Annotated in this window: 46 protein-coding genes, 3 tRNA genes, 1 other RNA gene and 1 riboswitch (2 of these 51 cut by a window edge); of the genes, 41 read left to right on the top strand and 9 right to left on the bottom strand. The window is 65.1% G+C overall.

Features of this window, described 5'->3' with window-relative positions:
• Positions 1–757, bottom strand: partial view of a polyamine export protein PaeA gene (paeA, locus tag DNJ95_RS08455; RefSeq protein WP_131184277.1) — the 5' portion only. 545 nt of this gene lie to the left of the window's left edge; 757 of the gene's 1302 nt are visible here — the first part of the coding sequence; its start codon is at positions 755–757; the stop codon falls past the left edge of the window.
• 149 nt (positions 758–906) lie between these two features.
• Positions 907–1614 carry an SIMPL domain-containing protein gene (locus DNJ95_RS08450; protein WP_131184276.1) on the bottom strand — a complete coding sequence of 236 codons (708 nt, stop codon included), beginning with the start codon at positions 1612–1614 and terminating at the stop codon, positions 907–909.
• Positions 1615–1919: 305 nt separating this feature from the next.
• Between DNJ95_RS08450 and DNJ95_RS08445 the strand changes: the two genes are divergently transcribed.
• Both DNJ95_RS08445 and DNJ95_RS08440 read left to right on the top strand, forming a co-directional pair.
• Positions 1920–3176 carry an ATP-binding protein gene (locus DNJ95_RS08445; RefSeq protein ID WP_131184275.1) on the top strand — a complete coding sequence of 419 codons (1257 nt, stop codon included), beginning with the start codon at positions 1920–1922 and terminating at the stop codon, positions 3174–3176.
• Between the two features lie 25 nt (positions 3177–3201).
• A complete protein-coding gene (locus DNJ95_RS08440) occupies positions 3202–3762 on the top strand; it encodes a response regulator transcription factor (RefSeq protein ID WP_131184274.1) in 561 nt (186 codons plus the stop codon).
• Between the two features lie 96 nt (positions 3763–3858).
• Here DNJ95_RS08440 and DNJ95_RS08435 read toward each other — a convergent pair whose 3' ends face one another.
• The gene (locus DNJ95_RS08435; protein WP_131184273.1) at positions 3859–4686 is read right to left on the bottom strand and encodes a metallophosphoesterase family protein; all 828 of its coding nucleotides are present in this window, start codon (positions 4684–4686) and stop codon (positions 3859–3861) included.
• Positions 4687–4930: 244 nt separating this feature from the next.
• A riboswitch (cobalamin riboswitch) is annotated at positions 4931–5140 on the top strand.
• Between the two features lie 102 nt (positions 5141–5242).
• Between DNJ95_RS08435 and btuB the strand changes: the two genes are divergently transcribed.
• From btuB to DNJ95_RS08380, 11 genes are all read left to right on the top strand, one after another.
• The gene (gene btuB / locus DNJ95_RS08430; RefSeq protein ID WP_131184272.1) at positions 5243–7117 is read left to right on the top strand and encodes a TonB-dependent vitamin B12 receptor; all 1875 of its coding nucleotides are present in this window, start codon (positions 5243–5245) and stop codon (positions 7115–7117) included.
• Between the two features lie 117 nt (positions 7118–7234).
• On the top strand, positions 7235–7825 hold the full coding sequence (locus DNJ95_RS08425) for a hypothetical protein (protein ID WP_131184271.1): 591 nt from the start codon (positions 7235–7237) through the stop codon (positions 7823–7825).
• Between the two features lie 8 nt (positions 7826–7833).
• Positions 7834–9129: a cobyrinic acid a,c-diamide synthase CobB gene (locus DNJ95_RS08420; protein WP_131184287.1), complete on the top strand. Its 1296-nt coding sequence runs from the start codon at positions 7834–7836 to the stop codon at positions 9127–9129.
• A gap of 11 nt (positions 9130–9140) precedes the next feature.
• Positions 9141–9800 carry a 5,6-dimethylbenzimidazole synthase gene (bluB, locus tag DNJ95_RS08415; protein ID WP_131184286.1) on the top strand — a complete coding sequence of 220 codons (660 nt, stop codon included), beginning with the start codon at positions 9141–9143 and terminating at the stop codon, positions 9798–9800.
• Complete coding sequence (gene cbiB / locus DNJ95_RS08410) at positions 9797–10705, top strand: adenosylcobinamide-phosphate synthase CbiB (RefSeq protein ID WP_131184270.1); 909 nt, start codon at positions 9797–9799, stop codon at positions 10703–10705. The genes bluB and cbiB overlap by 4 nt, the downstream gene beginning before the upstream one ends.
• Complete coding sequence (cobD, locus tag DNJ95_RS08405) at positions 10698–11687, top strand: threonine-phosphate decarboxylase CobD (protein ID WP_131184269.1); 990 nt, start codon at positions 10698–10700, stop codon at positions 11685–11687. Before cbiB ends, cobD begins: the two co-directional genes overlap by 8 nt.
• Positions 11684–13141, top strand: a complete 1458-nt coding sequence (locus DNJ95_RS08400) for a cobyric acid synthase (protein ID WP_131184268.1) — start codon at positions 11684–11686, stop codon at positions 13139–13141. The genes cobD and DNJ95_RS08400 overlap by 4 nt, the downstream gene beginning before the upstream one ends.
• On the top strand, positions 13138–13659 hold the full coding sequence (gene cobU / locus DNJ95_RS08395) for a bifunctional adenosylcobinamide kinase/adenosylcobinamide-phosphate guanylyltransferase (protein WP_131184267.1): 522 nt from the start codon (positions 13138–13140) through the stop codon (positions 13657–13659). Before DNJ95_RS08400 ends, cobU begins: the two co-directional genes overlap by 4 nt.
• On the top strand, positions 13656–14699 hold the full coding sequence (cobT, locus tag DNJ95_RS08390) for a nicotinate-nucleotide--dimethylbenzimidazole phosphoribosyltransferase (RefSeq protein ID WP_131184266.1): 1044 nt from the start codon (positions 13656–13658) through the stop codon (positions 14697–14699). The genes cobU and cobT overlap by 4 nt, the downstream gene beginning before the upstream one ends.
• The gene (locus DNJ95_RS08385) at positions 14696–15289 is read left to right on the top strand and encodes a histidine phosphatase family protein (protein WP_131184265.1); all 594 of its coding nucleotides are present in this window, start codon (positions 14696–14698) and stop codon (positions 15287–15289) included. Before cobT ends, DNJ95_RS08385 begins: the two co-directional genes overlap by 4 nt.
• Entirely contained in the window at positions 15274–15996 is a 723-nt protein-coding gene (locus tag DNJ95_RS08380; protein ID WP_131184264.1) for an adenosylcobinamide-GDP ribazoletransferase, read from the top strand. The genes DNJ95_RS08385 and DNJ95_RS08380 overlap by 16 nt, the downstream gene beginning before the upstream one ends.
• A 576-nt stretch (positions 15997–16572) precedes the next feature.
• On the opposite strand, the gene DNJ95_RS08375 is transcribed toward DNJ95_RS08380, so the two are convergent.
• From DNJ95_RS08375 to DNJ95_RS08365, 3 genes are all read right to left on the bottom strand, one after another.
• Complete coding sequence (locus tag DNJ95_RS08375; RefSeq protein ID WP_131184263.1) at positions 16573–18024, bottom strand: DNA recombination protein RmuC; 1452 nt, start codon at positions 18022–18024, stop codon at positions 16573–16575.
• A 360-nt stretch (positions 18025–18384) separates the two neighbouring features.
• Positions 18385–19641 (bottom strand): MgtC/SapB family protein, encoded by a 1257-nt coding sequence (locus tag DNJ95_RS08370; protein WP_131184262.1) that lies wholly within the window; start codon positions 19639–19641, stop codon positions 18385–18387.
• A gap of 64 nt (positions 19642–19705) precedes the next feature.
• Positions 19706–23173 carry a hybrid sensor histidine kinase/response regulator gene (locus tag DNJ95_RS08365; RefSeq protein ID WP_131184261.1) on the bottom strand — a complete coding sequence of 1156 codons (3468 nt, stop codon included), beginning with the start codon at positions 23171–23173 and terminating at the stop codon, positions 19706–19708.
• 397 nt (positions 23174–23570) lie between these two features.
• Between DNJ95_RS08365 and DNJ95_RS08360 the strand changes: the two genes are divergently transcribed.
• From DNJ95_RS08360 to mgtE, 28 genes are all read left to right on the top strand, one after another.
• Complete coding sequence (locus DNJ95_RS08360) at positions 23571–24137, top strand: GNAT family N-acetyltransferase (protein ID WP_131184260.1); 567 nt, start codon at positions 23571–23573, stop codon at positions 24135–24137.
• Positions 24138–25031: 894 nt separating this feature from the next.
• Entirely contained in the window at positions 25032–25769 is a 738-nt protein-coding gene (locus DNJ95_RS08355) for a hypothetical protein (protein ID WP_131184259.1), read from the top strand.
• Positions 25770–26097: 328 nt separating this feature from the next.
• Positions 26098–26456: RNase P RNA component class A (rnpB, locus tag DNJ95_RS08350), an RNA gene on the top strand.
• Positions 26457–26741: 285 nt separating this feature from the next.
• Positions 26742–27197 carry a division/cell wall cluster transcriptional repressor MraZ gene (mraZ, locus tag DNJ95_RS08345; RefSeq protein WP_131184258.1) on the top strand — a complete coding sequence of 152 codons (456 nt, stop codon included), beginning with the start codon at positions 26742–26744 and terminating at the stop codon, positions 27195–27197.
• A complete protein-coding gene (gene rsmH / locus DNJ95_RS08340) occupies positions 27194–28141 on the top strand; it encodes a 16S rRNA (cytosine(1402)-N(4))-methyltransferase RsmH (protein ID WP_131184257.1) in 948 nt (315 codons plus the stop codon). Before mraZ ends, rsmH begins: the two co-directional genes overlap by 4 nt.
• Positions 28138–28428 (top strand): cell division protein FtsL, encoded by a 291-nt coding sequence (gene ftsL, locus DNJ95_RS08335; RefSeq protein ID WP_131184256.1) that lies wholly within the window; start codon positions 28138–28140, stop codon positions 28426–28428. The genes rsmH and ftsL overlap by 4 nt, the downstream gene beginning before the upstream one ends.
• Positions 28425–30143, top strand: coding sequence for a peptidoglycan D,D-transpeptidase FtsI family protein (locus DNJ95_RS08330; protein WP_131184255.1), 1719 nt, complete (start codon positions 28425–28427; stop codon positions 30141–30143). Before ftsL ends, DNJ95_RS08330 begins: the two co-directional genes overlap by 4 nt.
• Complete coding sequence (locus DNJ95_RS08325; RefSeq protein WP_131184254.1) at positions 30143–31618, top strand: UDP-N-acetylmuramoyl-L-alanyl-D-glutamate--2,6-diaminopimelate ligase; 1476 nt, start codon at positions 30143–30145, stop codon at positions 31616–31618. The genes DNJ95_RS08330 and DNJ95_RS08325 overlap by 1 nt, the downstream gene beginning before the upstream one ends.
• The gene (locus DNJ95_RS08320; protein WP_131184253.1) at positions 31611–32987 is read left to right on the top strand and encodes a UDP-N-acetylmuramoyl-tripeptide--D-alanyl-D-alanine ligase; all 1377 of its coding nucleotides are present in this window, start codon (positions 31611–31613) and stop codon (positions 32985–32987) included. The genes DNJ95_RS08325 and DNJ95_RS08320 overlap by 8 nt, the downstream gene beginning before the upstream one ends.
• The gene (mraY, locus tag DNJ95_RS08315; RefSeq protein ID WP_131184252.1) at positions 32987–34069 is read left to right on the top strand and encodes a phospho-N-acetylmuramoyl-pentapeptide-transferase; all 1083 of its coding nucleotides are present in this window, start codon (positions 32987–32989) and stop codon (positions 34067–34069) included. The genes DNJ95_RS08320 and mraY overlap by 1 nt, the downstream gene beginning before the upstream one ends.
• A 6-nt stretch (positions 34070–34075) precedes the next feature.
• Positions 34076–35419, top strand: a complete 1344-nt coding sequence (murD, locus tag DNJ95_RS08310) for a UDP-N-acetylmuramoyl-L-alanine--D-glutamate ligase (RefSeq protein WP_131184251.1) — start codon at positions 34076–34078, stop codon at positions 35417–35419.
• A complete protein-coding gene (gene ftsW, locus DNJ95_RS08305; protein WP_181953382.1) occupies positions 35416–36654 on the top strand; it encodes a putative lipid II flippase FtsW in 1239 nt (412 codons plus the stop codon). The genes murD and ftsW overlap by 4 nt, the downstream gene beginning before the upstream one ends.
• On the top strand, positions 36644–37714 hold the full coding sequence (gene murG / locus DNJ95_RS08300) for an undecaprenyldiphospho-muramoylpentapeptide beta-N-acetylglucosaminyltransferase (RefSeq protein ID WP_131184249.1): 1071 nt from the start codon (positions 36644–36646) through the stop codon (positions 37712–37714). The genes ftsW and murG overlap by 11 nt, the downstream gene beginning before the upstream one ends.
• Positions 37707–39149, top strand: a complete 1443-nt coding sequence (murC, locus tag DNJ95_RS08295) for a UDP-N-acetylmuramate--L-alanine ligase (protein ID WP_131184248.1) — start codon at positions 37707–37709, stop codon at positions 39147–39149. The genes murG and murC overlap by 8 nt, the downstream gene beginning before the upstream one ends.
• Positions 39146–40090 (top strand): D-alanine--D-alanine ligase, encoded by a 945-nt coding sequence (locus DNJ95_RS08290; protein ID WP_131184247.1) that lies wholly within the window; start codon positions 39146–39148, stop codon positions 40088–40090. Before murC ends, DNJ95_RS08290 begins: the two co-directional genes overlap by 4 nt.
• Before the next feature lie 4 nt (positions 40091–40094).
• Entirely contained in the window at positions 40095–40967 is an 873-nt protein-coding gene (locus tag DNJ95_RS08285) for a cell division protein FtsQ/DivIB (protein WP_131184285.1), read from the top strand.
• Between the two features lie 13 nt (positions 40968–40980).
• Entirely contained in the window at positions 40981–42225 is a 1245-nt protein-coding gene (ftsA, locus tag DNJ95_RS08280; protein ID WP_131184246.1) for a cell division protein FtsA, read from the top strand.
• 53 nt (positions 42226–42278) lie between these two features.
• Positions 42279–43463, top strand: a complete 1185-nt coding sequence (gene ftsZ, locus DNJ95_RS08275) for a cell division protein FtsZ (RefSeq protein WP_131184245.1) — start codon at positions 42279–42281, stop codon at positions 43461–43463.
• Between the two features lie 109 nt (positions 43464–43572).
• Positions 43573–44484, top strand: a complete 912-nt coding sequence (lpxC, locus tag DNJ95_RS08270) for a UDP-3-O-acyl-N-acetylglucosamine deacetylase (RefSeq protein ID WP_131184244.1) — start codon at positions 43573–43575, stop codon at positions 44482–44484.
• Between the two features lie 839 nt (positions 44485–45323).
• The gene (locus DNJ95_RS08265) at positions 45324–45773 is read left to right on the top strand and encodes a YcgN family cysteine cluster protein (RefSeq protein ID WP_131184243.1); all 450 of its coding nucleotides are present in this window, start codon (positions 45324–45326) and stop codon (positions 45771–45773) included.
• A 40-nt stretch (positions 45774–45813) separates the two neighbouring features.
• Complete coding sequence (locus tag DNJ95_RS08260) at positions 45814–47040, top strand: hypothetical protein (RefSeq protein ID WP_131184242.1); 1227 nt, start codon at positions 45814–45816, stop codon at positions 47038–47040.
• A 143-nt stretch (positions 47041–47183) separates the two neighbouring features.
• Positions 47184–49808, top strand: a complete 2625-nt coding sequence (gene alaS / locus DNJ95_RS08255; RefSeq protein ID WP_131184241.1) for an alanine--tRNA ligase — start codon at positions 47184–47186, stop codon at positions 49806–49808.
• A 95-nt stretch (positions 49809–49903) separates the two neighbouring features.
• Complete coding sequence (locus DNJ95_RS08250; protein ID WP_131184240.1) at positions 49904–51139, top strand: aspartate kinase; 1236 nt, start codon at positions 49904–49906, stop codon at positions 51137–51139.
• Positions 51140–51314: 175 nt separating this feature from the next.
• A complete protein-coding gene (gene csrA / locus DNJ95_RS08245; RefSeq protein WP_069899380.1) occupies positions 51315–51500 on the top strand; it encodes a carbon storage regulator CsrA in 186 nt (61 codons plus the stop codon).
• Positions 51501–51562: 62 nt separating this feature from the next.
• Positions 51563–51653: transfer RNA gene (locus DNJ95_RS08240), tRNA-Ser, on the top strand.
• A 106-nt stretch (positions 51654–51759) separates the two neighbouring features.
• Positions 51760–51836, top strand: a tRNA-Arg gene (locus DNJ95_RS08235).
• Between the two features lie 71 nt (positions 51837–51907).
• Positions 51908–51984, top strand: a tRNA-Arg gene (locus DNJ95_RS08230).
• 789 nt (positions 51985–52773) lie between these two features.
• Positions 52774–54216, top strand: coding sequence for a magnesium transporter (gene mgtE / locus DNJ95_RS08225; RefSeq protein ID WP_131184239.1), 1443 nt, complete (start codon positions 52774–52776; stop codon positions 54214–54216).
• A 208-nt stretch (positions 54217–54424) separates the two neighbouring features.
• Here mgtE and DNJ95_RS08220 read toward each other — a convergent pair whose 3' ends face one another.
• From DNJ95_RS08220 to DNJ95_RS08210, 3 genes are all read right to left on the bottom strand, one after another.
• On the bottom strand, positions 54425–55015 hold the full coding sequence (locus DNJ95_RS08220; protein WP_131184238.1) for a biliverdin-producing heme oxygenase: 591 nt from the start codon (positions 55013–55015) through the stop codon (positions 54425–54427).
• A gap of 173 nt (positions 55016–55188) precedes the next feature.
• Entirely contained in the window at positions 55189–57336 is a 2148-nt protein-coding gene (locus tag DNJ95_RS08215) for an HlyD family efflux transporter periplasmic adaptor subunit (protein WP_131184237.1), read from the bottom strand.
• 92 nt (positions 57337–57428) lie between these two features.
• Positions 57429–57671: the 3' portion of an efflux RND transporter periplasmic adaptor subunit gene (locus DNJ95_RS08210; RefSeq protein WP_207388739.1), read on the bottom strand. 1134 nt of this gene lie beyond the right edge of the window; 243 of the gene's 1377 nt are visible here — the last part of the coding sequence; its start codon lies beyond the right edge, outside the window; the stop codon is at positions 57429–57431.

Below are 57671 nucleotides of genomic sequence, written 5' to 3'. Positions count from 1 at the left end.
CGTCACAGACCGGGTAGAACGAATAGGGATCGTCGGCGATCCTGGTGCGAACCAGTGCCTCGATGTCATCGCGCAGGAAGTAGGCGATGGCGTCGCGCTGGGTCATGGCGCTGGGCAGGGTGCGGGTGTCCAGCTCGAAGATATTCTCGATCACCTGCTGCTCGCTGGCGGCCAGGGAGCCAGACTGGGCGCCGGCCTGGGCCATGGCCAGGATATCGTCCGGGGTGATGCTGTCGTCGCGCTTCTGTGGCAGGCCGGACAGGCGGATCAGCCCGTTGGCCAGCCAGGCGTAGACCAGTACCAGGGGCTTGAGCAGGCGGCTGAGCATCAGCATCGGGCGTATGACACGCACGGCCAGTCGCTCGGGGGCGGCCATGCCGATCTGCTTGGGCACCAGGTCGGTGATGACGATGAAGATCGAGGTGGTGAGCACGAACGAGACGATGAAGCCCAGGGTGGCTGCCGGGGCCGGCTCCAGCAGGTATTCGAGCCAGGCGCTGAAGATCGGGCTGAAAAAGCCTTCGCCGACGATACCGCCGAGGATGGCCAGGGCGTTCACGCCGATCTGCACCACGGTGAAATAGTGGCCCGGTTGTTCCTGGACCTGTATGACCTGGATGGCCCGAGGGTCGCCTTCGTCGGCCATCTGGCGCAATCTCAGGCGGCGAGAGGCGGCCAGGGTGATTTCGGCGACGGAGAAGAACGCGCTGACGAGGATCAGCAGGGCAAGCAGGGAAATACTCTGGGCGACACTCATGATGGACTTGCGTTGTGGATAAGCCCCGGAGGGTAGCATGAACATGTTACAGCGGGCGCAGCCGGAAGCTGGAAGCTCGATTCCCGCAGGGCGCACCCTGAAGCGGCTTCAAGCTTCAAGCTTCAGGTTCGTGGCTTGGCACTACCCATTCAATGCAGCAGCACCTCGATCACGCCATCGGCGCTGAGGGATATCTGGCGGGTGCCGGCTTCCACTTCCGGTATGGGTGCCGCATCCATCGAGGCCTTCATGGCCGAGGCGCGCATCACCGGTGTGTAGTAGCCACCGCCATTGCTGTTGAGGTTCAGGTTGACCAGCTTGTAATCCTTGCCGCCCAGCGACTGGGTGACGATCTGGGCGCGGGCCTTGAAGGCCGCCACGGCGTCCTTGTAGAGCGCGTCTTCGTTCTGCCGGCGCAGATTGTCGGAGACGCTGAACTGCATGCCGCCCAGTTTCAGGGTCTGCGTCAGCTCGCCGGTCAGCCTGGACAGTGCGGCGAAGTCGCTGCTTTCCAGTTGCAGTTCGGCGCGTTCGCGCCAGCCGGTGATTTTCTGGCCGTTTTCCTCGTAGACCGGATAGCTGCTGCGATTGCCGGTCTTGACCGTGATGGCCTTGTCCTGGCGTGCGCGCTCGAGGGCCTTGTTCAGTGCCTCGGTAGTCTCGGCTGCCAGCCTGGCCGGGTCCTTGTGCTGGGCTTCGCTGTAGAGGGTGACATGCATGCGGTCCTGGGCGACTTCGCTGCTCACTTCCGCCCGTAGCGAAACCAGGTTGTAGCGGGGGGCATCGGCGAAGGCGCAACTGCTGCCCAGGATGGCGGCCAGCAACAGCAGGGGAGTCGGGCGGTATCTGAAAGACATGGGGAAAATTCCTTGCAGGAAGCGGAAAGGGTACCTGGGTTGCCAATCGGGTGCATCGTTTCAGCCCGGGGCTACAGGGTGGTCGCGCTATGCCGTTATTCACCGGCAAGGTGCTTCGATAAAAGCGCTGGAGGTTGGAAAGCTGGACGAAAAACACCGGTTGCCACGCTCCTTCGTCCAGCTTCGAGCGCTGTTTTCGGCTGTTTGCCGCGCATAGCGCAATCGTCCTGCCAGGATTATGCGGCGTGTTGACGCATGAGCCGGGCGATGCGCTTGGTTATACTCGCGCCATCGTTGGAGTCTTCATGCACGCATCCGTTCATTCGTTCTCTGCCAGTCGCCAGAACCTGCGGCTGCTGACCCTGATCCGCTGCCTGGTCCTGGCGGCCCAGGCCGGTGCCGTGGGGCTGGCCTATGTGACCGAACTGCTGACCCTGCCCTGGCTGGCGCTGGGCATCACGCTGTCGGTTTCCGCGCTGTTGTGTCTGGGCACGGCCATACGTCTCTACGGCCCCTGGCCGGTGACCGATCTCGAGTACGCGGCGCACCTCGCCTGCGACCTGCTGATACACAGCGCGCTGCTCTATTACTCGGGCGGCTCGACCAACCCGTTCGTCTCCTACTACCTGGTACCGCTGACCATCGCCGCGGCAACCCTGCCCTGGCTCTATTCCATCGTCCTCTCCGGGCTGGCGCTGCTGGGCTATACGCTGATGCTGGTGTGGTACGACCCGGTCAACGTGCCGCCGCTGGATCGTTCCACGCTGCTGGTCTACGGCATGTGGCTGAGCTTTGCCCTGGCGGCGGCGTTGATCACCTTCTTCGTGACGCGCATGGCCGAGGAACTGCGCCGCCAGGAGCAACTGCAGTCGCAGCGGCGCGAGGAAAGCCTGCGCGACCAGCAACTGCTGGCCGTGGCTACCCAGGCCGCCGGCGCGGCCCATGAGCTGGGTACGCCGCTGGCGACCATGAGTGTCTTGCTCAAGGAACTGCGACAGGAGTACAAGGACCCGGGGTTGCAGGAGGACCTGGGGTTGCTGCAATCCCAGGTGCAACTGTGCAAGGACAGCCTGCAGCAACTGGTGCGTGCCGCCGAGGCGGATCGCCGCCAGGCCATTCAGGAGCAGACGGCACGCGAGTGGGTCGAGACCGTGTTGCAACGCTGGCACCTGATGCGGCCCGAAGCCACCTACCGCTTTCAGTGCGTGGGGGTCGGCAGCCCGCCGCATCTGATGCCGCCCGCGGATCTCAGCCAGTCATTGCTCAACCTGCTGAACAATGCGACCGATGCCTGCCCGGACGACCTGGAGATTCGCCTGGACTGGAACGAACAGTGGCTCAAGCTGAGTATCCGCGATCATGGCGCGGGTGTGCCGCTGGCGATTGCCGAGCAGATCGGCCGGCCCTTCATCACCACCAAGGGTGGCAGGGGCTTCGGCCTCGGGCTTTTTCTCAGCCAGGCCAGCGTGACACGTGCTGGCGGTACGGTGAAACTCTACAATCACGAAGATGGCGGTACTCTGACCGAGTTGCGCCTGCCTCACGGCTCGGTTCGAGTCTGATCGCGAACACTGCGAGGAATGAAGCATGACCGACGAATTGCAGCATGATGGTGAAGAACAGCCACACCTGCTGTTGGTGGATGACGACCCGACCTTCACCCGTGTGATGGCGCGTGCGATGACCCGGCGCGGCCTGCAGGTGAGCATTGCCGGCTCCGCCGACGAAGGGTTGGCGCTGGCGACCCAGAACCTGCCGGATTACGCGGTGCTCGACCTGAAGATGGAAGGGGACTCCGGGCTGGTGCTGTTGCCCAAGCTGCTGGCGCTGGACCCGGAGATGAAGGTGCTGATCCTCACCGGTTATTCGAGCATCGCCACGGCGGTGGAGGCGATCAAGCGCGGCGCCTGCAATTACCTGTGCAAGCCGGCGGATGCCGACGATGTGCTGGCGGCACTGCTGTCCAAGCATGCCGACCTGGATACGCTGGTGCCGGAGAACCCGATGTCGGTGGACCGCCTGCAGTGGGAGCATATCCAGCGCGTGCTGAGCGAACATGACGGCAATATCTCGGCCACCGCCCGTGCCCTGGGCATGCACCGCCGTACCCTGCAGCGCAAATTGCAGAAGCGGCCGGTCAGGCGTTAGTAAAAAAGCGGCTGGAAGCCATACGCTGGAAGCGTGGTCGCGGCAGGGGCGGGGGTCGCTCGTCGGTGCGCACGGCGTGCTACGACGGCTTACAGCTTACAGCATCTGGCCGCTTCCACCATCCCAGTCCAGCTCGAAATGCGAGCCGGGCGCGAAGTGGCCGTCCAGCAGGTCCCAGCGTTCGACGGTGACGTGCTTGTCGGCGCCATCATGCAGGCGCAGGCGGTTGAAGGAGTTCGGCGAGGTGCCGCGCACCCGCGAGGAAAAGGTCGTGCCGGCCTGGACCATCCAGACTTCGCGGGCAAGGTGGGCGTATTGCCCGGAAAGCGGCAGCACATGGGGCAGGTGCACGTGCCCGCCCATGACCAGGTCCAGCCCTTCGGCGGCCCAACATTCCAGGGCGGCCTGGGCGCCGTGCTGGCGATTGCGCACATCGCTCGGGACCATGGCGCCGAACGGCTGGTGCGCGACCACGATACTCAGCTTGCCGGGATCGCTGCCACGCAGCAGGCGGGCCACCCGTTCGACCTGGCCAGGCGTCACCAGGCCGTTCTTGTGGCGACGCGGCGCCGTGGTGTTCAGGCCGATCACCAGCAGGCGCTCGTTTTCGAAGACCGGTTCCAGGTCATCGCCGAAATGCCGGCGGTAGTTGCGGTAGGGAGCCAGGAAGCGCAGCGGCAGGTTATACAGTGGAATGTCATGGTTGCCGGGAATCACCAGGGTATTGCCGATGCCCCTGTCCCGCAGTCGCTGCATGAAGGCCGCCGCCGCGGCGAACTGGCCGTTGCGCGCGCGCTGGGTGATATCGCCGGAGAAAACCAGCAGGTCGGCGCCGTATTCGTCGACATGATCCTCCAGAGCCTGCACCACCAGGGCCTGTTCCGTGCCGAAGTGGGTGTCGGATATCTGCAGGATACTGGTCATGGGTCTTTTGGCCTCTCATGTCGTTCAAGTGCGGCATTATTCCACAAGCCCGGGGCGATCGCGCTATGCCGTTATCCACCGGCAAGGCGCTCCGATAGAAGTGCTGGAGGCTGGAAAGCTGGACGCAACACACCGGTTGCCACGCGCTTTCGTCCAGCCTCGAGCCTTCCAGCGCTGTTTCGGCTGCTTGCCGTGCATAGCGCGAACGCCCTGGCTGCCTTGCGCAGCCCCTGCCCTTGGTCTACCCTCCCGGCCAGCCTCAGGTGCCCAGGCCACGTGCCACATGGGTGAAACAGGGAAGCCGGTCCGATTCCGGCGCTGCCCCCGCAACGGTAGGCGAGTCGAGAAACCCCTTTCGTAGTCACTGTGCCTGTTCATGCATGGGAAGGCTGGGTTTCGGGAGCCGCAGGCTCCACTCGCGAGCCCGGAGACCGGCCTGGCGCATCCATGACGGCGCGGTGGGCGCCAGTTGGGGTGCGTCCGCTCACTCCGCAATGTCCTCCGCACGTTCTTGTTGGCCCTGGGCCGTGCGGGCGGGCACGGCGGAGTTCAAACGATGAATCGATCATTTACCCGGTCGGCGGCTTGCCTGCTGCTGGGCGTTTCCTGCATGGCTTCCCTGGCGCAGGCAGAGTCATTGCTGCTCGATGAGCAGTTGGTGACGGCCACGCGCACCCTACAGTCGCCGGCCAATACCTCGGCCTCCAGCAGCGTGGTGACGCGCGAGGATATCGAGCGCAGCCAGGCGGCCAGCGTGCTGGAGGCCCTGCGCGGGCTGGCCGGTGTCGCGATCACCAGCAATGGTGGCCGTGGCAAGTCTTCCACCGTGCAGTTGCGCGGCACCAACGACAAGCATCTGCTGGTGCTGGTCGACGGTATCAAGGTCGGTTCGGCGACCAGTGGCAGCGCGGCGCTGCACAGTATTCCCGTCGAGCAGATCGAGCGTATCGAAGTGGTGCGCGGGCCGCGCTCGAGCCTCTACGGCTCCGAGGCGGTCGGCGGGGTGATCCAGGTATTCACGCGCAAAGGTTCTGCGGATGGGCTCAAGCCCTATTTCTCCGTCGGGGCTGGCAGCCGTTCTTCCTATGGCGCCACGGCGGGTGTCGCGGGAGGCGACGGTGCCGCCTGGTACAGCCTGGGGGTGGCCAGTGAGTCCACCGATGGCATCAACGCGCGCGCCTACCGTTCCAGCGCTCCCCGGGCCTATGAGCCGGATGCCGATGGGTATCGGGAACTGTCGGCCTCGCTGCGTGGCGGCTATCGTTTCGATAATGGGCTGGAACTGGACGCCAACTGGCTGCAGAGCAAGGGGCACAGCGATATCGACTCGCGCGGCAGCAGCGGCGCCAGCGGTCGCGATGCCTACAGCGACAGCCGTTTGCAGGTGCTGGGCGGGCGGGCGCGTTTCTCGCCGCTGGAGCCCTGGCAGGTGTCGCTGCAGGTCGGCCATAGCGAGGATCGCTCGGATCAGTTCCAGGATGGCGCTTTCTACTCGCGCTTCGATACGGCCCGCGATACGTTCTCCTGGCAGAACGACTTGCGCCTGGACGAGTCGCAGTTGCTGACGCTGGGCTTCGACTACCAGCGTGACCGCATCGATACCAGCAATGACTACCTGAAGGACTCGCGGCATAACCGCGGCGCTTTCGTGCAATACCTGGCCAGCTTCGGCCGGCATGGGCTGGAAGCCGCCCTGCGCCGCGACAAGGACCAGTTCTTCGGCTCCCACGATACCGGTAGCCTCGGTTGGAGCTACGCACTGAACGATGAGCTGACGCTCACGGCTGCCTATGGCACCGCGTTCCGCGCGCCGACCTTCAACGACCTCTATTACCCGGCCAGTGCCTCGACCGCCGGCAATCCCCATGTGCGGCCGGAGGAGTCGGAAAGCTTCGAGGTCGGGCTCAAGGGCAGCCAGCAGTGGGGGGAGTGGAGCCTGAATGCCTTCGAAACCCGTATCGACGACCTGATCGTCTGGAGCGGCAGCAGCCCGATGCGCCCGGACAACGTCGATGTGGCGAGGATTCGTGGGCTGGAAAGCGTACTGCGCACCGATTTCGCGGGCTGGGATATCGTCTCGGCGCTGACCTTCCTCGATCCCCAGGACCGCAGCAAGGAGAACCATGGCCACCTGCTGCAACGGCGGGCCAAGCGGGCTTTCAACCTGGATGTGGATCGCCGCTTCGGCCCGCTGGGGCTGGGTGCTACGCTGTATGCCAGCAGCCAGCGTTTCGACAGTGCCAGCAACACCGACGCATCGCGTATGCCGGGTTATGCGCTGGTCGACCTGCGCGGTGAATACCGCTTCGATCGTGCCTGGCGTTTGCAGGTAAAACTGAGCAACCTGTTCGACCGCGACTATGAAACCGCACAGACCTACGAGCAGCCTGGCCGGGCGGTGTATTTCACCCTTCGTTACCAGGTGCTCTGATAAAGCCGGCACGGCAGTGGCGAGCATGACAGCGTCGGCAGCCGGTATCATTACCCGGCTGCGACTTATGAATATTCCGGGCCGCTTTCTGCAGGTGGCACACTGAGGGGGCATCCCATGCATCATCTTTCCGCTCGTTCGCAGGTATTGATCGGCCTCGGCCTGGCCGTGCTGATGGCGATGACGCGAGGGCAGCATTTCGCCAGCGTGGATAACCTGCCCAGCGCGTCCTGGGCGGTTTTCTTCCTGGCCGGGGTGTACCTGCGCCCGCGCTGGGCATTCGCGCTGTTCTTCGCCGAGGCGACCCTGCTCGATTTCGGCTCGCTGGCCAGCGGCACCATCAGTGACTGGTGCCTGTCGCCGGTCTACTGGATGCTGCTGCTCGCCTATGGCTGCCTGTGGTTCGCCGGGCGCGCGTTCGCCACCCATGTGCAGCCATCCTGGCGCAGCCCGGCGCTACTGGCCCTGTCGCTGGCGGGTACGCTGGTGGTGGCGGCGCTCGTCGCGCACCTGATTTCCAGTGGCGGTTTCTACTTCTTTTCCGGTCGTTATGCCGAGCCGAGCCTGGCCGGCTTCATCGAGCGCATGGGCATCTACTACCCGCGCTATCTATCCAACCTGGCCCTGTATGTGACGCTGGTCGCGATCATTCACATCGGTATGGCCGCCTTCGTGCGTATGCAGCAGCGTGCCACGACGCTGTCGTGACGGTGCGCATGGCCGGGAACGCCGCCTGTCCGGCGCTGTTGATCGCCGCGCCCGCTTCCGGGCAGGGCAAGACCACCGTGACCGCCGCGCTGGCGCGCGCCTACCGTGGGCGCGGGTTGCGGGTACGGGTGTTCAAGTGTGGCCCGGACTTTCTCGACCCGACGATCCTGGCACGCGCCAGCGGCCAGCCGGTGTACCAGCTCGACCTGTGGATGATCGGCGAGGACGGCTGCCGGCGGTTGCTCTGGCAGGCCGCGCAGCAGGCGGACCTGATCCTGGTGGAAGGGGTCATGGGGCTGTTCGATGGCCAGCCTTCGGCGGCCGACCTGGCAAGCTGTTTCGGGATTCCCGTGATGGCCGTGATTGACGCTTCGGGCATGGCGCAGACCTTCGCCGCCCTGGCCCATGGGCTGGTGACCTTCCGGCCCGGCCTGCCGTTCGCCGGGGTGCTGGCCAACCGGGTGGGCAGTGCCGGGCACGCACGGATACTGCGCGACAGCCTGCCCGTGGGCATGCACTGGTACGGTGCCTTGCCACGGGATAACGCTATCGAGTTGCCATCCCGGCACCTGGGGCTGTTGCAGGCCGCTGAGCTGGACGACCTGGATGCGCGCCTCGATCATGCCGCCAGCGCGCTGAGCGAAAGCGCCGAGCTGCCCCTGCCGCTGGCCGTGGATTTCGTCCGTAGCGATCCGCCCGGCAGCGGCCAGCCGCTGGCCGGCGTGCGGATCGGCGTGGCCCGCGACCTGTGCTTCGCCTTTATCTACCAGGCCAACCTCGATCTGTTGCGGGCCCGGGGCGCCGAGCTGGTGTTCTTCTCGCCGCTGGCCGACGAGTGCCTGCCGGCCATCGACAGCCTGTACCTGCCGGGCGGCTACCCGGAGCTGTCGCTGCGACGGTTGCATGGGAACCAGGGCATGGCCGAGGCGATCCGCGCGCACCACCGGGCCGGCAAACCCATACTGGCCGAATGTGGCGGCATGCTCTATCTGCTCGACAGTTTACTCGACCTGGCCGGCGAGCGCCGCTCGTTGCTCGGCCTGCTGCCGGGCGAGGCACGCATGCAAAAGCGCCTGGCGGCCCTGGCCCTGCAGGAAGTGGAACTGCCCGAAGGGCGCTTGCGCGGGCACAGTTTCCATCATTCGACCCTGGATAGCCCGCTGCTGCCGCTGGCCCTGGGCGAGTGTCCGAACGGGCGGGGTACCCGCGAGGCGGTCTATCGCCTCGGGCGCCTGACGGCCTCCTATATTCATTTCTACCTGCCGTCCAATCCGGCGGTCGCCGTGGAGTTGTTGCGACCATGAGTCCTGTACCGATGAACCGGGCCGCATTCCCCGAAGAGCAACGTGCCGGTGTCTACCGTGCCATCGCCGAGCGGCGCGACATGCGCCATTTCGCCGGCGGCGAGATCGCCCCAGAGTTGCTGGTGCGGCTGCTGGAGGCGGCGCACCAGGCACCGAGCGTCGGGCTGATGCAGCCCTGGCGCTTTATCCGTATCCGCCGCACGGAACTGCGCACGGCCATCCATGGCTTGGTCGAGCAGGAGCGGCGGGCGACCGCCGAGGCGCTGGGCGAGCGTTCCGACGAATTCATGCGGCTGAAGGTGGAGGGCATCCGCGACTGTGCCGAGTTGCTGGTGGCCTGCCTGATGGATGGCCGCGAAGCCCATGTGTTCGGCCGCCGGACCTTGCCGGAGATGGACCTGGCCTCGCTTTCCTGTGCGATCCAGAACCTCTGGCTGGCGGCGCGCGCGGAGGGGCTGGGCATGGGCTGGGTGTCGCTGTTCGAGCCGCAGGCGCTGGCCGAACTGCTGCGGGTGCCGGCGGGCGCCAAGCCGGTGGCGATCATCTGCCTGGGGCCGGTGCAGGCCTTCTACCCGGCGCCGATGCTGGCGCTGGAGGGCTGGCGCCAGCCACGGCCGTTGGCGGAACTGCTGTTCGAGGATGCCTGGGGCTCGCCGGAGGGCGAAGGATGAGCCTGGCGCTGACCTGCATGGCCGGGGTGGCGCTGGATATCGCACTGGGCGAGCCACGGCGTGTTCATCCGTTGGTACTGTTCGGGCGTTGGGCCGAGCGCCTGGAGGCTCATTTCAACGTGGCCGGGCGCGGCTGGCGCAGCCATGGCGTCACGGCCTGGTGCCTGGCGGTGCTGCCATTCACGCTGCTGGCCTGGGCGCTGGCCAGCCTGCCGGGTATCGGCTGGCTGGTCGAGGTGCTGGCGCTGTACCTGGCCCTGGGCCTGCGCAGCCTGAGCGAGCACCTGCTGCCGGTGATCGGCGCCTTGCGCCGGGGCGACCTGGAGCAGGCGCGCCGGTGCGTCGGGCGGGTGGTCAGCCGCGATACCGGTGAGCTGGACGAGCAGGGTGTGGCCCGTGCCGCCGCGGAAACGGTGCTGGAGAACGGCAGCGATGCGATCTTCGCCGCGCTGTTCTGGTTCGCCGTGGCCGGCGCCCCCGGTGTCGTGCTCTATCGCCTGAGCAATACCCTGGATGCCATGTGGGGCTATCGCAACGAGCGCTTCCAGCGTTTCGGCTGGGCGGCGGCGCGTATCGACGACCTGCTCAACTACCTGCCGGCGCGGCTGGTCGCCCTGAGCTATGCGCTGCTCGGCAATACCCGCCTGGCCCTGCGTTGCTGGCGGCGGCAGGCGCCGCAATGGGACAGCCCGAATGCCGGGCCGGTGATGGCCAGTGGCGCTGGCGCGCTGTCGATATCCCTCGGCGGTTTGGCGATTTACCACGGCCAGGAGCATGTGCGACCGCTGTTGGGCGAGGGGCCGGCGCCGCGGGCGCGGGACATCGAACGGGCGCTGGACCTGGTCTGGGCGACACTGGGGCTGTGGTTGCTGATTCTGTCGCTGGGAGGCTGGCTGCATGCTTGAACATGGAGGACGGCTGCGCGCGGCGGCGCAGCGTCATGCTATCGCGCTGGAAGACTGGCTCGACCTGTCGACGGGGATCGCACCCCGGCACCTGCCGTTGCCGGCACTGCCCGATGATGCCTGGAGCCGCCTGCCCGAGCCGGACGACCAACTGGAAGCGCTGGCCTGCCGTTACTACGGCGCCGAGGCGGTGCTGCCGGTGGCGGGGTCGCAGATGGCGATCCAGGCCCTGCCGCGGTTGCGCCGCGATGCCCGGGTCGGCGTGTTGTCGCCCTGCTATGCCGAGCATGCCGAGGCCTGGCGCCGCGAAGGGCACCGGGTGCTGGAGATCAGCGAGGGCAGCGTACACCGCGCCCTGGACGGGCTGGATGTGCTGGTGGTGGTCAACCCCAACAACCCCACGGGCAGGCGCCTGCCGGTCGAGCAATTGCTGGACCTGCATGCGCGCCTGGCCGAGCGCGGCGGCTGGCTGGTGATCGACGAGGCATTCATGGATTGCACACCGGAACACAGCCTGGCGGCCCATAGCCAGCGGCCGGGGCTGATCGTGTTGCGCTCGTTCGGCAAGTTCTTCGGCATGGCCGGTGCGCGCCTGGGCTTCGTGCTGGCCAATGTGCGCCTGCTGGCGGTACTCGGCGAATTGTTGGGGCCCTGGACGATCGGCGGGCCGACCCGCTGGCTGGCTTGCTCGATGCTGGCGGACCAGGCTGGGCAATCGCGACAGCGCGAATCCCTGGCGCAGGATGGGGAACGCCTGGCCCGGCTGCTGGAGCGGTACGGGTTACGCCCCGCCGGTGGCTGCGGGCTATTCCAGTGGGTGGTGACCGAAGACCCCGAGGGCATATACCAACACCTGGCACAGCGAGCTATCCTGGTGCGGCTGTTCAGCCACACCTCCAGCCTGCGCTTCGGCCTGCCGGCGGATGAAAATGGCTGGCAGCGGCTGGAGAAGGCGCTGGCCGAGCGGGTGCGTGCGGCATGAGCACCCTGATGGTGCAGGGCACCACTTCCGATGCCGGTAAAAGTACGCTGGTCACCGCCCTGTGCCGCTGGCTGCGCCGCCAGGGCGTCACGGTGGCGCCGTTCAAGCCGCAGAACATGGCGCTCAACAGCGCGGTGACGGTCGACGGCGGCGAGATCGGCCGGGCCCAGGCGGTACAGGCCCAGGCCTGCGGCCTGCCGGCGCATACCGATATGAACCCGGTGCTGCTCAAGCCCAACAGCGATACCGGCGCCCAGGTGATCATCCACGGTCGCGCCATCGGCAATATGAACGCCAGCCGCTACCATGACTACAAGCCGCAGGCGCGCCAGGCGGTCCTGGCTTCGCACCAGCGCCTGGCCGGCGCCTGCCAGGTGGTGATGGTGGAGGGGGCCGGCTCGCCGGCGGAAATCAACCTGCGCGCCAACGACATCGCCAACATGGGTTTCGCCGAGGCAGTGGACTGCCCGGTGATCCTGATCGCCGATATCGACCGGGGCGGGGTGTTCGCCCATCTGGTCGGCACCCTGGAATTGCTGTCGCCGAGCGAGCGGACGCGGGTGCGGGGGTTCGTCATCAACCGTTTCCGTGGCGACCTGGCACTGCTGCAACCGGGGCTGGACTGGCTCGAGCAGCGCACCGGCAAGCCGGTGCTGGGGGTGCTGCCCTACCTGCAGGATTTCCACCTGGAGGCGGAAGACGCCATCGACCGGCGCCAGGCGGCGAAGACTGGCGAGCGCCTGCGGGTGGTGGTGCCGGTGCTGCCGCGGATCAGCAATCACACCGACCTCGACCCGTTGCGCCTGCACCCGCAGGTCGAACTGAGTTTCGTCGGCGCCGGCGAGGCGATCCCGCCGGCGGAACTGATCGTCCTGCCCGGCTCCAAGAGCGTGCGCGCCGACCTCGACTGGCTGCGCCAGCAGGGCTGGGAACCGGCGATCCTCCGCCATCTGCGCTACGGCGGGCGGCTGCTGGGCATCTGCGGCGGCCTGCAGATGCTCGGCGAGCGTCTCGACGACCCGCATGGGCTGGAAGGGCCGGCCGGGGCGAGCCCGGGCCTGGGGTTGCTGGAGTTTTCTACCCGGCTGGCGGCGCAAAAACAACTGCGCAACGTACGTGGGCGCCTATGCCTGGAGGATGCCATCGTCAGCGGCTATGAAATCCATGCCGGCGTCAGCGCAGGGCCGGCCCTGGCGCGTATGGCGGTATGCCTGGACGATGGCCGTGGCGATGGCGCCATCAGCGCCGACGGGCAGATCCTCGGCACTTACCTGCATGGCCTGTTCGAGCAACCCGGGGCGTGCGCGGCGCTGCTGCGCTGGGCCGGGCTGGCACAGGTACGGGAAGTGGATTATCACGCCCTGCGCGAACGCGATATCGAGCGCCTGGCCGACCAGGTCGAACAGCACCTGGACACGGCCCGGCTCCGTCAACTCTGTGGATTGTCGTCATGATCGAACTGATTCTCGGCGGTGCCCGTTCCGGCAAGAGCCGGCTGGCCGAGCGCCTGGCCGGCGAGAGCGGCCTGGAGGTGCTTTATGTCGCCACCAGCCAGGCGCTGGATGGCGAGATGGATGCGCGCATCGCCCATCACCGGGCGCGACGCCCGGCGCACTGGGGGCTGGTCGAGGAGCCCGTGCGGCTGGCGCAGGTGCTGGCCAGCGAAGCCGCCGAAGGGCGCTGCCTGCTGGTCGATTGCCTGACCCTGTGGCTGACCAACCTGTTGCTGCTGGATGATCCTCGGCGCCTGGAGCAGGAGCGCGAAGCACTGTTGCAGGCGCTGGCGTCGGCGCCCGGGCGTATCCTGCTGGTCAGCAACGAAACCGGCATGGGCGTGGTGCCGCTGGGCGAACTGACCCGCCGTTACGTGGACGAGGCCGGCTGGCTGCACCAGGCGCTGGCCGAACGCGCGCAGCGGGTGGTGCTGACGGTCGCCGGCCTGCCGCTGGTACTCAAGGGGGATGCGTTATGAATGACTGGTGGAGCCTTGACTGCCGGGCGCTGGATGAGACGGCGCGGCAGCAGGCGCTGGCACGCCAGCGGCAACTGACCAAGCCCTATGGCGCGCTGGGGCGGCTGGAGACGCTGGCGGTCGAACTGGCGGCCATGCAGGGCCGGGAAAAGCCCCGGTTGGAGCGGCTGGCCATCAGCGTGTTCGCCGGCGACCATGGCGTGGTCGCGGAAGGCGTGTCGGCCTACCCGCAATCGGTGACCGGCGAGATGCTGCGCAATTTCGTCCGTGGTGGCGCCGCGCTCAGTGTGCTGGCGCGGCATCTCGATGCGCCGCTGGAAGTGATCGACCTGGGGACCGTGCAGCCGCTGCGACTGGATGGCGTACGCCATCTGCGCCTGGGACCGGGTACCGCGAATATGGCGCAGACGGCGGCGATGACGATCGAGCAGTGCGATGCGGCGCTGGCGGCTGGCCGCGACTCGCTGCGGCGCGCCGCCGAGGGTGGCGCGCAGCTCTTTATCGGCGCGGAGATGGGCATCGGCAACACCACGGTGGCCTCGGCCCTGGCCTGTGCCTTGCTCGGTGCCACGCCGGCGGCGCTGGTCGGCCCGGGCACCGGGCTGGACGACCAGGGCGTACGGCACAAGCGCCGGGTCATCGAACGCGCGCTGGCGCTGCATGAGGCCTCCGCGCCACTGGATATCCTGCGCAAGCTGGGCGGCTTCGAGGTGGCGGCGCTGTGTGGCGCCTACCTGGCCTGCGCCCAGGCCGGTATCCCGACGCTGGTGGACGGTTTCATTTGCACAGCGGCGGCGCTGTGCGCCACGCGGTTGAATCCGGGCTGCCGCGACTGGCTGCTGTTCGCCCATCGTTCCGCCGAACCTGGGCATGCCGCGCTATTGCAGGCGCTGGCCGCCGAGCCGCTGCTCGACCTTGGCCTGCGCCTGGGCGAGGGCAGTGGCGCGGCGCTGGCGGTGCCGCTGCTGCGCCAGGCCTGCGCGCTGCACGGGGAAATGGCCACCTTCGCCGAAGCGGCGGTATCGGACCGCCCGGCATGAAGCTGCGCCTCGACCTGTTGCGCCATGGCGAGACGCTGCAGGGCGGCGGTTTTCGTGGCCGTATCGACGACGCCCTGAGCGAAGCCGGCTGGGCGCAATTGCACGAAGCGGTGGCGATGGGGTCTGGCTGGCAGCGGATCATCAGTTCGCCACTGCGCCGTTGTGCCGACTTCGCCATACATCTGGCCAATGAGCGCGGCCTGCCGCTGGAGTTGGCGGACGACCTGCGCGAACTGGATTTCGGCGAGTGGGAAGGGCGCACCGCCGCCGAACTGATGGACGGCCAGAGCGAGGCGCTGGGGCGCTTCTGGGACGACCCCTATGCCTTCACCCCGCCGGGCGGCGAGCCGCTGGCGGTATTCCAGGCGCGGGTGCTCGATGGCGTCCGGGCGCTGGTACGGCGGCATGCCGGGCAGCGGCTGTTGCTGGTCACCCATGGCGGTGTGATGCGCCTGTTGCTGGCGCAGGCGCGCGGGTTGCCACGGCAGCGGCTGTTGCAGGTGGAAGTCGGGCATGCCGGGCTGTTCGGCCTGGAGGTCGGGTTGCGCGATGGGGAACTGTTGCTGGAGGAACGATGCAGCCGCTGCTGATCGCCTTGCAGTTTCTCACCAGCCTGCCGGTGCGCCTGCCCGGCCTGCCCGAGCCCGGGCAGATGGGGCGTTCGCTGCTGTATTTTCCGTTGGTGGGGGCGCTGCTGGGGGCGCTGCTGTGGCTGGCCAGCCTGGCGTTGGCGGGGGCGCCGCTGCTGTTGCAGGCCGGCTTGCTGCTGGCGTTGTGGATCGGTCTGAGCGGTTTCCTGCACCTGGACGGCCTGGCCGATAGCGCCGATGCCTGGCTGGGCGGCTTCGGCGAACGTGAGCGCACCCTGGAGATCATGAAGGACCCGCGTAGCGGGCCGGTCGCCATTGTGGTGCTGGTGCTGGTATTGCTGCTCAAGTTCGCCGCGCTCGCCGCTCTGCTGGAGCAGGGCGTGGGTTTGGCGCTGATACTGGTGCCGGTACTGGGGCGCAGCAGCCTGCTGGCGCTGTTCCTGAGCACGCCCTATGTGCGCCGGGGCGGTCTGGGCGAGGCGATGGCCGAACACCTGCCGCGTCGTGCCGCCTGCGCGGTACTGGCGTTGGTGGCGCTGGCGGCGTTGCTGGCCGGCTTCTGGTTGGCGCTGCTGGCGGCGCTGCTGGCCTTCATTGTCTTGCGCCGGCAGTTGCTGCGGCGGCTGGGAGGCACCACGGGGGATACCGCTGGTGCGCTGCTGGAGTTGCTTGAAGTGCTGGTGTTGGTGGTCCTGGTGATTCAGTGATTTTTCAGTCGCGAGCGCGAAGGGCCAGCGACTGGATTGGCAATGGTGTGTCTGGCCATAGCGCCGTAGAGCGTGACCTCGGACTCAGCGTTCCTGTGCGAATGCCAGGTGGCGGTACTGGGCACGCGTGAATACCTCCCTGTAGCTCTTCGCCGCCATCCCTGGCGGCGAAGGCCCCGCCCCGCCACCTGGCATGCGCACAGCCACTCTCGGCGGTGCCTGTGGGAAAGAGCTGGCCCAGGGAATGATTCAGGCACCGCGCCGACAGCTCTTTCCATCGTCGCCTGGGTATTTACCGCGAGCCCGGCCGCACTGCAGTTTTTCAACAGCCGGCCAGCGCCTGTCGCACCCTGTTCGCTACGCGACAGCACTGCGGCGAAGACGCGCAGGAGGCTGGCACCTGGTGTCACGACAGGCATCAACATGTCGGCATGTGCTCAGCTCTCTGTGGGAAGGGTGCGCCGTGCGCACCTGGGATAGCGGTGCCGAGCACTCAGGTGCGCGCGGCGCACCCTGCACAAGGCTGCCGTCCGCGACATTTGATCGTTGACGCGACACGAGTGGGGGCTACCATCGCTATTGCTCGCCACGCTCCAGCCAGTCCGTCGGCAGGCGTTTACTGGCGCGAGCGCCCAGATGGCGCAACTGCTCGGCGCGCGTCACCAGGTTGCCACGGCCATCGGCGAGCTTGCTGCGCGCGGCCTGGTAGGCCTTGTCCAACTGCTGCAGGCGGCTACCCACTTCATCCAGGTCCTGTACGAAGGCACTGAATTTGTCGTACAGCGCCCCGGCCTTTTCGGCGATTTCGCGGGCATTCTGGTTCTGCCGCTCCTGGCGCCAGAGGTTCTCGATGACCCGCAGCGTCGCCAGCAACGTGGTCGGGCTGACGATCAGGATATTGCCGTCATAGGCTTCCTGCACCAGTGTCGGCTCGGCCTGCAGGGCCGTGGCAAAGGCCGACTCCACCGGCACGAACAACAACACGAAATCCAGGCTGCGCAAGCCTTCGAGCTGCTGGTAATCCTTGAACGACAGCCCCTTGAGGTGATTGCGCAGCGACAGTACATGCTGCTTCAGCGCCATTGTCCGCGCCGCATCGTCATCGGCCTGGATAAAGGTCTGGTAGGCATTCAGGCTGACCTTGGCATCCACCACCACCTGCCGCTCGCCAGGCAGGCTGATCAGCACATCCGGCTGGAAGCGCTCGCCGGACGGGCTGCGGAAGCTGGCCTGGGTCTGGTATTCGCGGCCCTTCACCAACCCGGCCTGCTCCAGTACCCGCTCCAGCACCAGCTCGCCCCAGTTACCCTGGGTCTTCTGCCCCTTCAGGGCACGGGTCAGGTTGGTCGCCTCGTCCCCCAGGCGCTGGTTGAGCTGCTGCAGGCGCTGGATTTCGCCAGCCAGGGAAAAACGTTCGCGAGCCTCGCTCTGGTAACTCTCTTCCACGCGCTTCTCGAAGGACTGGATACGCTCCTTCAAAGGCTCCAGCAGTTGCCCGAGCCGTTCACTGCTGCTATCCGCGAAACGCTGCTCGCGCTCATCGAAAATGCGCCCGGCCAGCTCCGCGAACTGCGCCCGCAACTCATCACGCGCATTCTGCAGATCGTCCAAACGCTGCTGGTGGGAAGCTCTCTGCTCACGCAATTCGCTGCCCTGGGCGGCGAACTGCGCGCTCAGCGTACGCAGCTCTTCCCGCAAGGCATCCCGCTCGCCCAGCAGGTCGCCCAGGGTTTCGCGCTGCTCCCGCGCCTGCTCCTGCAACCAGCCGTTCTCCCGTCGCAGAGCCAGGAGTTCGGCCTGCTGCGCGGACCTCACCTCGTTGCAATCGGCCAGGGCCAGCCGGCAGCCGTCCAGTTCCTGGCGTAAGCCCTGCTGTGCCAGCAGCGCCTGCTCCAATCGCTCCTGCGCCAGAGCCAGGTCGCCGCGATACGCCTGCAGGCGTCGTTGCGTGAATAGAAGCGCGCCGGCCAGCGACAGGACAAGACCAACCAGCGACCAGACGAGCATGGGTTCGGAAAAAACGGGCATGGACGACTCCGGAGGAACTGCCCGGCAGTATAGCGATTAGCGCCGGGTGAAAACGGGCAGGCCAGCGATGTGGCAGGGCGATCATCGCGCTATGTCGTTATTCACCGGCAAGGTGCTTCGATAAAAGCGCTGGAGGCTGGAAAGCTGGACGAAAAACACTGGTTGCCACGCTCTTTCGTCCAGCCTTCCAGCGCTGTTTTCGGCTGTTTGCCACAGGAACGCTGGGCCCGAGGTCACGCTCTACGGCGCTATGGCCAGACACACCATTGCCAATCCAGTCGCACTGTCCGTCCGCTGAAGCAGGTATATGCCTGCCCGCGAAGCAGTGCTATTCGCGGGCGAGCCCGTTCCTGTGGGAGGCTATAGCATCAGCAGCGTCACCGCCCCCGCGGCCAGGCCGCCAACGATCACCGGCAGGGTGCGCACAGCCAGGTCACGGCCGCCGATCAGGGCGATCAGCCCGGCCTTGACCAGGCTGTTGCTGAGGGCGGCGAGGAAGATCGCCTGTACGGCCACCTGATGATCCAGGCCGGACTGCGCGCTGCGAGCCAGTGACAGGGTGATGGCATCGACGTCGGCCAGGCCCGAGAGCAGCGACACCAGGTAGACGCCCGAGTCGCCCATCCAGTGGCGGCCCGCCTCCACCAGGAACAGGATGAACACCAGCAGGGCGGCGAAGCGCAGGGCGGGCGCCAGTTCGAAGGGGTTCTTCAGCGGCGGCTCGCCACCATCTTCCGGCTCCTTGCCCGCCAGTCGGTAAAAGATCAGCGCTCCCAGGCTATACACCAGGGTGGTGACCAGCAGCGGCGTGACCAGCGGTGCCAGCAGCGTCGGGTTGACCAGCCCCACCTCCAGCAGCACCCGCGGGAACATCACCGCCGAGGTCGCCAGCAGGCCGCAGGCCAGCATGGCGTGCAGGCTGCGGTTGCCTCGCAGGCGCGAGAGGGTGACGGTCATCGCGGTGGAGGAGACGATGCTGCCGATCACGGCGGTGAACAGCAGGCCGTGGCGGGTGCCGAGCAGGCGGATCGCGACATAGGCGGCAAAGCCGATACCGGCGATCAGCACCACCAGCCACCAGATGACATAGGGGTTGAACACGCCCCAGGGGCCGTAGCCCTGGTTGGGCAGGGCCGGCAACAGCACCAGGGAGATGAACAGCAGTTTCAGCGCGCCGATCAACTCATCTTCGTTGAGGCGCAGCAGGGCGCTGTGCATGGCCCGCTTGAGGCTCAGCAGCAGGGCCACGGCCACCGCCCCGGCTGCCGCCAGCGCGGCCTGGTCGGCCAGGGCCAGGCTGCCGAGCAGGAAGGTGATCAGCAGTGCCACTTCGCTGGTCATGCCCAGCGAATGGCGCTGTAGCAGGTCGCCCACATAGGAAGTCAGCACCAGTGCTGCGAAGCCGATGAAGATCACCGCCCAGGCAATCACGCCGAACTGTTCCGCGAGCAGCATGGCGAAGCCGCCCAGTATCCCGGTCAGGCCGAACGTGCGGATGCCGGCGGCCAGGTGGTTGTCATTCTCGTTGCGCTCCTGCCAGCCGCGTTCGGCGCCGATCAGAAGACCGGCGGCCAGGGCGCTGGCGAAGTTGAGCAGGATTTGTAGAGCGTCGGGCATGGTCGATCCTTGCTGTGTGGCTGTTGCGGGGCGGCTGGAGCCGCCTCTCGTTCGTGATTATTCGTCATTTCAACGGCAGGTGCCGGCTCATCAATGCCCGCAGGGCGGCCGGCTTGACCGGCTTGGGCAGGAAGTCCAGCCCGGCGGCGTGTACCTGGGCGATCAGTTCCTGCCGCCCGTCGGCGCTGATCACCACGCCGGGAACCGGCTGGCCGAGGCGGGTGCGCAGCCAGGCCATCAGGCTCGGGCCCGTGTCGCCGGCGTTCAGATGGTAGTCCACCAGCACCAGTTGCGGCTGTACGTCGTTCGCCAGCAGATGCTCGCACTCGTCACGATTGCGCGCGGTCCAGACCTGGCAACCCCAGCGTGACAGCAGGCTCTGCATGCCGATCAGGATGCTGTCCTCGTTGTCGATGCACAATACCTGGGCGCCGGACAACTGCGTCGGCATGGTTTCGCTGGGGCTGCGCGGCTGTACCTGCGTCAGGATGCCTTCGGCGATGGGCACGGTGACGCTGAATACGCTGCCCTTGCCGACCCAGGAGCGTACCTCCAGCGGGTGTTCGAGGACACGGCACAGGCCATCGGCGATGGCCAGGCCGAGGCCGAGGCCTTTTTCCGCCCGGGTCTGGTGGCTGTCCAGGCGCTTGAATTCCTCGAAGATGACCCGCAGCTTGTCCTCGGGAATGCCGGGGCCACGGTCCCAGACTTCCAGGCACAGGGTCTTGCCTCGCCGCCGCACGCCAAGCAGTACCTGGCCGTTGGCATAGCGGAAGGCGTTGGTCAGGAAGTTCTGCAGCACGCGCCGCAGCAGGCGTATGTCGCTGTCCACCCGTAGCCGGCTGCCGCGTACGCGGAAGTCGATGCCCTGTTCCCGGGCCAGGGCGGTGAACTCGGCGCCCAGGGTGTCGAACAGCGATGACAGCGCGAAGGGGTTGCGGTCCGGGGTGATCCGGCGGTTCTCCAGGCGCGAGATGTCCAGCAGGTCGGTGATCAGGTCTTCCGCCGAGCGCAGCGCGCTGTCCAGGTGGCGCACCAGTTGCTGGGCCTCGCTGGGCAATGCCTCCTGCTGGTGGGAGAGCGCCGCGGAGAACAGCCGGGCGGCGTTCAGTGGCTGCATCAGGTCGTGGCTGACCGCGGCGAGGAAGCGGGTCTTGGACTGGTTGGCGGTTTCCGCCGTGCTCTTGGCCTCGATCAACGCCTTGTTCAGTTGCGACAGCTCCTGGGTACGCTCGCTGACGCGCTGCTCCAGCCCCTCGTTGGCATCCTTGAGCGCCTGCTCGGTTTCGCGGAAGGCGGTGATGTCGCTGAAGCTCATGACGAAGCCGCCGCCGGGCATGGGGTTGCCGATCAGTTCCACCGCACGGCCATTGGGGAAGACCCGCTCGGAGGTATGCGCACGCCCCTGGCGCATCCAGTACAGGCGCTTGGCGACGTGGGTGTCGGGGTCGCCGGGGCCGCACAGGCCGCGCTCGGCGTTGTAGCGGATGACATCGGAAATCGGCCGGCCGATGTAGATCATGCCCTCGGGGTATTCGAAGATTTCCAGGTAGCGGTGGTTCCAGGCCACCAGGCGCAGGGACTGGTCGACCACGCTGATGCCCTGGGTGATGTTCTCGATCGCGCCCTGCAGCAGGGCGCGGTTGAATTGCAGCACCTCGGAGGCCTCGCCGACGATGCGCACCACGTCCTCGACCTGCATGTCGCGCCCTTCCAGGGCGGCCTTGACCACCGCGCGGGTCGAGGAGGCGCCGAGCACCCCGGCCAGCAGCCGTTCGGTGTGGGCGATCCACTGGCCATCGGCCTGCTGGCGCGGCGAGAACTCATGGCCGTGGCGGCGCGCGAAGCGCTGGAAGCTCTGCTCGGCGCGTTCGGTGCCGACGAAGCGCGAGGCCAGCGACAGCAGGTCTTCCACCTGCACCGCCAGCAGGCGGCGGTTGCTGTTGGGCGAGGTGAGTTCCTGGCCGATGAAGCGGCTGGCCTGCCAGTGCTCGGCGACGCGGGTCTGGCTGAGGATGGAGACCCAGAAGAACAGCGTGAAGTTGCCGGCCAGGGACAGGCTGACGCCCAGGGTCAGGGCGCTGATGTCGAAACCCAGCGGGTCGCTGTGCATCCACACCAGGCCGGGGAACATTTCCAGGGGCCAGCCGAGCAGCGGCAGCACCAGGGTGTAGATCCAGATCAACCCGCCGGCGGTGAGGCCGGCGAACACACCGCGGCGATTGGCCTGTTTCCAGTACAGCGCGCCGACCATCGCCGGCGCCAGTTGCGTCAGCGCGGCGAAGGCGATCTGGCCGATGGTCGCCAGGCTGGCGGATGAACCGAGCAGCCGGTAGCTGACATAGGCCAGCAGCAGGATGGCGATGATGCTGATGCGACGCACCGACAGCATCCAGTGGCGGAAGGCCTCGAATGGCCGCTCCGTTTCCTTGCGCCGCAACAGCCAGGGCAGCAGCATGTCGTTGGATACCATGGTCGACAACGCCACGCTGGCGACGATGACCATGCCGGTGGCCGCCGAGGCGCCGCCGATGAACGCCAGCATGGCCAGCGCCGGATGCGCTTCGGCCAGCGGCAGGCTGATGACGAAGGTGTCCGGGCTGACCCCGGCGGGTAGCAGCATCTGCCCGGCCAGGGCGATGGGGATGACGAAGATCGCCGCCAGCACCAGGTAGAGCGGGAAGACCCAGCGTGCCAGGCGGAAGTCGCGAGGTTCGATATTTTCCACCACGGCCACGTGGAACTGCCGTGGCAGGCAGACGATGGCCATCATCGCCACGGTGGTCTGCACCAGCATCGACGGCCAGTTGACCGTCGACACCCAGTATTCGCTCAGTGCCGGGTTGGCATAGGCCTGGTTGAACAGGTCGCCGAAACCGTTGAACAGGCCGAAGGTGATGAAGGCCCCGACGGCGAGGAAGGCCAGCAGCTTGACCAGCGATTCGAAGGCGATGGCCAGCACCATGCCACGGTGGTGCTCGGTGACATCCAGGTTGCGCGTGCCGAACAGAATGGTGAACAGCGCCAGGGCGATGGAGACGATCAGCGCGGTGTCGCTGGCGCCGGCCGGCACGGTTTCGGAATTGTTGCCGATCAGCAGGTTGACCCCGAGCACGATGCCCTTGAGCTGCAGGGCGATGTAGGGCAGCACGCCGACCAGGCAGATCAGCGTCACCACCACCGCCAGGGTCTGCGACTTGCCATAGCGGGCGGCGATGAAATCGGCGATCGAGGTGATGTTTTCCTGCTTGCTGATCAGGATCATTTTCTGGATCACATGGGGTGCGAACAGCAACAGCAGTATCGGCCCCAGGTAGATCGGCAGGAACGACCAGAGCTGTTCGGCGGCCTGGCCGACCGCGCCGAAGAAGGTCCAACTGGTGCAGTACACCGCGAGCGAGAGGCTGTAGATACAGGCACGGATGCGCGGTGGCATGGGGGCCTGGTGGCGGTCGCCATAGAAAGCGATGGCGAACAGAATGGCCATGTAGATGAGGGCGACCAGAGCGATCAGCCCACCGGACAGCGTCATGCGGACTCCAGATGAATGGCCAGGGCTCCGCAGGAACGGTGGCCGGCAGTGTATGATCGGATGCGCGAGTTTCGCAGCAAACCGCTGGCAAGTGTGACGGTTGCTACCATGGTCGCATGGGCGAGCGCCGATGGCGCCTGCGAGCCTCTGGGACGGCGTTCGCGGGCCATGTGTCACTTTCGCCAGCGTGTATTCTAGGGGCTGTTGAGGTTTCGTCGCGACAACGCGGAATGCGACGAAACGCCAGTGGACGCTGGCGCTCGCGACGGCACTCGATATGTGTGGTACTGCACCAAGGGTCGCCACGGTTTCGTGCGAGGATCGTCGGCCACGTTCGAATGGTCGTGGCGGCTCGCCCATGCAAGGCGGCGGACTTTCAATCAATCAGGAGTTCAGGATGTTCATGCCCAGCCCGGTTTCCCTGCAGCGCGGTGCGTTGCGTCTCGATCCCATGGTGGAGGCGGACATTCCCGTACTGGTTGCCCTGGCTGACCGCAACCGAGAAGTCCTCGCCTTCCTCGATGGCCCCGTGCGGCCCGACTGGTATCGCCAGGCCCTGGCCGCCCAGCGCGAAGGGCGGGCCGTGGTGTTCACCGCGCGCCTGGCCGAACGGGTCGTCGGCACCACGCGCTTCGCCGATTTCATGCCGGTGCTGCCGGCCGCCGAGCTGGGGTGGACCTGGCTCGACCAGGCGGAGCACGGCACGGGCTTGAATGCTTCCATCAAGTACCTGTTGCTGCGTCACGCCTTCGAGCAGTGGCGGCTGGTACGCCTGCAACTGAAGACCGCCGCCAGCAACCTGCGCTCGCAACGGGCACTGGAGAAACTCGGCGCGGTCCACGAAGGGCGCCTGCGCAACCATCGGCGGCTGGCCGATGGTCGTCTCGACGACACTATCCTCTACAGCATCACCGACAAGGAGTGGCCGGCGTTGCGGCGTCAGTTGGAAAGCGGGTGCCAGTGAGGTGAGCGGGGAGCGAACGCACTTCTGGTAGTCACGGCCTTGCCGGCTGCGGCAGAGCGATCGTGACATATCCGGGACGGAAGGCGTTACGGTCATGCCTCTCAACGTTTTTGCCAGGACGAATAGCGGGGAAACGCGCTGCAGGCGGCCGGCCATACGCCGATTTCCCCTCTCCCCTCGCGGCTACAGCGTGCACACCTCTTCGTCCCTCGGCATCCGCACAGCCACTATCGGCGGCGCCTGAGGGAAAGAGCCAGCAAAACCGAAAGCCCTATGCATGATTCGGACTGCGCCGACGGCTCTTTCCATAGTCGCCTCGGGTTCGCGATACCAGGAACGCCAGGACAAGGCGTAGATGTGTGCATCCGTTTCCCGCAGGGGTGAAGGGAGCCCGTAGTGCGCCACACCTGAGCCATACACTTGACCGCCAGGGGAAGGGCCCAAGCGGAGGCTTCTCTTCGCAAGCCGTACAAGCATGGTGAAAGGCCTAGGGCCTGTTGACGTTTCGGCATGGATGGCCGGATCGAGGTACAAGCGGACAGTCGAAAAGCGCTGGCTGAACGACCGGCACACGGCGCCAGCTTTTCGTCCAGCGTTCAACCATCAGCGCTTTTAATCGAAAGCCGAAGGCCGCTTGTGCCTCGAAGAAGCCCGTTCGGAGGGCTGGGATGGAAATATATTTCCATTTTTATCAATGAGTTAGAGCGAAATGTCAGCAGCCCCTAGTACTTAATGACGCAAAAGGGTTTGACCCAGGATGCCAGCGGCACCCGGTATGATCAGGGGCTCAGTTGCTGATGACGGAGGGGGTTGTCCGGGAAAGTCGATAGCTAAAGCTTGCCAAACTTCTGCCGAATGAAGGGGGAGGAACGCAACCGGGAAGGAGAGACTGCGATGGAGATAGGAGGACTAGCGGCCGCACTGTCCATTTGGCAATCCAAGGTCGCGGGCGCGGGGCAGGCGGCACAGCAGGGGCAGCCGCCACTGGTTCGTCAGGACGCGTCGGCGCTCGAGGCCTCGGTGATCTACCATTCAAACTCGGAAGACCCTGTCGATCGCGGTGACTTCGATGTGTATCAGAAGACGGGACGTCCCGCTTCCAACTATGCGACACGCGCCGAACCGGTCGTGTTGGCAGCGCTCGGAGCAGTCCAAACCTCCTTGGCATCAGCCTACGCAGACTTTCAGAAGACACTGACTGCAAGTGATCCTGATCTTGCCGAGAAGCACTTTGGTTTCAGCGTCGGGCCTGATGGTCGCCTGGTTGCCGTCAATGCGGGCTCATTGAATCAGGATCAGATCCAACGCCTCGAAACGGCGCTGAATGCTTCTTCCAGGCTTGTGAACGGCGCCAACAGCTTTGCAAGGCTGAGCATGGAGTTCGTGGCTGCCAGCCCGGTTTATGAGTACGGCAAGTTCCATCTGGACACGGACAACTACGCCAGTACGATCGACCTTGGCCGGGCACTTGGCGTTGGTGCTCAGTCCGGTCAGGATCGTTTCAACGGTCAGTGGGACATCCAGTTGTGGCGAAACGGTGAGAAGCGCTACGACGGTTGGGAAAAGCTTGTGGATGGGCAGTGGGCCGATGCCCCCGAGTATCAGCCTCAGAGCGTCGTCGCTTACAGATGACCGCTCCGCCCATCCCTATTTCTGCTGTCTGCGGATGCCACCGCCCAGCATTGCAGTAAGTCGGTCAGGTAGTGCGATAGCGCTTGGCGTAGTCAGCGAACCCGGTCACCCGAGCCAGTAATGTGCCTGGCGATGGTGCGTGCTGGTGAACCTGTAGGCATCGTATGCGCACAGCTACCGTGTTTCTCCGAGGTTCGTGCCGGCACGGACGCATGGATATCGCCAGCGGCTCGGAGTGAAGCGCGTACTTGATTGCCAATCCATTCGTAACGGGGCATGCCCCGAATCCCTTGCGAGTGATGGCACAGGGCTGTACCCTGCGCGGCGGAGAGTCGATCGGGCAGTCGCTGTTCCCTTTTGCCATGCAGGAGGGGAGGGAGGAAAGTCCGGGCTCCATAGGGCAAGGCGCCAGGTAACGCCTGGGAGGCGCGAGCCTACGGAAAGTGCCACAGAAAACAACCGCCTAAGCGTTCAAGCGCCGGTAAGGGTGAAAAGGTGCGGTAAGAGCGCACCGCACGGCTGGCAACAGTCCGTGGCTAGGTAAACCCCGCCTGGAGCAAGACCAAATAGGGATCCATTGGCGTGGCCCGCGCTGGATCCGGGTAGGTTGCTAGAGGCAGTCAGTGATGGCTGTCGTAGAGGAATGACTGTCCTCGACAGAACCCGGCTTACAGATCGACTCTCCACCTCCTTTCCTGCTGTCCGTCGCCTTTCTCGAAATTTTCGAAAGTCATCACTCCTGACAAATTACTTTAAGTTTGTCAGGTAGCTGTTTGTTTCTTCTCGTCTTGTCTTCGAAGACCCCGCTTTCACTCGCCTTAGTTTCCCTAAATTCCCGTCCTGTAAGGAGTTTTCCCGTCAAAGCCGCCTTGACGGTGGGGTAGTGCATTTCTATAGTGCGCACAAGTGGTAGAAAGTGGTGGAAAGTGGGTGAATATGGGTCTCGCAGGTTAATTCAGAGGACATGCAGCCGTGTTTCGCGGAGCAAATGCCATCAGTCTCGACGCAAAAGGGCGCTTAGCGATGCCAAGCAGGTATCGCGACGAGCTCGTTTCGCGTTGTGACGGGCAGTTGATCGTGACCATAGATGCCGTCGACCGTTGCCTGTGCATTTACCCGCTGCCCGAATGGGAACTGATCGAAGCGAAGTTGCGTGAATTGCCATCCCTGCGCGAAGAAGCGCGTCGCCTGCAGCGCCTGTTGATCGGCAATGCGGTGGACCTGGAGATGGATGGCGCCGGCCGTGTGCTGGTGCCGCCGCGGCTTCGCGAATATGCCGGCCTGGACAAGCGCGCCATGCTGGTGGGGCAACTGAACAAGTTCAACCTGTGGAACGAGGACGACTGGAACGCTCAAGCCGATGCGGACCTGGCGGCCATCAAACAACCCGGCGGACTGCCGGAAGAACTGCGTGATCTTATCCTGTGAATCCGAATAGCAGCCTGGCGCATATCACCGTACTGCTCGATGAGGCCATCGAGGCCCTCGCCGTGCGCGCGGATGGCCGCTATGTGGATGGCACCTTCGGCCGGGGCGGGCATAGCCGGCTGTTGCTGCGCAGGCTCGGGCCACAGGGGCGCCTGCTCGGTTTCGACAAGGACCCGCAGGCGATCGCCACGGGGCAGGCACTGGCGGCCGAGGATGGCCGCTTTGTCGTTGTGCAGAGAAGTTTCGCGGAACTGGCCGATGAAGTGGCGCAGCGTGGCTGGGCCGGCGGCATCAGTGGCGTGCTGCTGGACCTTGGCGTGTCCTCGCCGCAACTGGACGATCCCGAGCGCGGCTTCAGCTTCCAGCACGATGGCCCGCTGGATATGCGCATGAACCCCGGGCGCGGCGTCAGTGCCGCCGAGTGGATCGCCAGCGCCGCCGAGGATGAAATCGCCCGTGTGTTCAAGGAATATGGCGAAGAGCGCTTCGCCAAGCGCATGGCGCGCGCCGTGGTGCTGCGTCGCCAGGAAGCGCCCTTCGAGCGTACCGCCGACCTGGCCCAGGTGCTGACGGTGGCCAACCCTGCCTGGGAAAAGGGCAAGAATCCGGCGACCCGTGCCTTCCAGGGGCTGCGCATCTTCATCAATAACGAGCTGGGGGATCTCGAGCGCGGGCTGGAAGCGGCCCTGGAGGCGCTGGAAGTCGGCGGTCGCCTGGTGGTGATCAGTTTCCATTCGCTGGAAGATCGTATCGTCAAGCAGTTCATGCGCCGCCAGGCGAAGGGCGAGGCCGACAACCTGCCGCGTGACCTGCCGATCATCCCCAAGGCCTTCGAGCCCCGCCTGAAACTGCTGGGCAAGCCAGTCTACGCCTCGGCGGAAGAAACCCGCGCCAACCCCCGCTCGCGCAGTGCCGTGATGCGTATCGCGGAGAAACTCCGATGAGCCGCTCACTGCGTTCGATGCCGCGTGGCAGCCTGTTGCTGCTGATGCTGTTCCTTGGCGTACTGGTGTCGGCCATCGGCGTGGCCTACAGCGCCCACTGGAATCGCCAGTTGCTCAACGATCTCTACGGCGAACTCAGCGAGCGCGACAAGGCCCAGGCGGAGTGGGGGCGGCTGATCCTCGAGCAGAGCACCTGGACGGCGCACAACCGTATCGAAACCCTGGCCCGCGAGCAGTTGAAGATGCACATCCCCGAAGCGGTGGATGTAAGGCTGGTGGCACCATGAGGCTGCAAGGTGCGCTCTATCCGTGGCGTTTCCGTATCGTCCTGCTGCTGCTGGCGCTGATGGTCGGCGCCATCGGCTGGCGTATCGTCGACCTGCAGGTGGTGGATCAGGACTTCCTGCAGGGCCAGGGCGATGCGCGTAGCCTGCGGCATATCCCGATTCCCGCTCACCGAGGGCTGATCACCGACCGCAATGGCGAGCCGCTGGCCGTCAGCACCCCGGTCACCACCTTGTGGGGCAATCCGCGCGAGCTGCAAGCCGTGCGCGAGCGCTGGGCCGAACTGGCCAGGGCGATCGGCCAGGAGCCGGAGGCCTTGAGCGAGCGCCTGCAGCAGCAGGCCGGTCGCGAGTTCACCTACCTGGTGCGCGGTTTGACGCCGGAGCAGGGGCAGCAGGTGCTGGAGCTGAAAATCCCCGGCGTCTACGCCCAGGAAGAGTTCCGCCGTTTCTATCCGGCCGGCGAAGTGGCCGCGCATGTGGTCGGTTTCACCGATATCGACGACCGTGGCCGCGAAGGCATGGAACTGGCCTATGACGAATGGCTGGCCGGGGTGCCGGGCAAGCGGCAAGTGATCAAGGACCGCCGTGGGCGCCTGATCAAGGACGTGCAGGTCACCCAGAACGCCAAGCCGGGCAAAGCCCTGGCGCTTTCCATCGACCTGCGCCTGCAATACCTGGCCCACAGCGAACTGCGCTCGGTGGTGCAGGAGTTCGGCGCCAAGGCCGCCAGCCTGGTGATGATCGACGTGAAGACCGGCGAGATCCTCGCCATGGCCAACCAGCCGACCTATAACCCGAACAACCGGCGCAACCTGCAGCCGGCGGCCATGCGCAACCGGGCGATGATCGATGTCTTCGAGCCGGGCTCGACCATCAAGCCATTCAGCATCGCCGCCGCCCTGGGTACCGGCAAGTACAAGCCCGAGTCGGTGGTGGACACTTCGCCGGGCAGCATGCGGATCGGCCGCTACACCATTCGCGACGTTTCCCGTGGCGGCCTGTTGACGCTGACCGGCATCCTGATGAAGTCGAGCAACGTCGGCGTCAGCAAGATTGCCCTGGATATCGGCGCCGAGCCGGTCTACTCGGTGTTGCAACAGGCCGGCTTCGGTCAGGATACCGGCCTGGGGTTCCCTGGCGAACGGGTCGGCAACCTGCCTAATCATCGTCGCTGGCATGACGCCGAAACGGCCTCGCTGGCGTATGGCTATGGCCTCTCCGTCACGGCCGTGCAACTGGCCCATGCCTATGCGCTGCTGGGCAACGATGGTGTCAACGTGCCACTTTCCCTGTTGCGCCTGGATCAGCCGCAGAAGGGTGTGCAGGTCATCGACCGGCATATTTCCAGCACCGTACTGCAAATGCTGCGGGCGGTCGTCGAGGAAGATGGCGGCGGCGGCGCGCGTGCCCGCGTGCCGGGTTATCACGTCGGCGGCAAGAGCGGCACGGCGAAGAAGATCACCGGTACCGGCGGTTATACGGAAGATGCCTATCGCTCCTTCTTCGCCGGCGTGGCGCCCCTGGCCAACCCGCGTATCGCCGCTGTGGTAGTGGTCGACGAACCATCCAAGGGCGGTTATTACGGCGGCCTGGTCGCCGCGCCGGTATTCGGCAAGGTGATGGCGCGCGCATTGCGGCTGATGAATGTCACCCCCGACAACCTGCCGCAAGTGAAGACCGTGCAGGCCGCCGCAGGCAAGGGAGGGCGCATCTGATGCCGATGCCGCTGAACCAGTTGCTGCCGCAGGCGGGCAGTTCGGTGCTGATCCGTGAGTTGACGCTCGACAGTCGCAAGGTGCGTCCGGGCGATCTGTTCCTGGCCGTGCCGGGCGCACAACAGGATGGCCGGGCACATATCCCCGACGCCATCGCCCGTGGCGCGGCGGCGGTCGCCTACGAAAGCGAAGGTGCGCAGGATATCTGGGCGGTGGGCGCCGTCCTGCTGCCGGTACGGCGACTGGCCAGCCAGTTGTCGGCGATCGCCGGGCGTTTCTATGGCGAACCGAGCCGCAGCCTGCGCCTGGCCGGCATCACCGGAACCAACGGCAAGACCAGCGTCAGCCAACTGGTCGCCCAGGCCCTCGATCGGTTGGGCGAGCGTTGCGGTGTCATCGGTACCCTGGGCACCGGTTTCCATGGCGAGCTGGAACAGGGCCGCCATACCACTCCCGATGCCCTCGGCGTACAGGCGACCCTGGCGCGCTTGAAACAGGATGGTGCGCGCGCCGTGGCCATGGAGGTTTCTTCCCATGGCCTGCAACAGGGCCGGGTGGCGGCCATCGATTTCGATGTGGCGGTGTTTACCAACCTGTCCCGCGACCACCTCGACTACCACGGCAGCATGCAGGCCTATGGCGAGGCCAAGGCCGCGCTGTTCGCCATGCCCGGCCTGAAGTGCCGGGTGATCAACCTGGACGATGCCTTCGGTCGCGAACTGGCGGCGTACAGGCAGGACTCGCGGCTTATCACCTATAGCCTGGAAGATCCTGCGGCCTACCTTTATTGCCCGCAAGTAACCCTTGATGATGATGGCATTCGTGCCCGCCTGGTCACGCCGCAGGGCGAAGGCTCGCTGCACAGTACCTTGCTCGGGCGCTTCAATGTCAGCAATGCGCTGGCAGCCATCGGCACCCTGCTGGCGCTGAACCACCCGCTGGATGAAATACTCGCCGTATTCCCCGCGTTGCAGGGGCCGGCGGGCCGTATGCAGCGCCTGGGCGGCAACCGCCGGCCACTGGTGGTGGTCGACTACGCACATACCCCCGATGCCCTGGAAAAGGTCTTGCTGGCCATGCGCCCGCATGTGCAGGGCCGCCTGATCTGCCTGTTCGGCTGTGGTGGCGAGCGTGATCGCGGCAAGCGCCCGTTGATGGCCGCCGTGGCCGAGCGCCTGGCCGATCAGGTGCTGGTGACCGATGACAACCCGCGTGGCGAAGCGGCCGCGGCGATTCGCGCCGAGATCATGCAGGGCTTTTCGGCGCCGGCGCCGGCGCCGGCGCGGGTTCGCGAGGTGGCAGGACGGGCCGCGGCGATCGCCACGGCCGTCGCCGCCAGTCGTATCGGCGATGTACTGCTGCTGGCGGGCAAGGGGCATGAGGATTACCAGGAAATCGCCGGCGAGCGCCTGCCTTTTTCCGATCTGCTCGAAGCGCGCAAGGCGCTGGATGCCTGGGAGGTGAGCCATGTTTGAGCCTATGCGCCTGAGTGATCTGGTCATGCCGCTGTCCGGGCGGCTGCTCGGCGCCGATGCCGCTTTCACCTCCGTCAGTATCGATAGCCGCGCCATCGAAGCGGGGCAGGCGTTCGTCGCGCTGACCGGGCCACGCTTCGACGGCCACGATTACCTGGCCGAAGTCGCGGCCAAGGGCGCCGTGGCCGCGCTGGTCGAGCGCGAGATCGACGGCGCGCCGCTGCCGCAACTGGTGGTCCGCGACACCCGCCTGGCGCTGGGCCAGTTGGGCGCGCTGAAGCGCTCGGCATTCCAGGGCGCGGTGGTAGCCGTGACCGGCTCCAGCGGCAAGACCAGCGTCAAGGAAATGCTGGCCGCCATTCTGCGCGTCTGCCATGGCGAAGAGGCCGTGCTGGCGACCCGCGGCAACCTGAACAATGATCTCGGCGTGCCCCTGACCCTGCTGCAATTGACGGAGCGTCACCGTTGCGCGGTGATCGAGATCGGCGCCTCGCGGCCTGGCGAGATCGCCTATACCGTCAGCCTGGCGCGCCCACATGTCAGCGTCATTACCAATGCCGGCAGTGCCCATGTCGGCGAATTCGGCGGTCCGGAGAAGATCGTCCAGGCCAAGGGCGAAATCCTCGACGGGCTCGACGAAAACGGTGTCGCCATCCTCAATCGCGATGACCCGGCTTATGCCGAATGGGCCGGGCGCGCAGGTGCACGGCGTGTATCGAGCTTCGCCCTGGACAATCCCCTGGCCGATTTCCAGGCCTCCGGCATCGGCCATGATTCGCGTGGCTGCGTCAATTTCACCCTGCGCGGGCCGGCCGTTTCGGCACCGGTCCAGCTCAACCTGCTGGGCCACCACAATGTGGCCAACGCCCTGGCCGCCGCCGCCGCCGCCCATGCCCTGGGTGGGGCGAGCGAAGCCATCGTCGCCGGCCTGCAGGCCCTGCAACCGGTCAAGGGGCGTGCCCTGGCCCGGTTGCTGGCCAACGGTGTGCGCCTGATCGACGACAGCTACAACGCCAACCCGGCCTCCATGCTCGCCGCCATTGATGTGCTGGCCGGTTTTGCCGGGCGCCGCGTACTGGTGCTGGGCGACATGGGCGAACTGGGCGACTGGGCCGAACAGGCGCATGCGCAAGTGGGCGCTTATGCGCGGGGCAAGGTCGATGCGCTATATGCGGTCGGCCCGCTGATGGAACACGCCGTGGCGGCCTATGGCCTGGGCGGCGTGCATTTTGCCGAGCAGGCGTTCCTGGTCGATGCGCTGCGCACCGAAGACGCCACCAACACGACGGTTCTGGTCAAGGGGTCGCGCAGCGCCGCGATGGACAAGGTCGTTGACGCACTGGCAGAAACTGCCACGGAGAATGATTGATGCTGCTGTTGCTCGCAGAGTATTTGCAACAATTCCACAAGGGCTTCGCAGTCTTCCAGTACCTGAGCCTGCGCGGCATCCTTGGCGTGCTCACGGCGCTGGTGTTGTCGCTGTGGCTGGGGCCACGGCTGATCCGTACCCTGCAACTGCGGCAGATCGGCCAGGCAGTTCGCAGCGATGGCCCGCAGTCGCACCTGTCCAAGTCGGGCACTCCGACCATGGGTGGTGCGCTGATTCTCAGCGCCATCGGCATCAGCACCCTGTTGTGGGCCGACCTGGGCAATCGTTACGTGTGGATCGTGCTGCTGGTGACCTTCCTGTTCGGCGCCATCGGCTGGGTCGATGACTACCGCAAGGTGATCGAGAAGAATTCCCGTGGCTTGCCGAGCCGCTGGAAATACTTCTGGCAGTCGGTGTTCGGCCTCGGGGCGGCGATCTTCCTCTATTCGACCGCACAGACTCCAGTGGAAACCACGCTGTTCCTGCCGCTGCTGAAGAACATCGAGATTCCCCTGGGGATCGGTTTCGTGGTGCTGACCTATTTCGTCATCGTCGGTTCGAGCAACGCGGTGAACCTGACCGACGGCCTGGACGGCCTGGCGATCATGCCGACGGTGATGGTCGGTGGCGCCCTGGGGATTTTCTGCTACCTGTCGGGCAACGTGAATTTCGCCGAGTACCTGTTGATCCCCTATGTACCGGGCGCCGGCGAGCTGATCGTGTTCTGCGGCGCGCTGATCGGCGCCGGCCTGGGTTTCCTCTGGTTCAACACCTACCCGGCACAAGTGTTCATGGGTGATGTGGGCGCGCTGGCGCTGGGCGCGGCGTTGGGCACCATCGCGGTGATCGTGCGCCAGGAAGTGGTGCTGTTCATCATGGGTGGGGTGTTCGTGATGGAAACCCTGTCGGTGGTGATCCAGGTCGCCTCGTTCAAGCTGACCGGCAAGCGCGTGTTCCGCATGGCGCCGATCCATCACCACTTCGAACTCAAGGGTTGGCCCGAGCCGCGGGTGATCGTTCGTTTCTGGATCATCACCGTGATTCTGGTGCTGATCGGCCTTGCCACGTTGAAGTTGAGGTAAGCGATCGTGTTGATAGCCTCCGACCAGTTCCGCATCGTTGTCGGCCTCGGCAAGAGCGGCATGTCCCTGGTTCGCCATCTGGCGCGCCGGGGCATCGCCTTTGCCGTGGTCGACACGCGTGCGAACCCGCCGGAACTGGAGAGGCTGCGCGAGCAATACCCGGATGTGGACGTGCGCTGTGGCGAACTGGAGGTGGATTTCCTCTGCCGCGCCGCCGAATTGCTGGTCAGCCCAGGCGTCCCCCTGAGTACCCCGGCCCTGCGCCAGGCTGCCGAACGCGGTGTGCGCCTGTCGGGTGATATCGAACTGTTCGCCCGCGAGGCGCGGGCGCCGATCGTCGCCATCACCGGTTCCAATGCCAAGAGCACCGTGACCACGCTGGTCGGCGAGATGGCGGCGCAGGCCGGCCTGCGGGTGGCGGTCGGCGGCAACCTGGGCACCCCGGCGCTCGATCTGCTGGCCGACGAGGTGCAGTTGTATGTACTGGAGCTTTCCAGCTTCCAACTGGAAACCACCGAGCGGCTGGGCGCCGAAGTGGCGACCTGCCTCAACGTCAGCGAAGACCATATGGACCGCTACAGCGGCCTGCCGGCCTACCACCTGGCCAAGCACCGCATCTTCCGGGGCGCCCGCCAGGTGCTGGTGAACCGCGACGATGTTCTGAGCCGTCCGCTGCTGGTCGATGATGTGAAGGTCTGGAGCTTTGGCCTGGGCCGGGCCGATTTCAACGGTTTCGGGCTGCTCGAGGCCGATGGCCGCAAGTGGCTGGCGTTCCAGTTCGAGCCGCTGCTGGCGGTGAGCGAACTGAAGATCCGTGGCGCGCACAACCAGGCCAACGCCCTGGCCGCCCTGGCCCTGGGGCACGCGGTAGGGCTGTCGTTCGAGGCGATGCTGCGCACACTGCGTACCTTTGCCGGCCTGCCGCACCGCTGTCAGTGGGTTGGCGAGCATGCCGGCGTGGCATATTACGATGATTCCAAGGCGACCAACGTCGGTGCCGCCCTGGCGGCGATCGAGGGCCTGGGTGCGGATATCGACGGCAAACTGGTGCTGATCGCCGGTGGCGACGGCAAGGGTGCCGATTTCTCCGCACTGCGCGAGCCGGTGGCGCGCCATTGCCGGGCCGTGGTGCTGCTCGGGCGCGATGCCGGGCTGCTGGCCGAGGCGCTGGACGGTGCCGTGCCGTTGCTGCGGGTCGAGAGCCTGGACGATGCGGTGGCCCAGGCGGCCGCCGTGGCGCAGGCCGGCGACGCGGTACTGCTGTCGCCGGCCTGTGCCAGCCTGGATATGTTCAGCAATTTCGAACAACGCGGACGCCTGTTCGCCGCTGCCGTGGGAGGGTTGAGCTGATGCTGGCCTTCCTGCGTGGTGCCCCGTCGCCGTTGTTTGGCCGCCGCGGCCTGGATGTCGATTTCCCGATGCTCGCGGGCTGCCTGGCGTTGCTCGGGCTGGGGCTGGTGATGATCACCTCGGCCTCCTCGGAAGTGGCTTCGGTCAACTCGGGCAATGCGCTGTATCACATGAGTCGCCACTTGGTCTATGTGGCGCTGGGGCTGGTCGCCGCCTGCCTGACGCTGCTGATACCGATCGCGACGCTGCAACGCTTCGACTGGGTGTTGTTGCTGATGGGTTTCGCCCTGCTGGTGCTGGTGCTGGTGCCGGGTATCGGCCGCGAGGTGAACGGCTCCATTCGCTGGATCGGCTTCGGTGCCTTCAACGTGCAGCCGTCCGAACTGGCCAAGGTGTTCGTCGTGGTCTATCTCGCCGGCTATCTGGTGCGGCGCCAGAAAGAGGTGCGGGAAAGCACCTGGGGCTTCCTCAAGCCATTCCTGGTGTTGCTGCCGATGGCCGGGCTGCTGATGCTCGAGCCGGACTTCGGCGCCACCGTGGTGATGATGGGGGCCGCGGTCGCCATGCTGTTCCTTGGCGGTGTCGGCTTGTTGCGTTTCAGCCTGCTGGTCGCCCTTGGCGTGGGTGCCGTGTATGTGCTGGTGCAGACCCAGGAATATCGCCTGCAGCGGCTGATCGCCTTCACCGACCCCTGGGCCGACCAGTACGGCTCCGGCTATCAACTGACCCAGGCGCTGATCGCCTTCGGGCGTGGCGAGTGGCTGGGGGTCGGCCTGGGCAACAGTGTGCAGAAGCAGTTCTACCTGCCGGAAGCCCACACCGATTTCGTGTTCTCGGTGCTGGCCGAGGAGTTGGGCATGGTCGGCGCGCTGCTGACGGTCGGCCTGTTCGCCTTCGTCGGGGTGCGGGCGCTGTACATCGGCCTGCAGGCGGAAAGGGCCAAGCATTTCTTCGCCGCTTATGTGGCCTGGGGCCTGGCCTTCCTCTGGCTCGGGCAGTTCCTGATCAATATCGGCGTGAACACCGGGCTGCTGCCGACCAAGGGCCTGACCCTGCCGTTCCTCAGCTATGGCGGCAGTTCGCTGGTAGTGACCTGCGCCAGCATGGCCCTGCTGCTGAGGATCGAGTGGGAAGCCCGGCACTCCTTCGGCAGCGCCGAGGCCGACTTCGACGAAGCGGATTTCCAGGAGCCGGCGGTGCCGGCCGCAGCGCGGGAGGCGAGCCATGGCCGCTAGCATCCTGATCATGGCCGGTGGTACCGGCGGGCATGTGTTCCCGGCACTGGCCTGTGCCGAGGAATTCCGTGCCCGGGGCTACCAGGTGCATTGGCTGGGTACGCCGCGTGGTATCGAGAACGAGCTGGTGCCGGCTGCCGGCCTGCCTCTGCATCGCATCGAAATCACCGGCTTGCGCGGCAAAGGCGCGCTGTCGTTGCTGAAAGCGCCGCTGCAACTGCTGCGTTCGCTGCTGCAGGCGCGTCGGGTGATCCGTGATGTGCGACCGGTCTGCGTGCTCGGCCTGGGGGGCTACGTCACCGGGCCGGGTGGGCTGGCGGCCAGGCTGGCGGGGGTCCCGCTGGTCATCCATGAGCAGAACGCCGTGGCCGGTACCGCCAACCGCGCCCTGTCCAGCTTTGCCCAGCGTGTCTGCGAGGCTTTCCCCGACACCTTCGTCGCCAGCGACAAGCGCCGTACCACCGGCAACCCAGTACGCCGCGAGCTGTTCCAGGGCACGCCGAGGGCGGCGCTGGAAGGCCGGCGCGCGCAACTGCTGGTGCTTGGCGGCAGCCTCGGCGCCGAGCCGCTGAACAAATTGTTGCCGCAAGCCCTGGCGCAGGTCGCGCCGGAACTGCGTCCCGAAGTGTTCCACCAGGCCGGCAAGCAGCATGCCGAGATCACCCGCGAGCGTTATGCGGCTGTGCAGGTCGCTGCCGAGGTCGAGCCTTTCATCAATGACATGGCCAAGGCCTATGCCTGGGCCGACCTGGTGATCTGCCGCGCCGGCGCGCTGACGGTCAGCGAGCTGGCCGCCGCCGGCCTGCCATCGTTGCTGGTGCCGCTGCCGCATGCCATCGACGATCACCAGACCCGCAACGCCGAATATCTGGCGAAGGAAGGCGCAGCCATCCTTCTGCCGCAAGCCAAGACTGATGCGTCCCGACTGGCCGCGCAGCTTACCGAGGTCATGATGCAACCCGAACGACTCGAAGCCATGGGCGCCAGTGCACGGCGCCTCGCCAGGCCTGATGCGACAGCGAAGGTAGTGGATATATGCCTGGAGGTGGCCAATGGCTAAGTCTCCCGCGGCGGTCAAGGCGGAAGTCCGGCGCATGCGCCGGATTCGCCGCATCCATTTCGTCGGCATCGGCGGTGTCGGCATGTGCGGTATCGCCGAGGTGCTGCTCAATCTCGGCTACGAGGTGTCCGGATCGGACCTGAAGGCCTCGGCGACCACCGAGCGCCTGGCCAGCTTCGGCGCGCAGATATTCATCGGCCACCAGGCCGGTAATGTCGCCGGTGCCGACGTGCTGGTGGTGTCCAGCGCGGTCAACGCCTCCAATCCTGAAGTGGCGCTGGCGCTGGAGCAGCGCATCCCGGTGGTGCCGCGTGCGGAAATGCTGGCCGAGCTGATGCGCTACCGGCATGGCATCGCGGTCGCCGGCACCCATGGCAAGACCACCACCACCAGCCTGCTGGCCTCGGTGTTCGCCGCTGGCGGGCTGGACCCGACCTTCGTCATCGGCGGGCGCCTGACCGCCGCCGGCACCAACGCCAAGCTGGGCGAGAGCCGCTACCTGATCGCCGAGGCCGACGAGAGCGATGCCAGCTTCCTGCACCTGCAGCCGATGGTGTCGGTGGTGACCAATATCGACGCCGACCATATGAGCACCTACGGCGGCGACTTCGGCAAGCTGAAGAAGACCTTCGTCGAATTCCTGCACAACCTGCCGTTCTATGGGCTGGCGGTGCTCTGCGTGGATGACCCGGTGGTACGCGAGATCCTCTCGCAGATCGCCCGGCCGATCACCACCTACGGTACCAGCGAGGATGCCGACGTGCGGGCGGTGGATATCCGCCAGGAAGGCATGCGCACCCATTTCACCGTGCTGCGCCAGGGCCGCGAGCCGATGGCCGTGTCGGTCAACATGCCGGGCAACCACAATGTACTGAACGCCCTGGCGACCATCGCCATCGCCACTGATGAGGGCATCGGCGACGAGGCCATCGTGCAGGGGCTGGCGGGCTTCGAAGGGGTCGGCCGGCGCTTCCAGGTCTACGGCGAGCTGGAAGTCGAGGGCGGCAGCGTGATGCTGGTGGACGACTATGGCCACCACCCCCGCGAAGTGGCGGCGGTGATCAAGGCGGTCAGGGGCGGCTGGCCGGAACGGCGCCTGGTGATGGTCTACCAGCCTCACCGTTTCACCCGTACCCGCGATCTCTACGAGGATTTCGTGCAGGTCCTGGCGGATGCCAACGTACTGCTGCTGATGGAAGTCTACCCGGCGGGCGAGGAGCCGATCCCCGGCGCCGACAGCCGCAACCTGTGCCACAGCATTCGCCAGCGCGGGCAACTGGACCCCATCTATATCGAACGTGACGTGGAGCTGGCGCCGCTGGTCAGTCCGCTGCTGCGGCCCGGCGATATCCTGCTGTGCCAGGGGGCGGGCGACATCGGTGGCCTGGCCCCGCAACTGATCAAGAGCCCGCTGTTCAAGAGGAGTGCGCAATGAGCGCCCTGCAGTCGACTCGCGACCCACGCGCCTTTGGCCGTGTCGCCGTGCTGTTCGGTGGCCGTAGCGCCGAGCGCGAGATTTCCCTGAAGTCCGGCGAGGCGGTGCTGGATGCCCTGCTGGCGGCGGGTGTGGATGCCTTCGGCATTGATGTCGCCGACGACTTCCTGCCGCGCCTGGGCAGCGAGCGCATCGACCGCGCCTTTATCGTGCTGCATGGCCGTGGCGGTGAGGATGGCAGCATGCAGGGGCTGCTGGAATGCGCCGGCATCCCCTACACCGGCAGCGGCATCCTGGCGTCGGCGCTGGCCATGGACAAGCTGCGCACCAAGCAGGTCTGGCAGAGCCTGGGGCTGCCTACGCCACGCCATGCGGCGCTGGCCAGCGCCGACGACTGCCGCGCGGCGGCGCAGGCGCTCGGCTTCCCGCTGATCGTCAAGCCGGCCCATGAGGGCTCCAGCATCGGCATGGCCAGGGTGGACGATCTGCCGGGGCTGATCGAGGCCTGGCGCGCCGCCAGCGGTTTCGATGCGCAGGTGCTGGTGGAGCAGTGGATCCAGGGGCCGGAGTTCACCATCGCCACCCTGCGTGGCCAGGTGCTGCCGCCGATCGGCCTGGGTACGCCGCACAGTTTCTACGACTACGACGCCAAGTACCTGGCCTCCGATACCCAGTACCGCATTCCCTGCGGGTTGGATGCCGAACGGGAGCGGGAGCTGAAGGAACTGACCGCGCGCGCCTGCGAGGCGATCGGCGTCAAGGGCTGGGGCAGGGCGGATGTGATGCAGGATGCCGACGGGCGCTTCTGGCTGCTGGAGGTGAACACCGTGCCGGGCATGACCGACCACAGCCTGGTACCGATGGCGGCCCGTGCGGCCGGGCTGGATTTCCAGCAACTGGTACTGGCCATCCTCGATGAAAGCCTGGAAGCGGGGGCCTGACGCCATGATCGCCACGCTGCGCCACTCTCGACCCATTGGCGGACAGCCCATCGGAGGACGCACCGGCCGCAAGCCGGCGCCCCGTGGCGCCAGCCGCCTGGTAGAGCCGCAGCCATTCTCCGTACGCCTGCCGCGTATCGACCTGGGCGGCCTCAAGCGACTGCTCTGGCCGCTGCTGCTGGTCGCTCTGCTGGCGGGCTTGTACGAGCTGGGACAGCGCCTGATGCCTTATGCGGACCGGTCGATCGCCAAGGTCAGCGTGCAGGGCGACATGAGCTATATCAGCCAGCAGGCCGTGCAGCAGCGCATCGCCCCGTTCGTCGAGGCGAGCTTCTTCAAGGTCGACCTGAACGGCCTGCGCGGCAACCTCGAAGAGATGCCGTGGATTTCCCATGTGGAAGTGCGGCGGGTCTGGCCGGACCAGGTCGCGGTGCGCCTGCAGGAGCACCTGCCGATCGCGCGCTGGGGCGACCAGGCGCTGCTGAACAACCGTGGCCAGGCTTTTTCGCCAAATGACCTGACACATTATGAACACTTGCCGCAGTTGTATGGTCCCAAGCGCGCTGAACAGAAAGTCATGCAGCAATATCAAATGCTTAGCCAGATGTTGCGGTCGCTCGGCTTTTCCATCCAGCGGCTTGAGCTGCGTGAACGCGGCAGTTGGTTCCTGAGTACTCACCAGGGCCTGGAGCTGCTGTTGGGGCGCGATCATATCGCCGAGAAAATGCGCCGCTTCACTGCCATCTATCAGCAGGAACTGGCGGAGCAGAGCGAGAAAATTGCCCGGATCGATCTTCGTTACGCCAACGGCCTGGCCGTGGCCTGGCGTGAACCGGTCCACCTGGCGGACGAAATGACCGCCGCCGTGAAGAATTGAGGAACGAAAGAGAATGTCCAGCGTGCAGAACGGCAAGATGATCGTCGGACTCGATATTGGCACTTCCAAGGTGGTTGCCCTGGTCGGTGAAGTGTCGGGAGATGGCGAACTGGAAATCGTGGGCATCGGCACCCATCCGTCACGCGGCCTGAAGAAAGGCGTGGTGGTGAATATCGAGTCCACCGTGCAGTCCATCCAGCGGGCGGTGGAAGAGGCCCAGTTGATGGCGGGCTGCCGAATCCACTCGGCCTTCGTCGGCCTGGCCGGCAACCACGTGCGCAGCCTGAACTCCCACGGCATCGTGGCGATCCGCGACCGCGAGGTGAGCGGCGCCGACCTGGAGCGCGTGCTGGATGCCGCCCAGGCGGTGGCGATCCCGGCTGACCAGCGGGTCCTGCACACCCTGCCGCAGGACTACGTCATCGACAACCAGGAAGGCGTGCGCGAGCCGCTGGGCATGTCCGGCGTACGCCTGGAAGCCAAGGTGCATGTGGTCACCTGCGCGGTGAATGCCGCGCAGAACGTCGAGAAATGCGTGCGCCGCTGCGGGCTGGAGGTCGACGACATCATCCTCGAGCAACTGGCCTCGGCCCACGCGGTGCTGACCGATGACGAGAAGGAACTGGGCGTCTGCCTGGTGGATATCGGCGGCGGCACCACCGATATCTGCATCTTCACCGAGGGTGCGATCCGCCACACGGCGGTGATCCCGATTGCCGGCGACCAAGTCACCAACGATATCGCCATGGCGCTGCGCACGCCGACCCAGTATGCCGAGGAGATCAAGATTCGCTATGCCTGCGCGCTGGCCAAGCTGGCGGGCGCCGGGGAGACCATCAAGGTCCCCAGCGTCGGCGACCGCCCGCCGCGCGAGCTGTCGCGCCAGGCCCTGGCCGAAGTGGTGGAGCCGCGTTACGACGAGCTGTTCACGCTGATCCAGGCCGAACTGAGGCGCAGCGGCTACGAAGACCTGGTACCGGCCGGCATTGTCCTGACCGGCGGCACCTCGAAGATGGAAGGCGCCGTGGACCTGGCCGAGGAAATTTTCCATATGCCGGTACGGCTGGGGGTTCCCCATCGCTTCAAGGGGCTGGCCGATGTCGTGCGCAACCCGATCTACTCGACCGCTGTCGGCCTGCTGCTCTATGGCCTGCAGAAGCAAACGGACGGTACGCCGTCCGCGGGTAACGGGACGAGCGAAGACAACAAAACATCTGTCCTGGAGCGGCTGAAGAGCTGGGTCCAGGGCAATTTCTGAGCAGTGCAGTGCAGCTGTAACACAAAACTAGAAAGCTGGAAGGAGAGAGGGAAATGTTCGAACTCGTAGACCATACCCCGCAAAATGCAGTCATCAAGGTCATCGGCGTAGGTGGCGGCGGCGGCAACGCGGTCAACCACATGGTGCGTAACAACGTCGAAGGCGTGGAATTCATCTGTGCCAATACCGATGCCCAGGCGCTGAAAAAGGTCGAGGCACGTACGGTATTGCAACTCGGCTCGTCCATCACCAAGGGCCTGGGCGCCGGCACCAACCCGGATATCGGGCGCCAGGCGGCCACCGAGGATCGCGAGCGCATCGCCGAGGTGCTGGAAGGCGCCGACATGGTCTTCATCACCACTGGCATGGGTGGTGGCACCGGTACCGGCGCGGCGCCGGTAATCGCCTCGGTCGCCAAGGAGATGGGCATCCTGACCGTCGCCGTGGTCACCCGTCCGTTCCCCTTCGAGGGCCGTCGCCGCATGCAGGTCGCCGACGAGGGGATCCGCGCGCTGTCCGAGTGCGTCGACTCGCTGATCACCATCCCCAACGAAAAGCTGCTGACCATCCTCGGCAAGGACGCCAGCCTGCTGTCGGCCTTCGCCAAGGCGGACGACGTGCTGTCCGGCGCGGTACGCGGCATTTCCGACATCATGCAGCGTCCGGGCCTGATGAACGTCGACTTCGCCGACGTCAAGACCGTCATGGGCGAGATGGGCATGGCGATGATGGGCACCGGCTGCGCCACCGGCCCGAACCGGGCGCGTGAAGCGACCGAGGCGGCCATTCGCAACCCGCTGCTGGAAGACGTCAACCTGCAGGGCGCGCGTGGCATCCTGGTCAACATCACCGCCGGTTTCGACCTGTCCCTGGGCGAGTACGCCGCCGTGGGCGAAATCATCGAAGCCTTCGCTTCCGATGAGGCGACGGTCAAGGTGGGCGCGGTGATCGACCCGGACATGAGCGACGAACTGCATGTCACCGTGGTCGCCACCGGCCTGGGTGCGCGTGGCGAGAAGCCGGTCAAGGTGGTCGACAACACCCTGGCCACGCCGAACGTCGCGGCTGCCATGGTACCGGCCCGTAACGAACATGCGCCGGTCAACTACCGCGATCTGGAGCGTCCGACCGTGATGCGCAACCAGGCACAGGCGGCGGCCACCGCGGCCCGTCTGAACCCGCAGGAAGACCTGGATTACCTGGACATTCCGGCATTCCTGCGTCGTCAGGCCGATTGAAGCGGTTTATCGGGGGGATAAGTGTGATCGGTATTCAGCAAACAGGGCTTCTGCTATCATCGCAGCCCTTTACTGAAAGCCATTCGCAGCGGATACAGCGAACCAAGCCATGATCAGACAACGCACACTGAAGAACACCATCCGCGCTACTGGCGTCGGTTTGCATTCGGGGGAAAAGGTCTACCTGACCCTGAAACCGGCACCGGTCGATAGCGGCATCGTGTTCTGCCGCACCGATCTCGTTCCGCCGGTGGAGATTCGCGCCCTGGCGGGGAATGTCGGTGCGACGACCATGTCCACGACCCTTATCAGTGGTGATGTCAAGGTCGATACAGTGGAGCATCTGCTTTCGGCCATGGCCGGCCTGGGCATCGACAATGCCTATGTCGAACTGTCCGCGTCGGAGGTGCCGATCATGGATGGCAGCGCCGGTCCCTTCGTATTCCTGATTCAATCGGCGGGCCTGCAGGAGCAGGACGCCCATAAGAAGTTCATCCGCATCAAGCGGGAAGTGACGGTGGTGGATGGCGACAAGCGCGCTACCTTCCTGCCGTTCGAAGGTTTCAAGGTGAGTTTCGAGATCGATTTCGACCATCCAGTGTTCCGTGGTCGTACCCAGACCGCCAGCGTGGATTTCTCCAGTACCTCCTTCGTCAAGGAGGTCAGCCGGGCCAGGACCTTCGGGTTCACCCGCGATCTGGAGTTCCTGCGTTCGCACAACCTGGCGCGTGGTGGCAGTGTGGAAAACGCCATCGTGGTCGACGACGATCAGGTGCTCAACGAAGATGGCCTGCGTTACGAGGACGAATTCGTCAAGCACAAGATACTCGATGCCATTGGCGACCTTTATCTGCTGGGAACCAGCCTGATCGGCGAGTTCCGTGGCTACAAGTCGGGGCATGCGTTGAACAACCGCCTGCTGCGTACGCTCATGGAGCAGGAGGATGCCTGGGAACTGGTGACCTTCGACGATCCTGAAACCGCACCGATTTCTTATATGCGTCCGGCCGCAGCCGGCTGAGCAATACTCTCTTTCCTTTTAAAACCACCTTCGGGTGGTTTTTTTTCGGAACACGGAAATCCAATGGCTTGAATGTGTCCGCGAGCTGCATGGGGGGACGCATTGGGTTCATGGGCAAGGCAGCCCGCAGTCGCCTTCTCACGGGCATATGCGAGGGTGTCATGGCGTAGCGCTGCATTGCGAGCGGATTGGCAATCAAGTGTGCGTGGCTTCAGGATCGTAGAGCGCGATCTCGGGCTCAGCGTCCCTGTGCGAATGCCAGGTGGCGGTACGGGGCACGCGTGAATACCTTCCTGTAGCTCTTCGCCGCCATCCCTGGCGGCGAAGGCCCTGTCCCGCCACCAGGCATCAGCACAGCCACTAGCGGCGGTGTCTATGGGAAAGAGCTGGCCCTGCGAAGGATTCAGGCAGCGCGCCAACGGCTCTTTCCATCGTCGCCTCGGTATTCGCCGCGAGCCCGGCCAGCCCCGCTAAGAAATCTTCGCCGACAGAGACGTCTGCGTTATTCATATGGGCGACGGGTTCCTCTGTGTTTCGTAGCGGGACTGGCCTGGTTCGCGACACCACAAGGCACCCGAACACCGCCAGCGGTCTACGGTGAAACACACACTTGATTGCCAGTCGGGTCGCAAGGGCAAGGCGCTTCGATAAAAGCGCTGGGGTTTGGGAACCGGGATAAAAACACCGACTGCCACACTTCTTCGTCCAGCGCTTTTCTCGGCTTATACCGCGTATCCGCGCCATCACCCTGGTCGGATATAGAGGATAAGCGGAACTTGAAGCCAGGGCCGGCAGTCCCTAGACTTGCCGGCTTTTCCCCGCATGACTCCGTGACCCCAATGGCTGCCAAAGTCGAACCCTTCTGGAAACGCAAGTCGCTCGCCCAGCTCGACCGCCATGAGTGGGAGTCGCTGTGCGATGGCTGCGGCCTGTGCTGCCTGCAGAAGCTGGAAGACGAGGAGGACGGCGCGGTCTATTACACACGCGTGGCCTGCAAGCTGCTGGATCTGCAGACCTGCCAGTGCAGCGACTATGCCAATCGACGCGCCAGCGTGGCTGATTGCATCCAGTTGACGGCGGCCGATGCGGTGGAGTTCAAATGGCTGCCGCCAACCTGCGGTTATCGGCTGGTGGCCGAAGGCAAGGACCTGCCGTTGTGGCACCACCTGGTCTGTGGCGACCGGCAGGCGGTGCATGACGAGCGTATTTCCCAGGCGGGACGCATGATTGCCGAAGATGATGTGGATGAGGATGATTGGGAGCAGTACCTGATTTTCCGCGCCGGTTGATCCCTTTCCTGGTTGAGTTGTTCCCCCGAGGAGTGTCCTCATGCCCGTTCGTTTGCTGTCGTTGCTTGCTCTATCTCTCCTTTCCATCGCCAGCCTGTGCGCCTCGGCGGCGCCGAGGTCTGATCTGGATTACCAGGTCAGGCTGCTGCCCGCCGAGGATCAGGCGCAGGTGCGGGTGATCCTGCAGAAGGGCGAGGTGATCCGCTCCCTCGACTTCAACCTGGGCGACGACGGACGCTACAGTGATTTCCAGGCCGATGGCGAGTGGAGCCAGGAGCAGCCGGGGCGTGGCGTCTGGCGACCGGCCAGCGGCAAGGCGGTGCTCAGTTACCGGGTACGGCTGAGCAGTGTCCGTGACAACGGTCGTTTCGATGCGCGCATCACCGAGGACTGGGCGTTGTTCCGTGGCGACGACCTGATCCCCGCCGCCAGGCTCGACGAGCGCGAGGGCACGCGGCTGACCGCTCGCCTGGGCTTCGAACTGCCGGACGGCTGGAAAAGCGTCGAGACAGGCTGGCCGCGCATCGGCAAGAACCGTTTTCGCATCGATAATCCCGAGCGGCTGTTCGACCGCCCGACCGGCTGGATGCTGGCCGGCAAGCTGGGAACCCGTCGTACCCGCCTGGGCGAGACCGATGTCAGTGTCTCCGCCCCGGTCGGCGAGGGGGTGCGCCGTATGGATATCCTGACCCTGCTCACTTTCGTCTGGCCACAGGTCCAGCAGGTGTTCCCGCGTGATCCGGCCAAGTTGCTGGTGGTCGGTGCCGGCGATCCGATGTGGCGTGGCGGTCTTTCCGGCCCCAACTCGCTGTTCATGCACGCCGAGCGGCCGCTGGTCAGCGAAAATGGCACCAGTTCGCTGGTGCATGAACTGGTGCACGTGTTCAGCCGTATCCGTGCGCGCGATCGCAGTGACTGGATCACCGAGGGTATTGCCGAGTATTACGCCATCGAGCTGATGCGCCGTGCCGGGGGCATGAGCGAGGAGCGCTACCAGGCCGTGCGTGCGAACCTGGTCAAATGGAGCCGGAGTGTCGACAGCCTGCGCACCGATCGCTCCAGCGGGCCGGTGACGGCACGGGCCGTGCTGTTGTTGCAGGACCTGGACAAGGAAATTCGCCAGCGCAGCCAGGGCCGGCACTCGCTGGACGATGTCAGTCGTGGGCTGATGCGCCTGGACCGGGTCAGCACCGAGGATTTCGTCGGTATTACCGAAACCCTGCTCGGCGCCGGCTCCAAGGTACTCGACAGCAAGTTGTTGCGTTGAACGGTCAATTGCCTCGATAGCTATATACCCGGCGCATAACGCCGATATAATGCGGCCCTTTGCCGGCTATCATTGCTTGCTGCAACAGGGTTCCGATGCCGTTCCCTGTGCTGTCGCCGGGCCGTCGTTTCCTGGAAGAACCTATGAAAAGCGCTGAAATCCGTGAAGCCTTCCTCCGCTTCTTCGAAGAGAAGGGGCACACCCGTGTCGCCTCCAGTTCGCTGATTCCGGCGAACGACCCGACCCTGCTGTTCACCAACGCGGGGATGAACCAGTTCAAGGACTGTTTTCTCGGCCTGGAGAAGCGCGCCTATACCCGCGCCACCACCAGCCAGAAATGCGTGCGCGCCGGCGGTAAGCACAACGACCTGGAGAATGTCGGCTATACCGCACGCCACCACACCTTCTTCGAAATGCTCGGCAACTTCAGCTTTGGCGACTATTTCAAACGCGATGCCATCCACTTCGCCTGGGAATTCCTCACCGGCGACAAGTGGCTGAAGCTGTCCAGCGAGAAACTCTGGGTCACCGTCTACGCCAGCGACGACGAGGCCTACGACATCTGGACCAAGGAAGTCGGCGTGCCGGCCGAGCGGATGATCCGCATCGGCGACAACAAGGGCGCGCCATACGCCTCCGACAACTTCTGGGCGATGGGCGATACCGGCCCCTGCGGTCCCTGCACGGAAATCTTCTATGACCACGGCGAGCATATCTGGGGCGGTCCGCCCGGCTCGCCGGAAGAAGACGGCGACCGCTATATCGAGATCTGGAACAACGTGTTCATGCAGTTCAACCGTACCGCCGACGGTGTACTGCACCCGCTGCCAGCGCCGAGCGTGGACACCGGCATGGGCCTGGAGCGCATCAGCGCGGTGTTGCAGCATGTCAACTCGAACTACGAGATCGACCTGTTCCAGCGCCTGCTGAACGCCGCCGCCCAGGCCATCGGCTGTGCCAACGAGGGCCAGGCATCGCTGAAAGTGGTGGCCGACCATATCCGCTCCTGCGGCTTCCTGATCGCCGATGGCGTCACCCCCTCCAACGAAGGGCGTGGCTATGTGCTGCGGCGGATCATTCGCAGGGCCAGCCGGCATGGCAACAAGCTGGGTGCCCGCGGCACTTTCTTCCACCGTATCGTCGCAGCCCTGGTGGTGGAGATGGGCGATGCCTTCCCCGAACTCAGGCAGCAGCAGGCGCATATCGAGCGTGTGCTGAAGAATGAGGAAGAGCAGTTCGCCAAGACCCTGGAGCAGGGGCTGAAAATCCTCGAGCAGGACCTGGTGGGCCTGCGGGGCAAGGTGATTCCCGGCGATATCGTGTTCAAGCTGTATGACACCTATGGTTTCCCGGCCGACCTGACCGGCGACATCGCCCGCGAACGCGAGCTGAGCATCGACGAGGAAGGTTTCGAGCGGGAAATGCAGGCTCAGCGCGAGCGTGCCCGCTCGGCCAGCGCCTTCTCCCTGGATTACAACAGCCTGGTCAAGGTCGAGGGCGAAACCCGCTTCATCGGCTATACCGCCACCCGTGGCCAGGGGCATGTTCTGGAACTGTTCCGCGAGGGCATGGCGGTCGAGCGACTGCACGCCGGCGAGGCCGGTGTGGTGGTGCTCGAGCAGACGCCGTTCTATGCCGAATCCGGTGGCCAGGTCGGTGACAGCGGCTATCTGCAAGGCGAGGCTGCGCGTTTCGACGTGCAGGACACCAGCAAGGCCGGTGCCGCCTTCCTGCACCATGGCGTACTGGCCAGCGGCAGCCTGTCCGTGGGTGACACACTGGATGCCGTGGTGGATGCCTCGGTGCGCCAGGCCACTGCGCTGAACCACTCGGCGACCCACCTGTTGCATGCGGCGTTGCGGGAAATCCTCGGCGAGCATGTCAGCCAGAAGGGGTCGCTGGTCGATAGCCAGCGCCTGCGTTTCGATTTCAGCCACTTCGAAGCCATCACCCCGGCGCAACTGAAAGCGCTGGAAGAGCGGGTGAATACGGAGATTCGTCGCAACACCGTCGTCGAGACCGAGGAAACCGATATCGAGACGGCCAGGCGCAAGGGGGCCATGGCGCTGTTCGGCGAGAAATATGGCGAACGGGTCCGGGTCCTGAGCATGGGCGAGGGCTTTTCGGTCGAGCTCTGTGGCGGTACCCATGCTTCCCGTACCGGCGATATCGGGCTGTTCAAGATCATCAGCGAAGGCGGGGTAGCCGCGGGTATCCGGCGCCTGGAGGCCGTTACCGGCGCGGGGGCGCTGGCCTACCTCAATGGTGCCGAGGAGCAGCTCAAGGAAGCGGCCAGCCTGGTCCGGGGCAGCCGCGACAACCTGCTGGAAAAGCTCGGCGGGCTGTTGGAGCGCAACCGCCAGTTGGAGAAGGAACTGGAGCAACTGAAGGCCAGGGCCGCCAGTGCCGCTGGCGATGACCTGGCGGGCACCGCGGTGGATGTCAAGGGTGTCAAGGTGCTGGCCGCCCGCCTCGATGGTCTCGATGGCAAGGCCCTGCTGGCGCTGGTCGACCAGTTGAAGAACAAGCTGGGCAGTGCGCTGATCCTCCTGGGGAGCGAGCTGGATGGCAAAGTGATCCTGGTGGCGGGCGTTACCCAGGACCTGACCGCCAGGCTCAAGGCCGGCGAACTGATGAAGCAGGCGGCCGCAGGTGTCGGTGGCAAGGGCGGTGGCCGCCCCGACATGGCACAGGGCGGCGGTACCGAGCCGGCCCGTCTGGACGAGGTCCTGGCCCAGGCCGTGGCGTTCGTCGAACAGCGGGTCTGAGCCGCGTTGCGTATCACCGGCTCGCTGGTACGCATGGCGCGCCGGTTGCGGCAAGAGTTCACTGGATGCCCCGAGGGGCGGTTTAGGCGATAAGAATGGCATTGATCGTACAGAAGTTCGGAGGCACCTCGGTCGGCACGGTCGAGCGCATCCAGCAGGTGGCGGAAAAGGTCAAGCGTTTCCGCGAGCAGGGCGACGATATCGTTGTCGTGGTATCGGCCATGAGTGGGGAAACCAACCGCCTGATCGAACTGGCCAGGCAGATCAGCCCGCAGCCGCTACCGCGCGAGCTGGATGTCATGGTCTCGACCGGCGAGCAGGTGACCATCGCCCTGTTGAGCATGGCGTTGAGCGAAATCGGTGTGCCGGCCATTTCCTATACGGGTAGCCAGGCGGGGATCGTCACCGACAATGTGCATACCAAGGCGCGTATCCTGAATATCGCCGTGCAGAGGATTCGCAACGCGCTGAGCGCCGGCCACGTGGTGGTGGTGGCGGGCTTCCAGGGGGTGGACGAAGAAGGCAATATCACCACCCTCGGCCGCGGCGGTTCGGATACCACCGGGGTGGCCCTGGCGGCGGCGCTGAAGGCGGACGAGTGTCAGATCTACACCGATGTCGACGGGGTCTACACCACCGATCCGCGCGTGGTGCCCAAGGCGCGCCGCCTCGACCGCATCACCTTCGAGGAGATGCTGGAGATGGCCAGCCTGGGTTCTAAGGTGCTGCAGATCCGCGCCGTCGAGTTCGCCGGCAAGTACAGTGTGCCGCTGCGCGTCCTGCACAGTTTCCAGGAGGGGCCTGGCACCCTCATCACCCTTGACGAAGAGGCATCCATGGAGCAGCCCATTATCTCCGGCATCGCTTTCAACCGCGACGAGGCCAAGCTGACCATTCGCGGCGTCCCGGATACTCCCGGCGTGGCGTTCAGGATCCTCGGCCCCATCAGTGCGGCGAACGTCGAAGTGGACATGATCGTGCAGAATGTCGCCCACGATAACACCACGGATTTCACCTTCACCGTGCACCGCAACGACTACAACAGTGCCTTGCGGGTGTTGCAGCAGGAAGCCGCTGAGCTCAAGGCGCGGGAAGTCATCGGCGACACCGAGATCGCCAAGGTGTCCATCGTCGGTGTCGGCATGCGTTCCCATGCGGGGGTCGCCAGTTGTATGTTCGAGGCCCTGGCCAGGGAAAACATCAATATTCAGATGATCTCGACATCCGAGATCAAAGTGTCGGTGGTGATCGAGGAGAAATACCTCGAACTTGCAGTACGCGCGCTGCATACCGCCTTCGAGCTGGATGCTCCGGCCAGTAAGGGGGAGTGAGCAGAACAGGAAGGGCGCGTTGCGCCTTCCGTCGTTTGGGATGTTGCAAAGGGAACTTTGAGCGCGCAAAGGCAGGTCACATACCCTGTAAGAGTGCCAGGCTTGGGTTCACGGAGTACCGTCCGTTTTATCTTGCAGACTATTTTCTGACTGAATCCGTTTTAAGGAGAAAGGAATGCTGATTCTGACTCGCCGGGTCGGGGAGACCTTGATGGTGGGTGACGAGGTAACCGTCACTGTGCTGGGTGTGAAAGGCAACCAGGTACGTATTGGTGTGAATGCGCCAAAAGAGGTTGCCGTACACCGTGAAGAGATTTACCAGCGCATCCAGAAAGAAAAGGATGACGAACCAAGCCATTAATTTTTATCCGATTTTTGGCTTTGCAAACGGGGTAAAGGCGGGTATCATGCGCCCCGTGTTGCGGAGAGGTGGCCGAGTGGCCGAAGGCGCTCCCCTGCTAAGGGAGTACACCTCAAAAGGGTGTCGGGGGTTCGAATCCCCCCTTCTCCGCCATTTAAGGCAATGTAGCGAAGAAAATATCGGTAGCTCAACTCGTTGTAATTGAACGAAATAAAGCTTGATAACGGTATTTTTGAAACTATAATGCGCAACGCTTCGTGGACTCATAGCTCAGCTGGATAGAGTACTCGGCTACGAACCGAGCGGTCGGAGGTTCGAATCCTCCTGAGTCCACCATCTCATGATGGCAATCGCCGAAAGGCGGCTGAAATCGTAGCCAGTGGTGATCTGGCCTAAAAACACCCTTTGGACTCATAGCTCAGCTGGATAGAGTACTCGGCTACGAACCGAGCGGTCGGAGGTTCGAATCCTCCTGAGTCCACCATCTCGAAAAGGCCTGCAGCGATGCAGGCCTTTTTCGTTTCCGGCATCTCGCAAAGCCCCACGGCCAGTTCCGTGTGGATAGCTTCGGTTGCAGTGGCGATGTCGAGTGCCTGATCTGCGTCGGTTCGCAGGATCGTGAACGGGCCCTAAGAACCATGCGTTTCAACGTCTTTGCCAGAGAGGATAGCGGAGAGACGCGGCTGCATGTCTCCCTCTCCGCCAACCCCTGCTGTATGCACACATCTTCGCCCCTCTGGATCGGCGTTCCTGGCATCCGCACAGCCACTTTCGGCGGCGTCCGTGGGATAAGGGCGGGTGAGTCTATGACTGTGGCACCTGGGTTTCCGCCTACGCGGGAACGCCAGGGCAAGACATAGATGTGTGCATACATTAGCCGGCAAGGGTAGACGGGAGCCGTAGTGCGCCACAGCCGGGCCACAGGCTTGACCCAGCCAGCAGCGGAATCCCCCTTCAAGTCGTATAAACAGGTTGAAAGGCCAGGCTCTAAGGCAAAACCACCGCTAAGTGACTTTCTGTAACCTGGCGCTGTCCATACTAGGGTCCAGCGTATATCGAAATGGGCGAGAGCCCGTTGCAAGCGCTTGTATTGCTTGTATTTCGCTGCGGCAGTGTGCTGTTTCAGGTGTTATAATCGCGCGGTCCGCCCTTCAGGGCATTCGGAATCCTTCCCATGGACTTACCCAGTAGTCGCTCAATTTTCTCTTTTGCCAATCAGGTTGTAGTCGATTGATTGCCCCGGCGTGCTCCTCCGCTGGGGGTGGAGTGCGTCATGAATGAAGTAGAAACCAAGAAACCGCAAGAAAGCCTGCAGGACCGCCTGGCACAGGTGGTCGAACTGTTGCAGCGCCACAAGCTGGTCGAAGACCTGGCGCATCGCCAGGAAGGCCAGAACAAGGACCTGGTCGAAGGCCTTGTGCATCGGCAGAACCTGACCGAACTGCAGCGCAAGCTCGATGAGCTGCACCCCGCCGACGTCGCCCACATTCTCGAAGCGCTGCCCCTCGATGACCGGCTGACGGTCTGGCAACTGGTCAAGGCCGAGCGCGATGGCGATATCCTGCTCGAAGTATCCGATGCCGTGCGGGAAACCCTGATCGCCGACATGGACGACCAGGAGTTGCTGGCCGCGGCCAAGGAAATGGATGCCGACGAGCTGGCCGACCTGGCGCCCGAGCTGCCCAGGGATGTCGTGCACGAATTGATGGAAAGCCTCGACGCCCAGCAGCGCGAGCGGGTTCGCTCGGCGCTGTCCTATGAGGAAGACCAGATCGGCGCGCTGATGGACTTCGAAATGGTCACCATCCGCGAGGATGTCAGCCTGGAAGTGGTGTTGCGCTACCTGCGCCGCCTGAAGGAGCTTCCGGGGCATACCGACAAGCTGTTCGTGGTGGATTACGACGGTGTCCTCAAAGGTGTCCTGCCGATCAAGCGCCTGCTGGTCAACGATCCGGACAAGCAGGTTGCCGAGGTCATGGCGGATGACCCGGTGACCTTCCATCCGGACGAGGATGCCTATGACGCGGCCCAGGCCTTCGAACGTTATGACCTGGTTTCCTCGCCGGTGGTGGACAAGAGCGGCAAGCTGATCGGGCGCCTGACCATCGACGAGATGGTCGACCTGATCCGTGAGGAAAGCGAGAGCGAAGTCCTCAGCATGGCCGGTCTGCGCGAAGAGGAGGATATCTTCGCCTCGGTCTGGAAGTCGGTGCGCAACCGCTGGGCCTGGCTGGCGGTCAACCTGGTGACGGCGTTCATCGCCTCGCGGGTGATCGGCCTGTTCGACGGTTCCATCGAGAAGCTGGTGGCGCTGGCGGCGCTTATGCCGATCGTCGCCGGTATCGGCGGCAATTCGGGCAACCAGACCATCACCATGATCGTGCGGGCGATGGCGCTGGACCAGGTCAGTACTGGCAATACCATGCGCTTGTTGCGCAAGGAGCTGGGCGTGGGTCTGCTCAATGGCCTGGTCTGGGGCGGGGTGATCGGCGCCGTGGCCTTCTGGTTGTACGACAGTTGGTCGCTGGGGGTGGTGATGACCGCCGCCATGACGCTGAACCTGTTGCTGGCGGCGTTGATGGGGGTGCTGATCCCCATGACCCTGGCGCGTCTGGGGCGCGACCCGGCGATGGGCGCCAGTGTGATGATCACTGCCATGACCGACAGTGGAGGGTTTTTCATCTTCCTCGGGTTGGCGACGATCTTCCTGTTGTAGCTGCCAGCAATACCAGCAATAAAAGAAAAGGCCCATGGATATCCGTGGGCCTTTTCTTTGGTTTATGGGTGCGTCGCGCGTACCGGCTTTGGCTGGCCGGAGGTGCGCAGGGCGCACCCTGCCAGCCGGTGCGGTGCCCGAAGACAACTGGATGTACAACAGTCCAGCGGGGACATAGCCCTTTCTTTTGTGTTGAGCGCAGGCGTGCTTACTGCGGGAATATCTCGCGCAGCGCCTGCCGGTAGAAGGCGAACGCATCGCTGGCGCCCTGGATCGCCTGCTGGCGCTGTTCTTCGTTCAGTTCCAGGCCATCGAGCAGGGTGGTGAACTGGCGCCAGTGCAGGCCACGGCCATCCGGATGGGCCGCCAGGTGGCGAGCGCCCCGCTCGCCGTCCAGGCCGATCTGCTGGGTTTCCTTGTAGAGGAACGCGGCGCCCAGGTTGGAGCCTTCGCTGCAGTACAACCAGCCCAGGGCGGCATAGGGGGTGGCGGGAGTGATGGCGGCGGGGGCCGTCGGCACGTCCTGGCCGATGTCGCGCAGGTCCTGTTCCACCGCCGCGAACCGTGGCAGTTCATGCAGGCCCGGCAGCAGGCGATTGAGTTCGGCATCCTGGTAGAGGGCATTGATGCTGCCGTGGAAGCGATGTTGCAGGCGCAGGAAGTAGCCATAGCGCTCCAGGCTTTCGAATGGGCGCGACCCCATCACCAGGTTGTCGACGCTGTCGTGGTCGCCGCTGGTGCCGGATTTCAGGCGTTTGGTCAGGGGAAGCTGGGGGGCGTTCTTGACGATGGCGTTCATCGGTCGGAGTCCTGAATGATAAAGACGATGCGGTGAATGATGGTCAGACCCTGGCCGGTGGACAATGTTTGGTCCCTTAAGAATGCTTAACGAAAGCGACTGGAAGAGAAGGCTCGACGGGGCCTGGGCGAGTCCCCGCATACTGATGAAGCCTCAAGCCTCAAGCCTCAAGCCTAGAACGCCGACTCCCTGATCAACAGCGCCAGTATCTGCTGCCCCGCCTGCAACAGAGGGCTGCGGGCGTCGCCTTCGAGGCTGGCGGTGCCGCGCAGTGCTTGGGGTTGGGAGGGCTGGTCGTCCAGCGGGCGTAGCAGGACGCGATAGAGCGCCTGTTCCGGGACCGGAACCCGTTGCTCGTCGAGCTGGCTGGCAATGCCGCCCTGGTGCACCGAGGCCAGTTCCGGGGCCGAGGTGAGCTTGCGGATCGCCGTCTGGGCGATATCTTCGAGTACCAGGCGCCGCCGTGGCCGGCCCGGGTCCTCGGGGATGAACCAGGCTTCGAGGCCCGCCTGCAGCCGTTCGCGATCGCTCTCGCCGACAAAGGCCTCGACCACTTCGCCGCCATCGCCGGTCACCGTGCCCAGCCACTCTCCGGCTGGCAGCCATTCCCCGGTTGCCAGGGGTTGCGCCAGGTCGGCGAGGGTGCCGTCGAACGGGGCGCGGACCTGCAATTGGTTCAGCCGTTCGAGTAGCGCGGCATGGCGTGTCAGGGCCACTTGCAGCTCCTTGCGCGCTACCGCCTGGCGGGCACTGTCGTCGCTGGTGCGGACCTGGAAGCTGCTCTGCGTGCGCAGCAGGCCGATCTCATGTTCCAGGCTGGCGAGTTCGTGGGCGAGATCGGGGGATTGCAACTGGAACAGCGATTGTCCCGCCTGCACCGCCTGCCCGGCTTCGGCGCCGATGCGTTGCAGGCGTGCTGCCGCCGGTGCCAGCAGGATCGCCTGTCGTTCGGCGCGTAGCAGGGCGGGCGCCTCGATGCGGCTGCGCCAGGGCAGTGCCGCCAGCAGCAGGGCAGCGAGCAGCAGGCCGAGGGTGACCAGGGTATTGCGATTCATACGGTAATCCTTACGGCGGGAGTGCCAGTGACGCAGTTCGTTGTAGATCGGGCGCAGGATGAAATGGATGATCTCCACGGCGAACAGGAACAGGCCGAGCAGCTTGAAGGCGAAGTGATAGACCAGCAGGGCGATACCGAGGAACAGGAAGAAGCGGTAGATCCAGGTGGCGAAGGCGTAGCCCAGCAGTGTCCGCCGCAGCCAGGGGTCGAAGTATTCCGGTGGCTCGTCGCCGAAGCCGAACAGTGTCTCGCGCAGGCGCCAGCGTGCCAGTTCGAAGGCGCGCTCCTGCAGGTTGGGTACGTCGAGCAGGTCGGAGAATAGGAAATAACCATCGAAACGCATCAACGGGTTGAGGTTGACCGCCAGGGTCAGGATCCAGGTGGTGCTGGCGAGCATGAAGGCGGCGCTGCGCAGCATGCCATCGGGCAGGAAACTCCAGGCCAGGGTCGCCCATGCCGCCAGGCACAGCTCGACGCCCATGCCGGCGGCGCCGATCGCCAGTCGCTGGCGCCGCCGGGGCAGGCGCCAGGCGCCGCTGGCGTCGGTGTAGAGCACCGGCCATAACACCAGGAAGGCCACGCCCATGGTCGGCACCCGGCAGCCATAGCGCTTGCAGGTATAGGCATGGCCGAACTCGTGGAGGATCTTGGTCAGGCTCAGGGTCAGCGCCGCCAGCAGGGCGCCTTCCAGGCTGAAGAAGTGCAGGAAGGTGTGCACGAAGCCGTCCCACTGGCGGGCGGCGAGGAACAGGCCGAGCAGGGCGGCGCAGAGGGTGGCGAGGGCGAAGCCGCGGCTGAACAGCGGTGCCACGCGGGGGTAGGTGCGGGACAGGAAGGCGTCCGGGCGCAGCAGGGGAATACGGATCGACAGGTAGTTGTTCAGCAGCCAACGGCCCCAACCGCCTTTGCCGCCGGCCTTGGTACGGCGCTTCAGGTCGGACAGCGCCGCATCGCCGCTGACTTCTACCAGTTGCATGGTGGTCAGGAACTGGATGAAGCCGGATACGTCGTCTTCCTCCAGAACCAGGGTGGTTTCCTGGCTGACCGCATTGGCCACCGCCTGCGCCGTGCCCAGTTCCCAGCGTGCGAGGATTTCCGCCTCGGCCCAGCCGATGCGGTAGAAGCGGCCACGGGCGCTGTCTTCCAGCGTCCAGCTTGGGGCGCCATCGCGTGCCTGCGGGCCCGGATGCAGGCGCAGGGTGCGGCGCAGCTTCGGTAGCGGTTGTTGCCGCGCTTGGCCGGGGAGTGCGCTGGGAGCGGTCATGGCCGGTGTTTTCCTGGGGCCGGCCGGTGCGCATGGCGCACCCGGAACCGGTAGGGCGCGCCATGCGCACCGCTCACGATGAATGAAATCATCTACCAGCCCAGGTGCACGCGCAGGGCCGCCAACGGGCGGCGCAGCAGGTAGTTGAACAGCAGGGTGCGCTGGCCGTAGAGCTTGGCCGTGCCTTTGAGGCCGACGCGCAAACCCGGTTGGTCCTGTGTGAAGTTCGCCACCAGGCGATAGGCCATGCTGCCGTCCAGTGCTGGCGAGGCGCGGTAACCCTGGCGCTGCAGTGTCGCGGTGAGTGGCTTGCCGGGCTGGCTGTTGAGGAACAG

Origin of the sequence: Stutzerimonas kirkiae (assembly GCF_004327335.1) — a bacterium.
GTDB lineage: Bacteria > Pseudomonadota > Gammaproteobacteria > Pseudomonadales > Pseudomonadaceae > Stutzerimonas > Stutzerimonas kirkiae.
Note: the sequence above shows the minus strand (reverse complement) of the source record. Positions and strands in the feature narration are given on the sequence as shown.

Excerpts from the sequence above, each read along its gene's own strand:
- DNJ95_RS08450 (WP_131184276.1), bottom strand. The coding sequence starts at position 1,614 with ATGTCTTTCAGATACCGCCCGACTCCCCTGCTGTTGCTGGCCGCCATC.
- DNJ95_RS08445 (WP_131184275.1), top strand. The coding sequence starts at position 1,920 with ATGCACGCATCCGTTCATTCGTTCTCTGCCAGTCGCCAGAACCTGCGG.
- DNJ95_RS08440 (WP_131184274.1), top strand. The coding sequence starts at position 3,202 with ATGACCGACGAATTGCAGCATGATGGTGAAGAACAGCCACACCTGCTG.
- DNJ95_RS08435 (WP_131184273.1), bottom strand. The coding sequence starts at position 4,686 with ATGACCAGTATCCTGCAGATATCCGACACCCACTTCGGCACGGAACAG.
- btuB (WP_131184272.1), top strand. The coding sequence starts at position 5,243 with ATGAATCGATCATTTACCCGGTCGGCGGCTTGCCTGCTGCTGGGCGTT.
- DNJ95_RS08425 (WP_131184271.1), top strand. The coding sequence starts at position 7,235 with ATGCATCATCTTTCCGCTCGTTCGCAGGTATTGATCGGCCTCGGCCTG.
- DNJ95_RS08420 (WP_131184287.1), top strand. The coding sequence starts at position 7,834 with ATGGCCGGGAACGCCGCCTGTCCGGCGCTGTTGATCGCCGCGCCCGCT.
- bluB (WP_131184286.1), top strand. The coding sequence starts at position 9,141 with ATGAACCGGGCCGCATTCCCCGAAGAGCAACGTGCCGGTGTCTACCGT.
- cbiB (WP_131184270.1), top strand. The coding sequence starts at position 9,797 with ATGAGCCTGGCGCTGACCTGCATGGCCGGGGTGGCGCTGGATATCGCA.
- cobD (WP_131184269.1), top strand. The coding sequence starts at position 10,698 with ATGCTTGAACATGGAGGACGGCTGCGCGCGGCGGCGCAGCGTCATGCT.
- DNJ95_RS08400 (WP_131184268.1), top strand. The coding sequence starts at position 11,684 with ATGAGCACCCTGATGGTGCAGGGCACCACTTCCGATGCCGGTAAAAGT.
- cobU (WP_131184267.1), top strand. The coding sequence starts at position 13,138 with ATGATCGAACTGATTCTCGGCGGTGCCCGTTCCGGCAAGAGCCGGCTG.
- cobT (WP_131184266.1), top strand. The coding sequence starts at position 13,656 with ATGAATGACTGGTGGAGCCTTGACTGCCGGGCGCTGGATGAGACGGCG.
- DNJ95_RS08385 (WP_131184265.1), top strand. The coding sequence starts at position 14,696 with ATGAAGCTGCGCCTCGACCTGTTGCGCCATGGCGAGACGCTGCAGGGC.
- DNJ95_RS08380 (WP_131184264.1), top strand. The coding sequence starts at position 15,274 with ATGCAGCCGCTGCTGATCGCCTTGCAGTTTCTCACCAGCCTGCCGGTG.
- DNJ95_RS08375 (WP_131184263.1), bottom strand. The coding sequence starts at position 18,024 with ATGCCCGTTTTTTCCGAACCCATGCTCGTCTGGTCGCTGGTTGGTCTT.
- DNJ95_RS08370 (WP_131184262.1), bottom strand. The coding sequence starts at position 19,641 with ATGCCCGACGCTCTACAAATCCTGCTCAACTTCGCCAGCGCCCTGGCC.
- DNJ95_RS08365 (WP_131184261.1), bottom strand. The coding sequence starts at position 23,173 with ATGACGCTGTCCGGTGGGCTGATCGCTCTGGTCGCCCTCATCTACATG.
- DNJ95_RS08360 (WP_131184260.1), top strand. The coding sequence starts at position 23,571 with ATGTTCATGCCCAGCCCGGTTTCCCTGCAGCGCGGTGCGTTGCGTCTC.
- DNJ95_RS08355 (WP_131184259.1), top strand. The coding sequence starts at position 25,032 with ATGGAGATAGGAGGACTAGCGGCCGCACTGTCCATTTGGCAATCCAAG.
- ftsL (WP_131184256.1), top strand. The coding sequence starts at position 28,138 with ATGAGCCGCTCACTGCGTTCGATGCCGCGTGGCAGCCTGTTGCTGCTG.
- DNJ95_RS08330 (WP_131184255.1), top strand. The coding sequence starts at position 28,425 with ATGAGGCTGCAAGGTGCGCTCTATCCGTGGCGTTTCCGTATCGTCCTG.
- DNJ95_RS08325 (WP_131184254.1), top strand. The coding sequence starts at position 30,143 with ATGCCGATGCCGCTGAACCAGTTGCTGCCGCAGGCGGGCAGTTCGGTG.
- DNJ95_RS08320 (WP_131184253.1), top strand. The coding sequence starts at position 31,611 with ATGTTTGAGCCTATGCGCCTGAGTGATCTGGTCATGCCGCTGTCCGGG.
- mraY (WP_131184252.1), top strand. The coding sequence starts at position 32,987 with ATGCTGCTGTTGCTCGCAGAGTATTTGCAACAATTCCACAAGGGCTTC.
- murG (WP_131184249.1), top strand. The coding sequence starts at position 36,644 with ATGGCCGCTAGCATCCTGATCATGGCCGGTGGTACCGGCGGGCATGTG.
- murC (WP_131184248.1), top strand. The coding sequence starts at position 37,707 with ATGGCTAAGTCTCCCGCGGCGGTCAAGGCGGAAGTCCGGCGCATGCGC.
- DNJ95_RS08290 (WP_131184247.1), top strand. The coding sequence starts at position 39,146 with ATGAGCGCCCTGCAGTCGACTCGCGACCCACGCGCCTTTGGCCGTGTC.
- DNJ95_RS08285 (WP_131184285.1), top strand. The coding sequence starts at position 40,095 with ATGATCGCCACGCTGCGCCACTCTCGACCCATTGGCGGACAGCCCATC.
- ftsA (WP_131184246.1), top strand. The coding sequence starts at position 40,981 with ATGTCCAGCGTGCAGAACGGCAAGATGATCGTCGGACTCGATATTGGC.
- ftsZ (WP_131184245.1), top strand. The coding sequence starts at position 42,279 with ATGTTCGAACTCGTAGACCATACCCCGCAAAATGCAGTCATCAAGGTC.
- lpxC (WP_131184244.1), top strand. The coding sequence starts at position 43,573 with ATGATCAGACAACGCACACTGAAGAACACCATCCGCGCTACTGGCGTC.
- DNJ95_RS08265 (WP_131184243.1), top strand. The coding sequence starts at position 45,324 with ATGGCTGCCAAAGTCGAACCCTTCTGGAAACGCAAGTCGCTCGCCCAG.
- DNJ95_RS08260 (WP_131184242.1), top strand. The coding sequence starts at position 45,814 with ATGCCCGTTCGTTTGCTGTCGTTGCTTGCTCTATCTCTCCTTTCCATC.
- alaS (WP_131184241.1), top strand. The coding sequence starts at position 47,184 with ATGAAAAGCGCTGAAATCCGTGAAGCCTTCCTCCGCTTCTTCGAAGAG.
- DNJ95_RS08250 (WP_131184240.1), top strand. The coding sequence starts at position 49,904 with ATGGCATTGATCGTACAGAAGTTCGGAGGCACCTCGGTCGGCACGGTC.
- csrA (WP_069899380.1), top strand. The coding sequence starts at position 51,315 with ATGCTGATTCTGACTCGCCGGGTCGGGGAGACCTTGATGGTGGGTGAC.
- mgtE (WP_131184239.1), top strand. The coding sequence starts at position 52,774 with ATGAATGAAGTAGAAACCAAGAAACCGCAAGAAAGCCTGCAGGACCGC.
- DNJ95_RS08220 (WP_131184238.1), bottom strand. The coding sequence starts at position 55,015 with ATGAACGCCATCGTCAAGAACGCCCCCCAGCTTCCCCTGACCAAACGC.
- DNJ95_RS08215 (WP_131184237.1), bottom strand. The coding sequence starts at position 57,336 with ATGACCGCTCCCAGCGCACTCCCCGGCCAAGCGCGGCAACAACCGCTA.